Source organism: Cupriavidus sp. MP-37 (assembly GCF_020618415.1).
Lineage (GTDB): Bacteria > Pseudomonadota > Gammaproteobacteria > Burkholderiales > Burkholderiaceae > Cupriavidus.
Genome location: NZ_CP085344.1, coordinates 873165 through 929793 on the forward strand (window position 1 = coordinate 873165; position 56629 = coordinate 929793).

General features: G+C 67.6%; 52 protein-coding genes (1 of these 52 running past the window's edge). 29 read left to right on the forward strand and 23 right to left on the reverse strand.

Features of this window, described 5'->3' with window-relative positions; all coding sequences use genetic code 11:
- The first annotated feature begins 182 nt into the window (after positions 1-182).
- The 9 genes from LIN44_RS04145 to LIN44_RS04185 all read left to right on the forward strand — a co-directional run bounded on the left by LIN44_RS04145 (position 183) and on the right by LIN44_RS04185 (position 10081).
- Positions 183-824 (forward strand): outer membrane protein assembly factor BamE, encoded by a 642-nt coding sequence (locus LIN44_RS04145; RefSeq protein WP_227313624.1) that lies wholly within the window; start codon positions 183-185, stop codon positions 822-824.
- A 107-nt stretch (positions 825-931) separates the two neighbouring features.
- Positions 932-1729 (forward strand): 4-hydroxy-tetrahydrodipicolinate reductase, encoded by a 798-nt coding sequence (gene dapB, locus LIN44_RS04150; RefSeq protein WP_227313625.1) that lies wholly within the window; start codon positions 932-934, stop codon positions 1727-1729.
- A 181-nt stretch (positions 1730-1910) separates the two neighbouring features.
- Entirely contained in the window at positions 1911-4532 is a 2622-nt protein-coding gene (leuS, locus tag LIN44_RS04155) for a leucine--tRNA ligase (protein ID WP_227313626.1), read from the forward strand.
- Between the two features lie 44 nt (positions 4533-4576).
- Complete coding sequence (lptE, locus tag LIN44_RS04160) at positions 4577-5092, forward strand: LPS assembly lipoprotein LptE (protein ID WP_227313627.1); 516 nt, start codon at positions 4577-4579, stop codon at positions 5090-5092.
- Between the two features lie 7 nt (positions 5093-5099).
- Entirely contained in the window at positions 5100-6158 is a 1059-nt protein-coding gene (gene holA / locus LIN44_RS04165; protein WP_227313628.1) for a DNA polymerase III subunit delta, read from the forward strand.
- Positions 6159-6351: 193 nt separating this feature from the next.
- A complete protein-coding gene (locus tag LIN44_RS04170; protein WP_227313629.1) occupies positions 6352-7632 on the forward strand; it encodes a glutamate-5-semialdehyde dehydrogenase in 1281 nt (426 codons plus the stop codon).
- 48 nt (positions 7633-7680) lie between these two features.
- On the forward strand, positions 7681-8103 hold the full coding sequence (locus LIN44_RS04175; RefSeq protein ID WP_227313630.1) for a CopD family protein: 423 nt from the start codon (positions 7681-7683) through the stop codon (positions 8101-8103).
- Positions 8104-8158: 55 nt separating this feature from the next.
- Positions 8159-8764 carry a 2-hydroxychromene-2-carboxylate isomerase gene (locus LIN44_RS04180; RefSeq protein ID WP_227313631.1) on the forward strand — a complete coding sequence of 202 codons (606 nt, stop codon included), beginning with the start codon at positions 8159-8161 and terminating at the stop codon, positions 8762-8764.
- A gap of 63 nt (positions 8765-8827) precedes the next feature.
- Positions 8828-10081, forward strand: a complete 1254-nt coding sequence (locus LIN44_RS04185; protein WP_227313632.1) for a class I SAM-dependent RNA methyltransferase — start codon at positions 8828-8830, stop codon at positions 10079-10081.
- A gap of 22 nt (positions 10082-10103) precedes the next feature.
- Here the strand turns inward: LIN44_RS04185 and LIN44_RS04190 are convergent, their stop codons facing one another.
- The 4 genes from LIN44_RS04190 to LIN44_RS04205 form a co-directional block, all read right to left on the reverse strand.
- Positions 10104-11150 carry a response regulator gene (locus LIN44_RS04190; protein ID WP_018006347.1) on the reverse strand — a complete coding sequence of 349 codons (1047 nt, stop codon included), beginning with the start codon at positions 11148-11150 and terminating at the stop codon, positions 10104-10106.
- Between the two features lie 243 nt (positions 11151-11393).
- On the reverse strand, positions 11394-12869 hold the full coding sequence (locus LIN44_RS04195; RefSeq protein ID WP_227314336.1) for an NAD(P)(+) transhydrogenase (Re/Si-specific) subunit beta: 1476 nt from the start codon (positions 12867-12869) through the stop codon (positions 11394-11396).
- A complete protein-coding gene (locus LIN44_RS04200; RefSeq protein WP_035817213.1) occupies positions 12869-13210 on the reverse strand; it encodes an NAD(P) transhydrogenase subunit alpha in 342 nt (113 codons plus the stop codon). The genes LIN44_RS04195 and LIN44_RS04200 overlap by 1 nt, the downstream gene beginning before the upstream one ends.
- 279 nt (positions 13211-13489) lie before the next feature.
- Positions 13490-14611, reverse strand: a complete 1122-nt coding sequence (locus tag LIN44_RS04205; protein WP_227313633.1) for a Re/Si-specific NAD(P)(+) transhydrogenase subunit alpha — start codon at positions 14609-14611, stop codon at positions 13490-13492.
- A gap of 233 nt (positions 14612-14844) precedes the next feature.
- On the opposite strand from LIN44_RS04205, the gene LIN44_RS04210 reads away from it, so the two are divergent.
- Together LIN44_RS04210 and mnmA are read left to right on the forward strand one after the other, a co-directional pair.
- Complete coding sequence (locus LIN44_RS04210; RefSeq protein WP_227313634.1) at positions 14845-15336, forward strand: NUDIX hydrolase; 492 nt, start codon at positions 14845-14847, stop codon at positions 15334-15336.
- A gap of 29 nt (positions 15337-15365) precedes the next feature.
- The gene (gene mnmA / locus LIN44_RS04215) at positions 15366-16418 is read left to right on the forward strand and encodes a tRNA 2-thiouridine(34) synthase MnmA (protein WP_370641639.1); all 1053 of its coding nucleotides are present in this window, start codon (positions 15366-15368) and stop codon (positions 16416-16418) included.
- Between the two features lie 184 nt (positions 16419-16602).
- Here the strand turns inward: mnmA and LIN44_RS04220 are convergent, their stop codons facing one another.
- Complete coding sequence (locus LIN44_RS04220) at positions 16603-17217, reverse strand: glutathione S-transferase C-terminal domain-containing protein (RefSeq protein ID WP_227313636.1); 615 nt, start codon at positions 17215-17217, stop codon at positions 16603-16605.
- Positions 17218-17573: 356 nt separating this feature from the next.
- Here LIN44_RS04220 and purB point away from each other — a divergent pair, with 356 nt between their 5' ends.
- The 8 genes from purB to LIN44_RS04260 all read left to right on the forward strand — a co-directional run bounded on the left by purB (position 17574) and on the right by LIN44_RS04260 (position 26339).
- A complete protein-coding gene (gene purB, locus LIN44_RS04225; protein ID WP_227313637.1) occupies positions 17574-18950 on the forward strand; it encodes an adenylosuccinate lyase in 1377 nt (458 codons plus the stop codon).
- Positions 18951-19231: 281 nt separating this feature from the next.
- Positions 19232-19786 (forward strand): cytochrome b, encoded by a 555-nt coding sequence (locus LIN44_RS04230; RefSeq protein ID WP_227313638.1) that lies wholly within the window; start codon positions 19232-19234, stop codon positions 19784-19786.
- A 65-nt stretch (positions 19787-19851) separates the two neighbouring features.
- On the forward strand, positions 19852-20433 hold the full coding sequence (locus LIN44_RS04235; protein ID WP_227313639.1) for a YceI family protein: 582 nt from the start codon (positions 19852-19854) through the stop codon (positions 20431-20433).
- Positions 20434-20507: 74 nt separating this feature from the next.
- Positions 20508-21098, forward strand: a complete 591-nt coding sequence (locus LIN44_RS04240; protein ID WP_062801692.1) for a YceI family protein — start codon at positions 20508-20510, stop codon at positions 21096-21098.
- A gap of 351 nt (positions 21099-21449) precedes the next feature.
- Positions 21450-22853, forward strand: a complete 1404-nt coding sequence (locus tag LIN44_RS04245) for a class I SAM-dependent methyltransferase (protein ID WP_227313640.1) — start codon at positions 21450-21452, stop codon at positions 22851-22853.
- Positions 22854-22857: 4 nt separating this feature from the next.
- The gene (locus tag LIN44_RS04250) at positions 22858-24195 is read left to right on the forward strand and encodes a sensor histidine kinase (RefSeq protein WP_227313641.1); all 1338 of its coding nucleotides are present in this window, start codon (positions 22858-22860) and stop codon (positions 24193-24195) included.
- 6 nt (positions 24196-24201) lie between these two features.
- Positions 24202-25332: a hybrid sensor histidine kinase/response regulator gene (locus tag LIN44_RS04255; protein WP_227313642.1), complete on the forward strand. Its 1131-nt coding sequence runs from the start codon at positions 24202-24204 to the stop codon at positions 25330-25332.
- Entirely contained in the window at positions 25332-26339 is a 1008-nt protein-coding gene (locus LIN44_RS04260; protein WP_227313643.1) for a response regulator, read from the forward strand. The genes LIN44_RS04255 and LIN44_RS04260 overlap by 1 nt, the downstream gene beginning before the upstream one ends.
- Before the next feature lie 69 nt (positions 26340-26408).
- On the opposite strand, the gene secF is transcribed toward LIN44_RS04260, so the two are convergent.
- The 5 genes from secF to queA all read right to left on the reverse strand — a co-directional run bounded on the left by secF (position 26409) and on the right by queA (position 32235).
- A complete protein-coding gene (gene secF / locus LIN44_RS04265) occupies positions 26409-27380 on the reverse strand; it encodes a protein translocase subunit SecF (RefSeq protein ID WP_115710745.1) in 972 nt (323 codons plus the stop codon).
- Positions 27381-27421: 41 nt separating this feature from the next.
- Positions 27422-29293 carry a protein translocase subunit SecD gene (gene secD, locus LIN44_RS04270; protein ID WP_227313644.1) on the reverse strand — a complete coding sequence of 624 codons (1872 nt, stop codon included), beginning with the start codon at positions 29291-29293 and terminating at the stop codon, positions 27422-27424.
- Positions 29294-29500: 207 nt separating this feature from the next.
- Positions 29501-29827 (reverse strand): preprotein translocase subunit YajC, encoded by a 327-nt coding sequence (yajC, locus tag LIN44_RS04275; protein WP_012353816.1) that lies wholly within the window; start codon positions 29825-29827, stop codon positions 29501-29503.
- Positions 29828-30017: 190 nt separating this feature from the next.
- A complete protein-coding gene (gene tgt / locus LIN44_RS04280; protein WP_227313645.1) occupies positions 30018-31148 on the reverse strand; it encodes a tRNA guanosine(34) transglycosylase Tgt in 1131 nt (376 codons plus the stop codon).
- Between the two features lie 16 nt (positions 31149-31164).
- Positions 31165-32235: a tRNA preQ1(34) S-adenosylmethionine ribosyltransferase-isomerase QueA gene (gene queA, locus LIN44_RS04285; protein WP_227313646.1), complete on the reverse strand. Its 1071-nt coding sequence runs from the start codon at positions 32233-32235 to the stop codon at positions 31165-31167.
- Positions 32236-32463: 228 nt separating this feature from the next.
- Here queA and recG point away from each other — a divergent pair, with 228 nt between their 5' ends.
- From recG to ubiA, 5 genes are all read left to right on the forward strand, one after another.
- Positions 32464-34656 (forward strand): ATP-dependent DNA helicase RecG, encoded by a 2193-nt coding sequence (recG, locus tag LIN44_RS04290; protein ID WP_227313647.1) that lies wholly within the window; start codon positions 32464-32466, stop codon positions 34654-34656.
- Between the two features lie 121 nt (positions 34657-34777).
- On the forward strand, positions 34778-35728 hold the full coding sequence (locus tag LIN44_RS04295; RefSeq protein WP_062801683.1) for a LysR substrate-binding domain-containing protein: 951 nt from the start codon (positions 34778-34780) through the stop codon (positions 35726-35728).
- A 404-nt stretch (positions 35729-36132) separates the two neighbouring features.
- Entirely contained in the window at positions 36133-37575 is a 1443-nt protein-coding gene (locus LIN44_RS04300; protein ID WP_227313648.1) for a catalase, read from the forward strand.
- Positions 37576-37719: 144 nt separating this feature from the next.
- Entirely contained in the window at positions 37720-38205 is a 486-nt protein-coding gene (locus LIN44_RS04305; RefSeq protein ID WP_012353810.1) for a Dps family protein, read from the forward strand.
- A 141-nt stretch (positions 38206-38346) separates the two neighbouring features.
- Positions 38347-39204 carry a 4-hydroxybenzoate octaprenyltransferase gene (ubiA, locus tag LIN44_RS04310; RefSeq protein WP_227313649.1) on the forward strand — a complete coding sequence of 286 codons (858 nt, stop codon included), beginning with the start codon at positions 38347-38349 and terminating at the stop codon, positions 39202-39204.
- Positions 39205-39397: 193 nt separating this feature from the next.
- On the opposite strand, the gene proC is transcribed toward ubiA, so the two are convergent.
- Both proC and LIN44_RS04320 read right to left on the reverse strand, forming a co-directional pair.
- Positions 39398-40234: a pyrroline-5-carboxylate reductase gene (proC, locus tag LIN44_RS04315; protein ID WP_227313650.1), complete on the reverse strand. Its 837-nt coding sequence runs from the start codon at positions 40232-40234 to the stop codon at positions 39398-39400.
- A 43-nt stretch (positions 40235-40277) separates the two neighbouring features.
- Positions 40278-40967, reverse strand: coding sequence for a YggS family pyridoxal phosphate-dependent enzyme (locus tag LIN44_RS04320; RefSeq protein ID WP_227313651.1), 690 nt, complete (start codon positions 40965-40967; stop codon positions 40278-40280).
- Positions 40968-41033: 66 nt separating this feature from the next.
- Here LIN44_RS04320 and LIN44_RS04325 point away from each other — a divergent pair, with 66 nt between their 5' ends.
- The 3 genes from LIN44_RS04325 to LIN44_RS04335 are packed head-to-tail and all read left to right on the forward strand — an operon-like array spanning position 41034 to position 43801.
- Positions 41034-42077 carry a type IV pilus twitching motility protein PilT gene (locus tag LIN44_RS04325; RefSeq protein ID WP_025583874.1) on the forward strand — a complete coding sequence of 348 codons (1044 nt, stop codon included), beginning with the start codon at positions 41034-41036 and terminating at the stop codon, positions 42075-42077.
- A gap of 35 nt (positions 42078-42112) precedes the next feature.
- Positions 42113-43252, forward strand: a complete 1140-nt coding sequence (locus LIN44_RS04330; protein ID WP_092306471.1) for a PilT/PilU family type 4a pilus ATPase — start codon at positions 42113-42115, stop codon at positions 43250-43252.
- Positions 43253-43306: 54 nt separating this feature from the next.
- On the forward strand, positions 43307-43801 hold the full coding sequence (locus LIN44_RS04335) for a glutathione peroxidase (protein ID WP_112774296.1): 495 nt from the start codon (positions 43307-43309) through the stop codon (positions 43799-43801).
- A 3-nt stretch (positions 43802-43804) separates the two neighbouring features.
- Here LIN44_RS04335 and LIN44_RS04340 read toward each other — a convergent pair whose 3' ends face one another.
- The 11 genes from LIN44_RS04340 to LIN44_RS04390 form a co-directional block, all read right to left on the reverse strand.
- Entirely contained in the window at positions 43805-44494 is a 690-nt protein-coding gene (locus tag LIN44_RS04340) for a YafY family protein (protein ID WP_227313652.1), read from the reverse strand.
- Positions 44495-44516: 22 nt separating this feature from the next.
- Entirely contained in the window at positions 44517-44888 is a 372-nt protein-coding gene (locus LIN44_RS04345; RefSeq protein ID WP_227313653.1) for a VOC family protein, read from the reverse strand.
- 124 nt (positions 44889-45012) lie between these two features.
- Positions 45013-45738, reverse strand: coding sequence for an LrgB family protein (locus tag LIN44_RS04350; RefSeq protein ID WP_082819011.1), 726 nt, complete (start codon positions 45736-45738; stop codon positions 45013-45015).
- The gene (locus tag LIN44_RS04355; RefSeq protein ID WP_227313654.1) at positions 45735-46118 is read right to left on the reverse strand and encodes a CidA/LrgA family protein; all 384 of its coding nucleotides are present in this window, start codon (positions 46116-46118) and stop codon (positions 45735-45737) included. The genes LIN44_RS04350 and LIN44_RS04355 overlap by 4 nt, the downstream gene beginning before the upstream one ends.
- A gap of 161 nt (positions 46119-46279) precedes the next feature.
- Positions 46280-47533, reverse strand: coding sequence for a glycolate oxidase subunit GlcF (glcF, locus tag LIN44_RS04360; RefSeq protein WP_227313655.1), 1254 nt, complete (start codon positions 47531-47533; stop codon positions 46280-46282).
- 40 nt (positions 47534-47573) lie between these two features.
- Positions 47574-48677 (reverse strand): glycolate oxidase subunit GlcE, encoded by a 1104-nt coding sequence (gene glcE, locus LIN44_RS04365; RefSeq protein ID WP_227313656.1) that lies wholly within the window; start codon positions 48675-48677, stop codon positions 47574-47576.
- Between the two features lie 40 nt (positions 48678-48717).
- On the reverse strand, positions 48718-49641 hold the full coding sequence (locus tag LIN44_RS04370; RefSeq protein ID WP_227313657.1) for an ion transporter: 924 nt from the start codon (positions 49639-49641) through the stop codon (positions 48718-48720).
- A gap of 8 nt (positions 49642-49649) precedes the next feature.
- Entirely contained in the window at positions 49650-51176 is a 1527-nt protein-coding gene (locus LIN44_RS04375) for an FAD-linked oxidase C-terminal domain-containing protein (RefSeq protein ID WP_227313658.1), read from the reverse strand.
- Positions 51177-51434: 258 nt separating this feature from the next.
- Positions 51435-51974: a GNAT family N-acetyltransferase gene (locus LIN44_RS04380; RefSeq protein ID WP_227313659.1), complete on the reverse strand. Its 540-nt coding sequence runs from the start codon at positions 51972-51974 to the stop codon at positions 51435-51437.
- A 12-nt stretch (positions 51975-51986) separates the two neighbouring features.
- Positions 51987-52877 carry a LysR substrate-binding domain-containing protein gene (locus LIN44_RS04385; protein WP_115681073.1) on the reverse strand — a complete coding sequence of 297 codons (891 nt, stop codon included), beginning with the start codon at positions 52875-52877 and terminating at the stop codon, positions 51987-51989.
- Between the two features lie 23 nt (positions 52878-52900).
- Positions 52901-54331, reverse strand: a complete 1431-nt coding sequence (locus LIN44_RS04390; protein WP_227313660.1) for an FAD-binding oxidoreductase — start codon at positions 54329-54331, stop codon at positions 52901-52903.
- A gap of 283 nt (positions 54332-54614) precedes the next feature.
- On the opposite strand from LIN44_RS04390, the gene LIN44_RS04395 reads away from it, so the two are divergent.
- Together LIN44_RS04395 and dnaK are read left to right on the forward strand one after the other, a co-directional pair.
- Positions 54615-55175 carry a cob(I)yrinic acid a,c-diamide adenosyltransferase gene (locus LIN44_RS04395; protein ID WP_227313661.1) on the forward strand — a complete coding sequence of 187 codons (561 nt, stop codon included), beginning with the start codon at positions 54615-54617 and terminating at the stop codon, positions 55173-55175.
- Positions 55176-55371: 196 nt separating this feature from the next.
- On the forward strand, positions 55372-56629 hold the 5' portion of the coding sequence (gene dnaK / locus LIN44_RS04400; RefSeq protein ID WP_227313662.1) for a molecular chaperone DnaK. Its footprint extends 689 nt past the window's final position; the window shows 1258 of its 1947 coding nt (coding positions 1-1258); it begins with the start codon at positions 55372-55374; its stop codon lies off the right edge, out of view.

A 56629-nucleotide genomic window follows, 5' to 3' on the forward strand; every position in this document is an offset into this window, starting at 1 on the left:
GTCGCTCGTGCCGACGATGTCCCAAGGTCGGCATCGCGTGCCCGGCAAGGTTGCCGCCCGATGTGGTCGCGGCGGCAGATGCCATTCGCTCGTGTGTTGCAATCGGCGCATTTTGCGCCGTTTTCATGCCTGCGCAGCGTCCTCTGCCGCGTTACTTTTCTTTCCCTCCGGAAACGAGATCCATGCGTTCTATCCGTTCGTCCGCCATGCGTCCGACGCTGGTTGTCTCCCTGCTGGCCGCGGCCCTGCTGGCCGGCGCCTGCTCGGCCTACGATTCCACTTCGCGCAAGGTAGCCAACGCCATCACGCCGTACCGGATCAACATCGTGCAGGGCAACTTTGTCTCGCGCGAAGCCGCCTCGCAGTTGCGCGAGGGCATGACCCGCGACCAGGTCAAGTTCCTGCTCGGCACGCCGCTGCTGACCGACGTGTTCCATGCCAACCGCTGGGATTATGTGTTTTCGTTCCGCCGCGGCAATACCTCCGTGGTGCAGCAGCGCCGCTACACGGTGTTCTTCGACGGCGACCGGCTGGTCAAGTTTGGCGGCGATGAACTGCCGTCCGAGTATGAGCTGATTGCCGAAATCGACGGCATGAAGAAGGCGCTCAAGGAGCAGACGCCGGGCAAGATCTCGACCAGCGCAGCCGCGGCGCCGGCCGAGCCGCAAACCACGGTCGAGAACTTTGTGCCGCGGCAGGCCCAGCAGCCTGAAACGGCCGGTGCGGCTGCACAATCGGCCCAGCCGGCCCAGCCGGCAGCCGAACCGGCGGCCCCGGCCCAGGCCACCGCGCCCGCCGACACGGCCAAGCCCGCCGCCAACTGATCATCGCGCGCGCCGGCCGCGGCGCGCTGCCGGTATCCCGGGCCGGCCAGGCATGGCCGGCTCGTTTCTCTTTCGCGCACCGCGCATATTCCGCAGAGCCAGACACCATGAACATCGCCATTGCAGGCGCATCGGGCCGCATGGGCCGCATGCTGATCGAACAAGTGCTGAACACCGAAGGCGTGACGCTGTCGGGCGCGCTCGACGTGCCGGGTTCGCCGGCGCTGGGCCAGGATGCGGGCCTGTTCCTGGGCCGCAACACCGGCGTGGCGATCACGGCGGACCTGGAGGCGGGGCTGGCCGGTGCCGACTGCCTGATCGACTTCACCCGTCCGGAAGGCACGCTGGCGCACCTGGCCGCGGCGAAGAAGCTGGGCGTCAAGATGGTGGTCGGCACCACCGGCTTCGACGAGGCGGGCAAGGCCGCGCTGGCCGAGGCCGCGAAATCGATTGGCATCGTCTTCGCCGCCAACTTCAGCGTCGGCGTCAACGCCACCTTCAAGCTGCTTGAAGTGGCGGCCAAGCTGCTGTCGACAGGCTATGACATCGAGGTGATCGAGGCTCACCACCGCTTCAAGGTCGACGCCCCCTCGGGCACCGCGCTGAAGATGGGCGAAGTGATTGCCGATGCGCTGGGCCGCGACCTGAAGACCTGCGGCGTCTTTGCCCGCGAAGGACACACCGGCGAGCGCGATCCCGGTTCGATTGGCTTTGCCACCATCCGCGGCGGCGACATCGTCGGCGACCACACCGTGATGTTCGCCGGCATCGGCGAGCGCATCGAGATCAGCCACAAGTCGTCGAGCCGCCAGTCGTATGCCGACGGCGCGGTGCGTTCGGCCCGCTTCCTGGCCGACAAGCCCAACGGGCTGTTCGACATGCAGGACGTGCTGGGCCTGAAGTAAGGCCGGCTCCGGGCGGCCAGCGCTGCCGCCACGGTTATAATCGATTGCTTTGGCATTGCACGCCGGGCGGGCGCCCAGACTGGCGCCCGCCGCTTACCTTCGAACCAATCTTCCCGGATGCCGGCAGGCCAGTTGCCGCGCAGACGCTGCCTCGACCGTTGCCCTGACTGCTGTCCCGACCATGCAAGACAAATATCTTCCTTCCGCCGTTGAACAAGCCGCCCAGCAGCACTGGCAAGCCATCGACGCCTATCGCGTGTCGGAGCATGCGGCCGGGCCCGACGGCAAGGAAAAGCCCAAGTTCTACGCCTGCTCGATGCTGCCGTATCCGTCGGGCAAGCTGCACATGGGCCACGTGCGCAACTACACCATCAACGATGTGATGGCGCGCTACCTGCGCATGAACGGCAACAACGTGCTGATGCCGATGGGCTGGGACGCGTTCGGCATGCCGGCCGAGAACGCGGCGCTGAACAACGGCGTGGCGCCGGCCGCCTGGACCTACGACAACATCGCTTACATGAAGAAGCAGATGCAGTCGATGGGCCTGGCGATCGACTGGTCGCGCGAGGTCGCCACCTGCAGCCCGGACTATTACCGCTGGAACCAGTGGCTGTTCCTGAAGATGCTGGAAAAGGGCATCGCCTACCGCAAGACCGGCACCGTCAACTGGGACCCGGTCGACCAGACCGTGCTGGCCAACGAGCAGGTCATCGACGGCCGCGGCTGGCGTTCGGGCGCGGTGGTCGAAAAGCGCGAGATCCCGATGTACTACCTGCGCATCACCGACTATGCGCAGGAACTGCTGGGCGACCTGGACCAGCTGGGCTGGCCCGAGCGCGTCAAGGTGATGCAGCAGAACTGGATCGGCAAGAGCGTGGGCGTGCGCTTCGCCTTCACCCATGACATCCCGGGCGAAGACGGCAAGCCGATCAACGACGGCAAGCTCTACGTCTTCACCACGCGCGCCGACACCATCATGGGCGTGACCTTCTGCGCGGTTGCCGCCGAGCATCCGCTGGCCACGCACGCCGCGCTGAACAACCCCGAACTCGCCGCCTTCATCGACGAATGCAAGCACGGCTCGGTCATGGAAGCCGACATGGCGACCATGGAGAAGAAGGGCATGCCGACCGGCCTGCAGGTGGTGCACCCGCTGACCGGCGAGAAGGTCGACGTGTGGGTCGGCAACTACGTGCTGATGAGCTACGGCGATGGCGCCGTGATGGGCGTGCCGGCGCACGACGAGCGCGACTTCGCCTTCGCCAACAAGTACCGGCTGCCGATCAAGCCGGTGATCGACGTCAAGGGCCAGCCGTACTCGACCGAAGCCTGGCAGGAATGGTACGGCGACAAGGAGCACGGCACCTGCATCCACAGCGGCAAGTATGACGGCCTGGGCTACCAGGCCGCGGTGGAAGCCATCGCCGCCGACCTGGGCGCAATGGGCCTGGGCGAGAAGAAGACCACCTGGCGCCTGCGCGACTGGGGCATCTCGCGCCAGCGCTACTGGGGCACGCCGATCCCGCTGATCCACTGCGACAGCTGCGGCGTGGTGCCGGTGCCCGAGCAGGACCTGCCGGTGGTGCTGCCCGAAGACCTGGTGCCGGACGGCACCGGCAACCCGCTGGCCAAGGATCCGCGCTTCCTGCAGTGCACCTGCCCGTCGTGCGGCAAGCCCGCGCGCCGCGAGACCGACACGATGGATACCTTCATCGATTCGTGCTGGTACTACATGCGCTATACCTGCCCGGACGCGGCCACCATGGTCGATGCCCGCAACGACTACTGGATGCCGATGGACCAGTACATCGGCGGCATCGAGCACGCGATCCTGCACCTGCTGTACGCGCGCTTCTGGACCAAGGTGATGCGCGACCTGGGCCTGGTCAAGTTCGACGAGCCCTTCACCAACCTGCTGACGCAGGGCATGGTGCTCAACGAGACCTACTACCGCGAAGACGCCGCCGGCAAGAAGACCTGGTACAACCCGGCCGAGGTCGACCTGCAGACCGACGAGCGCGGCCGCCCGGTGGGCGCCACGCTGATCGCCGACGGCCAGCCGGTGGTGATCGGCGGGGTCGAGAAGATGTCGAAGTCCAAGAACAACGGCATCGACCCGCAGGCGCTGATCGACCAGTACGGCGCCGACACCGCGCGCCTGTTCGTGATGTTCGCCGCGCCGCCCGAGCAGCAGCTGGAATGGAGCGGTTCGGGCGTGGAGGGCGCGTCGCGCTTCCTGCGCCGCGTGTGGAACTACGGCTATGCCAACGCCGCCGCCATCCGCGACGGTGCCGCCGGCGCGCCGGGCGCGCACGATGCCGAGCTGCGCCGCGAGATCCACGGCGTGCTCAAGCAGGCCAACTACGACTACCAGCGCATCCAGTACAACACCGTGGTCTCGGCCACGATGAAGATGCTGAACGCGCTGGACGACGCCAAGACCGCGTCGCCGGCCGCGCGCCGCGAGTGCTTCGGCATCCTGCTGCGCGTGCTGTACCCGGTGGTGCCGCACATCACCCACGGCCTGTGGGAGCAGCTGGGCTATGCCGCCGAGGCCGGCGACCTGCTCGACGCCCCGTGGCCGCAGGTCGATGAAGCCGCGCTGGTGCGCAGCGAAATCGAACTGGTGCTGCAGATCAACGGCAAGGTGCGCGGCAGCATCACCGTGCCCGCCGACGCCGACCGCGCCGCGATCGAGGCGGCCGCCGCCGGCAGCGACACCGTGGCAAAGTTCGCCGAAGGCAAGGCGCCGAAGAAGATCGTGGTGGTGCCTGGCCGCCTGGTCAACGTGGTGCTTTGATTGCGCCGTCCGCCCGCCGGAACCCGACAAAGGAATCGCCAACCATGAAGCGACTGAACCTGGGACGCCGCAAGCTGCTCGCGGCCCTGCTGGCCGTGCCGGCCTCCGGTCTGCTGGCCGGCTGCGGCTTCCATCTGCGCGGCAACTCGGACTTCGCCTTCAAGCGGCTGTATATCGGCATCCCGCCCAACTCGCTGATGGGCGCCGACCTGCGCCGCGCCATCCGCGGCGGCTCCGACACCCAGGTGGTGGCCGACCAGAAAGAGGCCGACGCGCTACTGGACGTGCTGCAGGACACCCGCACCAAGTCCATCCTGTCGATCACGACCGAGGGCGTGGTGCGCGAATACCGCCTGACCCAGCGCTTCACCTTCCGCCTGCGCGACCCCGCCGGCAAGGAGCTGATCGCGCCGTCGCAACTGGTGCTGACGCGCGACCTGACCTACAACGAAGCCAATACGCTGGCCAAGGACTACGAAGAGCAGCAGCTGTACCGCGACATGCAGCGCGACATCGTGCAGCAGCTGATGCGCCGGCTGGCAGCGGTCAAGGCCATTTGACGCACGCATGCAGCTCAAGCTCGACGGGCTCGACGCGCACCTGAAGCAGGCCAAGGCCAAGGGCCTGGCGCCGCTGTACGTGGTGCATGGCGACGAGCACCTGCTGGTGCTCGAAGCGGTCGACCGCCTGCGCGCGTCGGCGCGCGAAGCCGGCTTCTCCGAACGCGAGGTGCTGGTGGCCGAGCGCGGCTTCCACTGGGGCCGGCTGGTTGAGGCGCAGCAGTCGATGTCGCTGTTCGGCGACCGCAAGATCGTCGAGCTGCGCATCCCCTCGGGCAAGCCCGGCAAGGACGGCGGCGAGGCGCTGCGCGCCGTCGCCGCGCAGCCGTCGCCCGACGTGGTGATGCTGGTGACGCTGCCGCGGCTGGATTTTGCCGCGTCCAAGTCGGCGTGGTTCCAGGCGCTGGAAGGCGCCGGCGTGTCGATCAAGGTCGACACCGTGGACCGCACGCGGCTGCCGGCCTGGGTCGGCGAGCGGCTGGCGCTGCAGCAGCAGCGCGTGCAGGGTGGTGAGCCGGGCCGGCGCGCGTTGCAGTTCATCGCCGACAAGGTCGAGGGCAACCTGCTGGCGGCGCACCAGGAAATCCAGAAGCTGGGCCTGCTGTATCCGCCCGGCGAACTCAGCTTTGAGCAGGTCCACGACGCGGTGCTGAACGTGGCCCGCTACGACGTGTTCAAGCTGTCGGAATCGATGCTCTCGGGCGACGTGCCGCGGCTGGTGCGCATGCTCGAAGGGCTGCGCGGCGAGGGCGAGGCCACGGTGCTGGTGCTGTGGGCGCTGACCGAGGAAATTCGCGTATTATCCAAGGTCCGGCAAGGGCTCGCCGCCGGCAAGCCGGCGGGCGTGCTGATGCGCGAACTGCGCGTCTGGGGCCCGCGCGAACGGCTGGTGCCGCAGGCCGCGCAGCGCCTGGCGCAGCCGCGGCTGGACGCGGCGCTGGCGCTGGCCGCGCGGCTGGACCGCCAGGTCAAGGGCCTGCAGGACCTGCCGCCGCCAGGCAGCGCGCCACTGCCGGCCGAGCCGTGGGATGGCTTGCAGCAGCTGGCGCTGATGATTGCGCGCTAGGGGACAGCCTGGCAGGTTTGCTCCCTGGCGGTGTGCTCCCCTCTCCCGCTTGCGGGAGAGGGGCAGGGGGTGAGGGCAGGCGCTCGCAAACCGACGGCCGTACTTCGTAGAGATTCCCGCCCTCACCCCAACCCTCTCCCGCTCGCGGGAGAGGGAGAAACCAATACTGACGGCCTTCCCCCCGGCCACTGACATGACCGAGCTCGACCTCAACCAATACATGGACCGCGTCGGCCGCCAGGCCCGCGCGGCGTCGCGCGCGATGGCGCGTGCCTCCACCGCCGACAAGAACCGTGCGCTGCTGACCATTGCCGCGGCGATCCGCCGCGATGCCGACCAGCTCAAGGCCGTCAACGCGCGCGATGTCGAGCGCGCCCGCGCCAACGGCCAGGACGCCGCCTTCGTCGATCGCCTGACGCTGTCGGACAAGGCCATTGCCACCATGGCCGCCGGCCTGGAGCAGATCGCCGCGCTGGCCGACCCGATCGGCGAGATCTCGAACATGAAGTTCCGCCCGACCGGCATCCAGGTCGGCCAGATGCGCGTGCCGCTGGGCGTGATCGGCATCATCTACGAATCGCGTCCCAACGTGACCATCGACGCCGCGGCGCTGTGCCTGAAGTCGGGCAACGCCACCATCCTGCGCGGCGGCTCCGAAGCGATCGAATCCAACACCGCGCTGGCCGCGCTGGTGGCCGAAGGCTTGTCTGCGGCCGGCCTGCCGTCCGAGGCCGTGCAGGTGATCGAAACCACCGACCGCGCCGCGGTCGGCCGGCTGATCACCATGACTGAATACGTCGACGTGATCGTGCCGCGCGGCGGCAAGAGCCTGATCGCGCGGCTGATGGCAGAAGCGCGCGTGCCGATGATCAAGCACCTGGACGGCATCTGCCACGTCTATATCGACGCCGAAGCCGACCTCGACCGCGCCGTGCGCGTCTGCGACAACGCCAAGACCCAGCGCTACGCGCCCTGCAACACCATGGAAACGCTGCTGGTGTCGCAGGACATCGCCGCCACTGCGCTGCCGCCGCTGTGCCGCATCTACCAGCAGAAGGGCGTCGAGCTGCGCGTGTGCCCGGCCACCCGCGCCACGCTGGAAGCGGCGGGCTTCAGCGGCCTGGTCGATGCCAGCGAGGAAGACTGGCGCCTGGAATACCTGGCGCCGATCCTGGCCATCAAGACCGTTGCCGGCCTCGATCAAGCGATTGCGCATATCAACGAATACGGCTCGCACCATACCGACTCGATCATCACCGAGAACTACTCGGCGGGCATGCGTTTTATCCGCGAGGTCGACTCGGCCAGCGTGATGATCAATGCCTCGACCCGCTTCGCCGATGGCTTCGAGTACGGGCTGGGCGCGGAGATCGGCATCTCCAACGACAAGCTGCATGCGCGCGGCCCGGTCGGGCTGGAAGGGCTGACCTCGCTCAAGTACGTGGTGTTCGGGCACGGCGAGATCCGCACCTGACACAAGCGCCGCCAACAATAAGAACCGTTCACCGCCGACCGCCTGCCGATGCTCTGGATCAAAGCGCTGCATATCGTCTTTGTCGTTTCGTGGTTCGCCGGCCTGTTCTACCTGCCGCGCATCTTCGTCAACCTGGCGATGGAGACCGACGCCGCCAGCACGCAGCGCCTGCTGCTGATGGCGCGCAAGCTGTTCCGCTTCATGACCATGCTGGCGGTGCCGGCGCTGGTGTTCGGGCTGTGGCTGTACCTGGGCTACGGCATCGGCCGCGGCGCCGGGCAGGGCTGGATGCACGCCAAGCTGGCGCTGGTGCTGGTGCTGATCGGCTACCACCACGGCTGCGGCGTGCTGCTGCGCAAGTTCGAGGCGGGGCGCAACACGCGCTCGCACAAGTTCTATCGCTGGTTCAACGAGCTGCCGGTGCTGGTGCTGCTGGCAGTGGTGATCCTGGTCGTGGTCAAGCCGTTCTGAGGCCGGCCGCCTTTCGCTTTTTTTCCTTGCTGCCTATTTCGTCGCGGAAACCAACATGAGCAAGCTGGTCGACTACTACCTGACGCCGCAATCGCCGTACGTCTACATGGGTCATGCCCGTTTCAGCGCCATCGCCGCGCGCCACGGTGCGCAGGTGAACCTGAAACCGGTCGACCTGGGCAAGGTGTTCTCGGTTTCCGGCGGGCTGCCGTTGGCACAGCGCCCGCCGCAGCGGCAGGCGTACCGGCTGGTCGAGCTCAAGCGCTGGAGCGCGTTCCTGAACCTCCCGCTGAACCTGGAACCGACGTTCTTCCCGGTGTCGGGCGACGCCGCCAGCAAGCTGATCATTGCCGCGCAACTGGCGCACGGCACCGCGCGTGCGATGGCACTGACCGGCGCGATCTGCGCGGCGGTGTGGGCGCAGCAGCGCAATATCGCCGATGCCGCCACGCTGGCGCAGATCGCCGACGAGGCCGGCCTGGATGGTGCCGGCCTGCTCAAGGCCAGCGAGGCCCAGTCGGTGCAGGGCGCCTATGCGCAGAACACGCAGGAGGCGATCTCGGCCGGCGTGTTCGGCGCGCCGTGGTACGTGTTCGACGGCGAGCCGTTCTGGGGCCAGGACCGCCTCGACTTTCTCGACCGCGCACTGGCCGCGGCTTGACCTAAGCTACCGATACTTCCCCGTCCGCCACGGCGGACGTTTTTGTTTGCAGGAATCCCTCTTATGACCCAAGCCTTCTTTGCCCCTTGCCCGCGCGGCCTGGAGAGCGCGCTCGCCGAAGAACTGCGCGAGATCGCCGCGATGCCGGGCATGGCGGCGCTGGCGCCGTTCGCGGTGCACCAGGAAGTGCCGGGCGGCGTCAATTTTTCGGGCGAGATGGCCGCCGCCTATGCGGTCAACCTGCATTCGCGCATCGCCAGCCGGGTGCTGATGCGCGTGGCCGCGCGCGGGTACCGGCATGAGGACGACATCTACACGCTGGCGCGCGGCGTGCGCTGGGAACAGTGGTTCTCGCCCGACGAGTCGCTGCGCGTGGATATTACGTCGCACAAGTCGCCGCTGCGCAGCCTCAACTTCACCGCGCTGCGGGTCAAGGACGGCGTCTGCGACGCCATGCGCGAGCGGCTGGGGGCCCGGCCGAGCGTCGATACCGTCAGCCCCGATGTCCGCATCTACGCCCACCTGACCGAGCGCGACTGCACGCTGTATCTCGACACCACCGGCGAGCCGCTGTTCAAGCGCGGCTGGCGCACCGAGAAGGGCGAGGCGCCGCTGAAGGAAAACCTGGCGGCCGGCATCCTGCGGCTGGCGGGCTGGGTCCCGGGCCAGACCTGCCGGCCCTTCTACGACCCGATGTGCGGCAGCGGCACCTTCCTGGTCGAGGCGGCGCAGGTGGCGCTGGGCATCGCGCCGGGCGGCAGCCGCAGCTTTGCCTTCGAATGGCTCAAGGGCATGGATACCAGGGCCTGGCAGAAGTTGAAGTCGGACGCGCAGCGCGCCCGCATGCTGGCCTCGGCCGATGAACTGCAGGTGGTGGGTTCGGACATCTCCACCGACATGCTGGCGATCACGCGCGCCAACTGGGAACGCGCCGGCCTGCCGGGCGAGGCGCGCACCAAGCAGGTGGACGCGCGCTTCGTGCAGCCGCCCTATGACGAGCCGGGGCTGCTGTTGATGAATCCCCCGTACGGCGAGCGGATCGCGGTGCGCGGCCAGCGCCGCGGGCCCGAGGACGAACTGCCGCGTGATGAAGTGGAGGAGGCCGCCGCCAACCAGTTTGCCAGCGCCTTTGCCACCACGCTGAAGCAGCATTTCGCCGGCTGGCAGGCGTGGGTGTTCACCGGCGACCTGGGCTTCCCGCGCCGGCTGCGGCTGAAGGAGTCGCGTCGTACGCCGCTCTACAACGGCAATATCGAGTGCCGGCTGTTCCGTTTCGACATGGTGCGCGGCGCCAACCGGGCGCCGCAGGCGGAGTGAGCGCGGCGCGGATGCGGTGGCGTCAGGGGCGCTTGCGCCCCGTCAGCGCGTCCGGGTTGCGGCTGAAATCGGCCAGGAAGCTCTGCAGGCTGACCACCGGCTCCTGCAGCAGGTGGCGCGGCAGGTCGAACAGCGCGTAGAAGAACTCTTCCCTGCCTTCGCAGCGCTCGGCCGGCAGGCAGTATTGTTCCCAGTCGACGCAGGCCGGCGTGTACATGCCGTTGCCGGGCCAGAAGAACGGCACCAGCCGGCCTTCGCGCAGGCCTTCGATCAGCGCGGCGGGGGCGTCGTAGGCTTCGGCCGATTCCACCTGCGTCATCAGCCCGGCGCGGGTCTCGATCACCATCAGGGTGGCGTGGCCCTGCGCGGTCAGCAGCAGGATGCCGGCGGGATTGGGGTACAGGTAGTACTCGACAAAACCGTAGCGCGCGGTCAGCTGGCGCACCCGCTCGGTCATGGCCGGGTCGGACAGGAACGAGAACGAATGCCGCGTCAGCAGCTCGCGCAGCGTGCGCGACAGCGTGGCGAAGTACGCCTGCTGCATGGCTTCGATTTCCTGGTCCAGACGCTCGACCATATTGCTGTCGTGCTTTTTCACATAGCGGTCGATCAGCCCGTGGTTGAAGCCCTGCACCGCGATGCTTTCGTCGGCGGTGCCGGTCAGCAGGATGGTCTTGCACGGCAGGTCCTGCAGCGCCTGGCAGAATTCCAGGCCGTCCATCTGCGGCATCGAATAGTCGACCACCACCACGCCGGGCTGCAGGAAGCGGTTGACGTCGTGGATCTGGCGGTAGATGCGGTCGATGTCGAGCTGGACCGTGCGCCGCTCGGTCAGGAAAGTCAGGTCGTCGTGCGTGACGCGCACCGGCAGGAAGCCCGGGAAGCGGGTGGCGTAGGCTTCGCGGATCCACTGCAGCGCTTCGCGCGGGTCGGTGAAGGTGATCACCCCGCGCGCGGCATCCATCTGGAACGCCAGGCTGTCGATGAAGGACTTGCTGTCATCCACAAGGACAGTCAGGACCGGGTGATGGAAGACCGACAGATTCCTGTCGTGCGGATTGAAGGTCATGGAGCGGCGGGCAGGAGTTGGCACAGGCGTGGCGCAAGTGGCAAGCCAGCGTGCGTATTCGCAGGCCAGTATAGCGCGCCACGGCTGCCTTGCAAGGCACGCCTTGCGGCCGGGGCCGCTGGCGGCGTGGCATGAAGGGAGGCCGGCCCTTGTTCCAGCAGGGCCGGCGGGCGAGGGCGAGCGCCCACGCCGGGGCCACCAAGGTCCGCGCCGGCAGGCGCGGACCCGAGCGGCTGTGCCGTCTTAGTCGACCGCCTTGAACATGTCCTCGACCACCTTCTTGGCGTCGCCGAACACCATCATGGTCTTGTCCATGTAGAACAGCTCGTTGTCCAGCCCGGCGTAGCCGGCGGCCATCGAACGCTTGTTGACGATGATGGTCTTGGCCTTGTACGCCTCCAGGATCGGCATGCCCGCGATCGGCGACTTGGGATCGGTCTTGGCCGCCGGGTTGACCACGTCGTTGGCGCCCAGCACCAGCACCACGTCGGCCTGGCCGAACTCGCTGTTGATGTCTTCCATCTCGAAGACCTGGTCGTACGGCACCTCGGCCTCGGCCAGCAGCACGTTCATGTGGCCCGGCATGCGGCCCGCCACCGGGTGGATCGCGTACTTCACGGTCACGCCCTTCTCGGACAGCTTCTCGGTCAGTTCCTTCAGCGCGTGCTGGGCGCGCGCCACCGCCAGGCCGTAGCCGGGCACGATGATCACGGTCTCGGCATTGCCCATCAGGAACGCGGCGTCGTCCGCCGAGCCCGACTTGACGTTGCGCTGCGCCTGCGCGCCGCCCGCCGTGGCCGCCGCGGCGTCGCCGCCGAAGCCGCCCAGGATCACGTTGAAGAACGAGCGGTTCATCGCCTTGCACATGATGTACGACAGGATCGCACCGGACGAACCCACCAGCGAGCCGGCGATGATCAGCATCGGGTTGTTCAGCGAGAAGCCGATGCCGGCCGCGGCCCAGCCCGAGTACGAGTTCAGCATCGACACCACCACCGGCATGTCGGCGCCGCCGATCGGGATGATGATCAGCACGCCCAGCACGAAGGCGATCGCCAGCATCACCAGGAACGGCAGCCATTCCTGCGTCATGAAGAAGGCGATGCCGAAGCCGACCATGGCCACCGCCAGCGCCAGGTTCAGCATATGCTGGCCGGCGAACACCACCGGCGCGCCCTGGAACAGGCGGAACTTGTAGCGCCCGGCCAGCTTGCCGAAGGCGATCACCGAGCCCGAGAACGTGATCGCGCCGACGAAGCAGCCGATAAAGAGCTCGATGCGGTTGCCCAGCGGGATCAGGTGCGAACCGGCCGGGCTGATGCCGAACGCGGCCGGCTCGGCCACCGCCGCCACCGCGATGAACACCGCCGCCAGGCCGATCAGCGAGTGCATCGCCGCGACCAGTTCCGGCATCTTGGTCATCTGCACCTTGCGCGCAACGTAGGCGCCGATGCCGCCGCCGATCACCAGCGCGGCGAAGATCAGCGCGATGCCGGTGCCCACCGACGACTGGGCCGTGCCCGCGGCAAGGAATTCGTTCTTCAGCTTGACGATCAGCACCAGCGTGGTAACCACCGCAATCGCCATGCCGATCATGCCGAAGGCGTTGCCCTTGCGCGCCGAGGCCGGGTGCGACAGCCCCTTGAGCGCCTGGATAAAGCAGACCGAGGCCACCAGGTAGAGCAGGGTGACGAGGTTCATGCTGACAAGGCCGGTCATCACGCGCCCTCCTTGGCCAGGGCCGGCTTGGCTTCAGGCGCCTTGGCCTTGGGCTCCTTCTTCTTGAACATCTCCAGCATGCGCTGCGTGACCAGGAAGCCGCCGAACACATTGACCGCGGCCAGCGCCACCGCCAGCGTGCCCATCACGCGCCCGACGCCGCCTTCGGTCAGGCCCGCGGCGAGCATGGCGCCGACGATGATGATGGCCGAAATCGCGTTGGTCACCGCCATCAGCGGTGTATGCAGGGCCGGCGTGACCGTCCAGACCACGTGGTAGCCCACGTAGATCGCCAGCACGAAGATGATCAGGTTGATCACCGTGTGGTTCACCATCTCCATCGACTTCTCCTCCGTTGCTTTGAAACCGGGATGCTGCGTTTTACTGTGTTCTTTTTTGGTGTACAGCGGCGCGCAAGGCCAGCGGCTCTGCATGACCGATTGCGTGCTCCCTCTCCCGCTTGCGGGAGAGGGTTGGGGTGAGGGCGGGTGTGTCGGCGAAGTGCCGGCCTTCGATATTGCCACCGCCTGCCCTCACCCCCGGCCCCTCTCCCGCGAGCGGGAGAGGGGAGCAACACCCTCAACAGTCGAGACAGAGAAGCGCTCGCCCGTTGCCGGACACTACGCCGCCTCGCGCACCACCTGGCCGTCCCTGCACATCAGGCAAGCGGCGACGATGTCGTCTTCGAGGTTGAGCGTGAACTGGCCGTCCTTGTCGATCACCAGCTTGAGGAAGTCCAGCACGTTGCGGGCATAGAGCGCCGAGGCGTCGGCCGCGACCATGCTGGCCAGGTTGGTATGGCCGATCAGGATCACGCCGTTGTGGTTGACCACCTGGTCGGCCACCGTCAGCGGGCAGTTGCCGCCTTGCGCGGCAGCCAGGTCGACCACCACCGAGCCGGGCTTCATCTGTGCCACGGTCGCTTCCTGCAGCAGCACCGGCGCCTTGCGCCCCGGGATCAGCGCGGTGGTGATGACGATGTCGGCCTGCAGCGCGCGCTGGTGCACCAGTTCGGCCTGGCGCTTCATCCAGTCCGGCGGCATCGGGCGTGCATAGCCGCCCACGCCCTGCGCGATCTCGCGCTCTTCATCGGTCAGGAACGGTACGTCGAGGAACTTGGCGCCGAGCGATTCGATCTGCTCCTTGACCGCGGGACGGACGTCGGAGGCCTCGATCACCGCGCCCAGCCGCTTGGCGGTGGCGATGGCCTGCAGGCCGGCCACGCCGGCGCCCAGGATCAGCACGCGCGCCGCCTTGACGGTGCCGGCGGCGGTCATCAGCATCGGCATGAAGCGCTGGTAGTGGTGCGCGGCGACCAGCACGGCCTTGTAGCCGGCGATGTTGGCCTGCGACGACAGCACGTCCATGCTCTGCGCGCGCGTGGTGCGCGGCGCGGCTTCGAGCGCGAAGGCGGTGATGTTGGCGGCGGACATGCGCGCGTTGTTGTCGGCATCGAAGGGATTGAGCATGCCCACCAGCACCGCGCCCGGCTTCATCTGCGCCAGTTCGGCCGGTTCGGGCGCGCGCACCTTCAGCACCAGTTGCGCGCCGAGCGCATCGGCGGCGCTGCCGATGGTGGCGCCGACCGCCTCATACGCGCTGTCGGGCTGGCTGGCGTGCAGGCCGGCGCCGGCCTGCACGACCACTTTGTGGCCCTGGGCGACGTATTTCTTGACGGTCTCCGGGGTGGCGGCGACGCGAGTCTCGCCGGCCCGCGTCTCCTGCGGGATGCCGATGTACATCGTCAATTTCTCCTTTAGCTGGCGTCTTGTCTGGTTGGGCGGACCGACGTCTGGCCCGTGCGCGCTGCCGCACCGAACCAGGGTTAAGCCGCAGCGCACAATTTTTCCGCAGCTTACAGGAATCTGACAGGCAATGGTGACTGGCCGGTCGGCGATTGCCGGCCCGGCCGGCGTGGCGCTGCACGATGGGGCCGCAACCGGTAGAATGCGGGATTGCCTAAAAATTGAGCATCATGTCAAGTGATTGGAATGCCAGCGTGACCGTTGCCGCCGTGATCGAGCGCGGCGGCCGGTTCCTGCTGGTGGAAGAGGAAACCGCCGAGGGCCTGCGCCTGAACCAGCCCGCGGGGCACCTGGATCCGGGCGAAAGCCTGATCCGCGCCGTGATCCGCGAAACCCTGGAAGAAACCGCGCACACCTTCGAGCCGCGCGCGCTGCTGGGCTGCTACATGGGGCGCTCGCTGTCGTCGCGCACCGGCAGCGACGTGACCTACGTGCGCTTTGCCTTTACCGGCGACCTCGGCTCGCTCGATGCCGGCCGCCAGCTCGACACCGGCATCGTGCGCACGGTGTGGATGGGTGCCGATGAACTGCGCGCGTGCCCGGAACGGCATCGCTCGCCGCTGGTGATGGCGTGCGTCGACGACTACCTGGCCGGCAAGCGCTTCGCGCTGGACGCGCTGTACACGCACCCGTCGGTGCTGCAAGCGGAGGCGCAGTCGTGAGCGGTGCCGCAAAGCGTGTCGTGGTGGGCATGTCGGGCGGGGTCGATTCGTCGGTCACCGCGTGGCTGCTCAAGCAGCAGGGCTACGAGGTCATCGGCCTGTTCATGAAGAACTGGGAAGACGATGACGACAGCGAATACTGCTCTACGCGCCAGGACTGGCTCGACGTGGTCTCGGTGGCCGACCTGATCGGCGTCGACGTGGAGGCGGTCAACTTCGCCGCCGAATACAAGGACCGCGTCTTTGCCGACTTCCTGCGCGAATACTCGGCCGGCCGCACGCCCAACCCGGATGTGCTGTGCAATGCCGAGATCAAGTTCAAGGCGTTCCTGGACCACGCCATGTCGCTGGGCGCCGAAACCATCGCCACCGGCCACTATGCGCGCGTGCGCCGGAACGCCGCGGGCCGCTTCGAGCTGCTCAAGGCGCTGGACCATACCAAGGACCAGAGCTACTTCCTGCACCGGCTGAACCAGGCGCAGCTGTCGCGCACGCTGTTCCCGCTGGGCGAGATCCCGAAAACGCGCGTGCGCGAAATCGCCGCCGAGATCGGGCTGCCGAACGCAAAGAAGAAGGACTCGACCGGCATCTGCTTTATCGGCGAGCGCCCGTTCCGCGACTTCCTGAACCGCTACCTGCCGACCAAACCGGGACCGATGAAGACGCCCGAAGGCAAGGTGGTGGGCGAGCATATCGGCCTGGCCTTCTACACGCTGGGCCAGCGCAAGGGCATCGGCCTGGGCGGCAGCCGCGACGGCAACGGCGACGCCTGGTATGTCGCGCGCAAGGACATGGCGAACAATACGCTTTACGTGGTGCAGGGCCACGACCATCCGTGGCTGCTGACGCCGGTGCTGACCGCGTCGGACCTGTCCTGGGTCGCCGGCGAGCCGCCCGCCGCGGGCGCGGCAATGGCGGCCAAGACCCGCTATCGCCAGAGCGATGCCGCCTGCACGGTGCAGGCGGTCGACGCCGGGGCGCTGACGCTGGCGTTTGCCGAGCCGCAATGGGCGGTCACGCCGGGGCAGTCGGCGGTGCTGTATGACGGCGATGTCTGCCTGGGCGGCGGGATCATCCAGTGAGCGCCGCCGCAGTAAAATGCCCGCGGTTTGCTCCCCTCTCCCGCGCGCGGGGGAGGGGCAGGGGGTGAGGGCAGGCGCTGGCATGCCGACGGCATGACTTCATGGATACCCCCGGCCCTCACCCCAGCCCTCTCCCGCGCGCGGGAGAGGGAGCAGGCAATAGGCTAGTCAATGGCGGCGGAGTTTATCCCCGCGGCGGCTCGGTATCGATGAACGACTGGCGCTTCGACAGCTTCTCTTCCAGCGCCGCCAGGTTCGGGTGGCGCTCGCGCCAGGCGATGTCCGGGAAGCGGAAGTCCAGGTAGGACAGCGCGCAGCCCACCGCCACGTCGGCCAGAGAGTAATGCGTGCCGGTGCAGAACGGGCGGTCGGCCAGGCCGTGGGCCATGGCCACCAGTGCCGCGTCGATCTTGCCGCGCTGGCGCTGCACCCAGCGCTCGCTGCGCTCGTGCGGCTCGCGCTGGGTGGACTCCAGGCGCACCAGCAGCGCGGCGTCGAGCAGGCCGTCGGCCAGCGCTTCCCAGCAGCGCACTTCCAGGCGCTCGCGCCCGCCCTGCGGGATCAGCCGGCTGACCGGCGTCAGCGTGTCGACATATTCGACGATCACGCGCGAATCGAAGATCGCGCCGCCGTCTTCCATCACCAGGCACGGCACCTTGCCCAGCGGGTTGTACTGGCCGATCCGGGTTTCAGGCGACCAGACGTCCTCTTCGATCAGCTGGCACTCGATCTTCTTCTCCGCCATCACCACGCGCACCTTGCGCGCGTACGGACTGGTCCGGGATGCATACAGCTTCATGTTCTTCCCTTGAGCTTGTTATGAAGTGCATCGTCGCTCGGTGGCAGCGGCGGCCGCGGGGAGGCAGCGATGGCTTGCCCGATGCACTTCATAACAGGCTACTGGAACGGCGTGCGCGAGTATACCCGCGGCGCAAGGCGAATGCGGGCTCGCGCACCGATGCCCCGCGGCCGCGCTTTGCCGCTGCCCGGAGCCGGGGCAGGGGTGGTAAAATCGCGCGTTGCGCAGCGCCGGCCGCCCGCCGATGCGGCGTGACCGGCGCATCGCCCGGTCCGTGCCTGTCCGCGCTGCCAGCGCCAGCCCCCGCGGCGCCCCTTGTTCGCCTTCTTCTATTCCTCCCTTTCCCGGTTTCCAGCATGACCTCCTCCTCGCTTTCGCCGCTCACCGCCCTGTCCCCGATCGATGGCCGTTACGCCGCCAAGGCCGATGCGCTGCGCGAATGGCTGTCCGAGGCGGCCTTCATGCGCAACCGCGTCAAGGTCGAGGTGCACTGGCTGATCGCGCTGTCGCAGGCCGGCCTGCCCGACATGCCGAAGTTCTCGGCCGCGTCCGAGGCCGCACTGCTGGCGCTGGTGGACAAGTTCAGCGAAGCCGACGCGGCCCGCATCAAGGACATCGAGGCGGTCACCAACCATGACGTGAAGGCGGTCGAGTACTGGCTCAAGGAGCAGGTCAAGGGCAACGCCGAACTGGAAGCCGCGAGCGAGTTCATCCATTTCGCCTGCACCTCGGAAGACATCAACAACACCTCGCACGGCATGATGCTCAAGGGCGCGCGCGAGGGCGTGGTGGTGCCGGCGCTCAAGCGCGTGCACGCACGCCTGGTCGAGCTGGCCCGGCTCAATGCCGCCCAGCCGATGCTGTCGCGCACCCATGGCCAGCCGGCCAGCCCGACTACCCTGGGCAAGGAAATGGCCAACGTGGCCGCGCGCCTGGCGCGTGCGATCCAGCGCATCGAGCAGGTCGAGCTGCTGGGCAAGATGAACGGCGCCGTGGGCAACTACAACGCGCATCTGTCGGCCTACCCGAGCTTCGACTGGGAAGCGTTCTCGAAGCAGGTCATCGAAACCCGCCTGGGCCTGACCTTCAACCCGTACACCATCCAGATCGAGCCGCACGACTACATGGCCGAGCTGTTCGACGCGATTGCCCGCGCCAACACCATCCTGCTGGACCTGAACCGCGACGTCTGGGGCTATATCTCGCTGGGCTACTTCAAGCAGAAGACCAAGGCCGGCGAAATCGGCTCGTCGACCATGCCGCACAAGGTCAACCCGATCGATTTCGAGAACTCGGAGGGCAACCTGGGCCTGGCCAACGCGGTGCTGCGCCACCTGTCCGAGAAGCTGCCGGTGTCGCGCTGGCAGCGCGACCTGACCGACTCGACCGTGCTGCGCAATATCGGCGTGGCCTTCGGCTACAGCCTGCTGGCCTACGAGGCCTGCCTGCGCGGCCTGGGCAAGCTCGAGACCAACCCGGAGCGCCTGGACGAGGACCTCGACAACTGCTGGGAAGTGCTGGCCGAGCCGGTGCAGACCGTGATGCGCCGTTTCGGCGTGCCCAACCCGTACGAGCAGCTCAAGGAACTGACCCGCGGCAAGGGCATCTCGCGCGAGGCGCTGCAAACCTTCATCAACGGCCTGGCGATCCCGGACGACGCCAAGAAGCTGCTGCTGGAGATGACGCCCGCCAGCTATATCGGCAAGGCCACGGTGCTCGCCGAGCGCATCTGACGCCACTTCTTGCCGCCTTCGGCCGGCGGCCGAAACGGAAAGCCATCCTGCGGGATGGCTTTTTTGCTTTTCCGGCAGGATTGACGGCATCCGACGCGCCGTTGTGACGCCTGCGCCGGAATGTCGCTTCAAAGCATTTGAATAACTTAATGAAGGACTGTCCTGCACCGGCGCACATCCGGCCGCAATAATGCGAGAATCGTCAGCGCACGGGCGGGTGGATCCCGCCGTTGCCTTCCCCAAAATTGTGAAACGCCCGTGACCCGGGCGAGAGGAATCCGATGCGTTCTACCGCCACTGCCCCCGCCGGCTACGGTGCCACCGCGATCGCCCTGCACTGGCTGGTGGCGCTGGCCATCTTTGCCGCGTTCGGGCTGGGCCTGTACATGACCGGCATTCCGGGGCTGACGCCGACCAAGCTCAAGCTGTACTCGTGGCACAAGTGGCTGGGCGTGACGATCTTCGCCATCGCCGTGCTGCGCGTGCTGTGGCGCGCCACCCACGCCGCGCCGCCGGTGGCGCCCGGCACCCCGGCGTGGCAGGCCAGGGCGGCGGCCGGGGCCCACCACCTGCTGTACCTGCTGATCGTGATCGTGCCGGTCAGCGGCTACCTGTACAGCTCGGCCGCGGGCGTGCCGGTGGTCTACCTGGGCCTGTGGAAGATGCCGGCGCTGATCGAGAAAAGCGATGCCCTGAAGGAAGTGCTGAAGTTCACCCATATCTGGCTGAACTACCTGATGGCGGCCGTGGTCGTTGTCCATGCGGCCGCGGCGCTGAAACACCAGTTTGTCGACCGTGACGGCACGCTGGGCCGGATGCTGCCGTTCCTGCGCTGAGCCTGGCGCGCCAACTTTTTCGTTCCGCGGCGCCGCTGCGCCGTCCCTGACAGGAGTTTTTTCAGATGAAACGCAATTCCCGCCGCGGCTCGGCCACTATCCGCGCCACCCTGGCCGCCGTGCTGGCCGCCACCGGCATCGCCGCCAACCTGGCCTGGGCCCAGGTCGACGCCGCCCGGAGTTCGGTGACCGCGGTGGCGCGCCAGATCGGCGTGCCGATGGAGGGCAAGTTCAAGAAGTTCGACGCCAACGTCAGCTTCGACCCCGCCAAGCTGGCAACGTCGTCGGCCAAGATCGAGATCGACGTGGCCAGCTTCGAGATCGGCGATGCCGAGACCACCAAGGAAGTGAAGGGCAAGGACTGGTTCGACGCCGCCAAGTACCCCAAGGCGGTGTTCCAGTCGACCAGCATCAAGAACGGCACGCCGGGCAAGTACGACGTGGCCGGCAAGCTGACCATCAAGGGCAAGACCGTGGACGTGGTGGTGCCCGCCACCTACCGCCAGGAGGGCGGCGCGCAGGTGTTCGAGGGCGCGCTGCCGATCAAGCGCACCGCGTTCAATATCGGCGACGGCGAATGGAAGGACACCTCCGTGGTCGCCGACGACGTCCAGATCAAATTCCGTATCGTGCTGGCCAGGAAGTAAGGCCGGCATACCGCTGACGTACCCAGGACTTACCTGAACCGCTCCATCCCAACCCTGATTTGTCGGGAGACACCATGAAACTGCGTTCCCTCGTTGCCGCCGTCGCGGCCGTTTCCGCAACCGCCGCCTTCGGCGTGGCCTCGGCCAATACCGTGACGTACAACCTCGATCCGACCCATACCTACCCCAGCTTCGAGGCCGACCACCTGGGCGGCCTGTCGACCTGGCGCGGCAAGTTCGACAAGTCCAGCGGCGTGGTGACGCTGGACCGCGCCGCCAAGGCGGGCTCGGTCGAGGTCAACATCGACCCGGCTTCGATCGATTTCGGCAATGCCAAGCTGAACCAGCACGCCAAGGGCCCGGACATGTTCGACGTGCAGGCCTTCCCCGAGGCCACCTACAAGGGCAAGTTCTCCAAGTTCAAGGGCGACGTGCCGACCGAGGTCGACGGCGTGCTGACGCTGCGCGGCGTGTCCAAGCCGGTCAAGCTGGAAATCCGCGAGTTCAAGTGCATCCAGCACCCGATGCTCAAGCGCGAAGCGTGCGGCGCCGACGCCGTGGGCCAGTTCAACCGGACCGATTTCGGCCTGGACTATGGCGTCAAGATGGGCTTCAAGCCCGAAGTCAAGCTCGCCATCCAGGTGGAAGGCGTGCGCGCCGACTGAGCGCCCGGCCCGCTGCGGCGGGCAAGCAGCTGTCAAGGCCGGCCTTATGCCGGCCTTTTTTGTTGTATTGCACCATGCGGGGAGGCCGCCGCGGCACTTTGTTGTGCGAGTTGCGACGGGCACAGTACAATGGCCCGCGGCAATCCACCATGATCCGGGGTATTGCGACTCCTGCCACGGCGGGGGGCAGCCATGCCCGCAACTGGCCAGAGCGCATCACTATGAGCATTCGCTGCATGTCCCGATACCGGTAGCCATTCCCGCGATCCCCTCGCCCCTCATGCTGTACCCGGCCGTTCTGCCCTGGCTGTATGGCCCGCAGCGTTTCCCGGTTTTCCCTGGCGCTATACCGTGTACTCCAAAACGCAAATCGATCCGGTAGTTAGTTTCCGCAACTCGCAGGGCGAGCAGGTGCGGGGCACCATTGTCAATCTCCAGAGAAAGTCTCTGGTGATGGAGATCTACAACCCGTATTCGATCGTGCAGGTCAGCGAGGTGCTGAGCGAGCTCAGTGTCCGCATGGGCGAGAAGAACGCGTATCTCGGCAAGGCCGTGGTGATGAGCCTGGTAAACACCGGCCTGACCGCGGTGGTGTCGCTGACGCTGATCGACGAATGGCTGGAGCTGAGCAATCTCGACGACGAGCCCAAGTCGGTGGCGCGCGAATCGCTGCAGTTCGTGCAGGACTGGGAGAAGCGCTTCAATATCCGGCGCGACTACCAGATCGTCGTCAACGAGATGCGCGCTTTCCTGTCCGAGGTGTCGCGCTGGGTCGAGCAGGTCGACATGACCAGCACGCTGCCCAAGGAGGGCGATACCCTGCGCATGGACGTGTTCGAGGAACTGGCCACGCCGATCGCGCTGAAGATCCGCGAGTATTCCGCCCGGCTCGACGGCGAGGCGGCGCATGTGCCGGAAGAAGACACCGTGATGCACCGCACCTTCACCCAGGCGGCGCTGCATCCTTTGCTGCTGCGCTCGCCATTCGTGTTCCGCACCTACACCAAGCCGCTCGGCTATGCCGGCGACTACGAGATGGTCAACCAGATCCTGTCGGATCCGCGCCAGGGGCCCAGCACCTACTTCCAGATCGTCAATGCGACCTTCCTGCAGTCGTCCGTGGCCGCCGCGCATCGCAACCGGATCGACCTGCTGGTGGATTTCCTGGTGCGCATGGCAGAGCAGGCGCGCGCCGCGGGCAGTCCGTTCCGGCTGCTGAACGTGGGTTGCGGCCCGGCGGTCGAGATCAACCGCTTCATCACCGAATACCCCGAACCGCACTGGCTCTCGTTCCAGCTGCTCGACTTCAGCCAGGAAACCCTGGACTACGCCCGCGACCGCATCAACGAGAGCTGCCGCAAGGCCAACGCCAGGATGGAGGTGGAGTACGTCCACCACTCCGTGCATGAGCTGCTCAAGCGCCGCATCGACCCGGACCCGTCGCTGCGCGAGTTTGACGGCATCTATTGCGCCGGCCTGTTCGACTACCTGTCCGACCGGGTCTGCGCGCGCCTGCTCAATTATTTCTCCACGCGCACCCACCCCGAGGGGCGCATCCTTGCCACCAACGTCCACGTCAACAACCCGGAACGGTACAGCATGGAACATATGCTGGAGTGGTACCTGATCTATCGCGACGAGGCCGGCATGGCGTCGCTTCTGCCTGCCAATACGCGCGACAGCCGCACTTATGCCGACCCGACCGGGGTCAACGTGTTCGTCGAAGCGGTAGTGACCGATCCGGCCAAGGCCTGACACCATGCTGAAACGGACCGCGAGCAGGTATTCCCCGTACGAAGCCGACCTGCGCGAGTTCCGCCTGGTATCGAGCCGGGCAGGCGCGCTGACGGCCATCGTGCTGGTGATGGCGGGTGTCGGGCTCGACTACGGCATCTATCCGGGGCACCAGCTGCAGTTCTTCGTCGCGCGCCTGGTGGTTTCCGCGCTGATCGGGCTGATCCTGCTGATGCTGGTCAACCAGGCCGGCAGGCGCTTCGTGCAGCCGCTGACACTGGCCTGGCTGCTGCTGCCGCAAATGATGATCGCATGGATGATCGCCACCACCGACGGGGCGGCGTCGATCTACTATGCCGGGCTGAACCTGGTGATCTTCGCGGTCGGGATCGCCATGCCGATGGGGTTGTGGCAGACCATCGGCTTCGGCGTGGTGACCTACCTGATGTACCTGGCCGCCTGCCTGATCCACCCGGACGGGCTGGCGCAGCGCGCGCACTTCATCGTCAATTCGCTGTTCATCCTGTTTTCGATCGTGGCCAGCGCGGTCTACACCTTCATGAACGAGCGCGGGCATTTCCACCTGATCCGCCTGAAGGAAGAGCTGGCGCGCAAGAACGAAGAGCTGGCCGACATCAACCGGCGCCTGGCCGACATCAAGGGCCAGATGCTGCAGCAGGAAAAGATGGCCGCCATCGGCACGCTGGCCGCGGGCCTGCTGCACGAGGTCAACAATCCGGTCAATTTCTGCCTGATGGCCATCGAAGTGGCGATGGAAGAGCCGCCGGCCAAGCAGAGTCCGGCACTGGAAGAATGCCTGGTCGATGCCAAGCAGGGCATGCAGCGCATCCAGCATATCGTGTCGGACCTGAAGACCTTCGCCTACCGCAAGCCTGGCGCCGAGGTGGAAGGCACGCCGTTCCTGTTCGAGAAGGCGCTCGATTCGTCGATCCGCCTGACCGCGCACGAGCTGCGCGGCGTGACCCTGACGCGCGAGCTGGCGCCCGACACCCTGGTGCTCGGCGACGAGGCCGCCATCATCGGCGTGCTGATCAACCTGTTCTCGAACGCGGCGCTGGCCATGCGCAAGGCCGGCACGGCCGCGCCCGCGATCCATACCACGGCCCGCTGGGACAACCATCGCCTGCACGTCACCGTGCGCGACAACGGGCCCGGCATCCCGAAGGAGAACCTTGCGCGCGTGTTCGAGCCGTTTTTCACCACGCGCGAGGTGGGGCAGGGGCTTGGCCTGGGCCTGTCGATCAGCTACGCCGTGATCGAGCGCCATGGCGGCCAATTGTTTGCCGAGAGCGAACTCGGCCAGTGGACGGCGTTCAGCTTCGACCTGCCGCGTGCGGAGTAACCAGCCATGAGCGAAGTCCTGCAGGCGCGGCCTGCCATTCTCTACGTCGACGACGAAGACATGGCGCGCAAGTACTTCGCCCGCGCCGTCGGGGCAGACTACGAAGTGCTGCTGGCCGGCAGCGCCGACGAGGCCATGTCGGTGCTGCGTTCCGATCCTGCCCGCGTGGCCATCCTGGTGACGGATTTCCGCATGCCCGGGCGCGATGGCGGCGTGCTGCTGCGGCAGGTGGCCCAGGCCTATCCGCAGGTGGTGCGCATCCTGGTCACGGCCTATGCCGACAAGGAGCTGCTGCTGCAGACCGTCAACAGCGGCGAAATCTTCCAGATCCTGGAAAAACCGCTGAGCGTGAGCAACCTGCGCGACGTGCTGGCAAGGGCCGCCGAGCGCCATCGCGAACGCACGCTGCGCCAGCACCGGCTGATGGCGATCGACGAGACCCTGGCCTTCCTGGCGCACGAGCTCAATACGCCGCTGGCCGCCATTGCCAATTTTGCGCGCGGCATCAGCGGACGCGTGGCCGGCGAATACAGCGCGCAGCGCCAGAGCGAAATCGGCCAGGCCGCCAGCGCGATGCATGACAACGCCCAGTATTGCCTGGCGGTGCTGTCCTCGTTCCTGCAGTCGGTGCGTGACAGCGCCGGCAGCGTCCCGGCCCGGCGCAGTGCCGGCAACGAAGCCAGTGCCAGCGCGCTGGTGTCCGCGTTGCTCGACAGCTATCCCTTCGTGGGCGGCCAGCGCAGCTGGGTGGAGGTGGAGCTGCAGGGAGACTTTCCCGTGCAGACCCTGCCCAACTGCGTGGCGCTGGTGCTGTCCTCGGTGATGAGCAATGCGCTGCGGGCGCTGGCCGATGTCGCCGCGCCGTCGCTGCGCTTCGTCGTGGCCGCGCAGCCGCATGCCGCCATCCGCATCTGCGACAACGGCCCCGGCATTCCGCCCGAAGTGATGGACCGGCTGCTGGTCGACCCCGTCACCACCCACGCCAGCGCCGGCGGCAGCGGCCTAGGCATGATTTTCTGCAACCGCGTCATGCAGTCCTTTGGCGGCGGGATCCGGATCGAATCCGCACCCGGCGCCGGCACGACGGTGACGCTGGACTTTCCAAGTTTCAAGAGTCGAACGCACAGGAGTGAGTAATGACCGAACCGAATGCCACCCAGGCACCACCCCCGGCGATTCTGTTCGTCGATGACGAGGCCACGGCAGTCAAGTATTTCCAGCGCGCCATCGGTGCGCTGGCGCCGGTGGTCACCGGTGGCTCCGTCGAGGAGGGCAAGGCACTGCTGGACGCCCATGCCGATAGCCTGGCGGTACTGGTGTCGGACCAGCGCATGCCGGGTGAGTACGGCAACGAACTGCTGCGCTACGCGCGCGAGCGCTACCCGCACATCGTGCGCATCCTGACCACCGCGTACTCGGAACTCGACCAGACCGTCGAGGCGGTGAACCAGGGCCAGATCCATCGCTATATCAAGAAGCCATGGGACATCACCGCGCTGCGCATGGAACTCAAGCAGGCGCTGGAACTGTCGGGGTTGCGCAAGGAGCGCGACCAGCTGGTGCGCGAGAAACTGTCGGTGCTGCAGACCCAGACCGTGGCCTCGCGCATCGGCATGGTGCACGCGCTGTGCGCCAGCCTGATCGGCCCGGGCCGCTTCCAGCCGGTGGAAACCTATCTCGCCGGTGTCGACCTGGCCGGTGCCGGCAGCGCCGATCCTGACTGGCAGCGCATGGACTATGCCGACCTGGTGCGCGCCGAAGCCGAGCGCAGCGGCAACTTCGGCCATGCCGTGGGCACGCGCCTGGCCGCGCTGCGCAGCGCCAATGCGGGCAAGGGCGCTGCCGATGCCGCCGCCGTGATTGCCGACGCGCTCGGCAGCGAGGTGGTGCGCCGCGACGGCGATGCGGTGGTCTGGACCCAGCCGGCCGCGCTGGCCGAGTTCCTGGCCCAGCCCGTGGGCTCGGCGGTGTCGGCGCAGCATGCCGCCTGGCTGGCCAGCCTGCTGTGGCTGGAAGAGGCCGGCGGCGCGCTGAAGTTCGTCCGCGACGGCGACACCATCGTCTGCCGCGCCGCCCCGCGCAGCGAGAGCTTCGCCTCCGACCGGCTGGCGGCATGGATCGAGCGGTTCTCGATGCCGGCCTGAATGTCTGCGGACCGGCCATGAAAAACGGCGCCCCGCGGGGCGCCGTTTGTTTTTCCGGCAGGGCCGGGCTCAGGCCTGCGCGCCGTAGTTGGGGTCGTTGCGGTCGGTCGACTCGCCCTTCTTCTCGCCCTTGACCAGGTCTTCGCGCTTCACGCCCAGCCACATCGCCAGCGCCGCGGCAACGAACACCGACGAGTAGATGCCGAACAGGATGCCCACCGTCAGCGCCAGCGCGAAGTAGTGCAGCGTCGGGCCGCCGAAGAAGAACATCGACAGCACCATCATTTCGGTCGAGCCGTGGGTGATGATGGTGCGCGACATGGTGCTGGTGATGGCGTGGTCGATGACCTCGTGCGTGGTCATCTTGCGGTACTTGCGGAAGGCCTCGCGGATCCGGTCGAAGATCACCACCGATTCGTTGACCGAGTAGCCCAGCACCGCCAGGATCGCCGCCAGCACCGACAGCGAGAATTCCCACTGGAAGAAGGCGAAGAAGCCCAGGATGATGACGATGTCGTGCAGGTTGGCGATGATGCCCGCCACCGCGAACTTCCACTCGAAGCGGAACGACAGGTAGATCACGATACCCGCCACCACGCACAGCAGCGCCAGCAGGCCGTCGGTGGCCAGCTCCTTGCCCACCTGCGGGCCGACGAACTCGACGCGCTGCAGCTTGACGTCGGGCGACGCCGCGGTCAGCGCGCCCATCACCTGCTCGCTCTGCTGGGCCGACGTGACGGGCTTGCCGTCCGCGCCCTTCTGCAGCGGCAGGCGGATCATCACGTCGCGCGAGGTGCCGAAGTTCTGCACCTGCACGTCGGTATAGCCGAGCTTGCCTACCTGGCCGCGGATCTTTTCCAGGTCGGCCGCCTGCTGGTAGCTGACCTCCATCACCGTGCCGCCGGTGAATTCGATCGACAGGTGCAGGCCCTTTTGCCAGAGGAAGAACACGGCCGCGGCAAACGTCAGGAAGGAGATCACGTTGAAGATCAACGCGTGCTTCATGAACGGAATGTCGCGCCGGATGCGGAAGAATTCCATGTTGAATCCTGTTCTGTACTACGTGTTGTGCCGCGGGCCGCTTACTTGGCGACCGGCGTGTCGGTGGTATTGCCGGGCTTCCAGATCTGGCCGATGGCCACGCTCTGCAGCTTCTTCTTGCGGCCGTACCACAGGTTGACCAGGCCGCGGTTGAAGAACACCGCCGAGAACATCGAGGTCAGGATGCCCAGGCAGTGCACCACGGCAAAGCCGCGCACCGGTCCCGAACCGAACGCCAGCAGCGCCAGGCCGGCGATCAGCGTGGTCACGTTGGAGTCCAGGATGGTGGCCCAGGCGCGGTCGAAACCGACCGCGATCGCCATCTGCGGCGACGCGCCGGCGCGAAGTTCCTCGCGGATGCGCTCGTTGATCAGCACGTTGGCGTCGATGGCCATGCCCAGCACCAGCGCGATGGCGGCAATGCCCGGCAGCGTCAGCGTGGCCTGCAGCATCGACAGCACCGCGATCAGCAGCAGCAGGTTCACGCCCAGCGCGATCACCGAGAACACGCCGAACAGCATGTAGTACAGGATCATGAACACGCCGATGGCGGCAAAGCCATAGGCGACCGAATCGAAGCCCTTCTCGATGTTGTCGGCACCCAGCGACGGGCCGATGGTGCGCTCTTCGATGATCTCCATCGGCGCGGCCAGCGAGCCGGCGCGCAGCAGCAGGGCCAGGTCGTTGGCGGCTTCGGTCGAGTAGGAGCCGGTGATCTGGAAGCTCGAGCCCAGTTCGGACTGGATCGTCGCCACCGTCAGCACTTCGCCCTTGCCCTTTTCGAACAGCACGATCGCCATCGGCTTCTTCAGGTTCTCGCGCGAGACGTCGCGCAGCACGCGGCCGCCCTGGGCGTCGAGCTTGATGTTGACCGAAGGCTGCTGGTTCTGGTCGAAGCCGGCCGAGGCGCTTTCGATGCGGTCGCCGGTGAAGATCACCTGCTTCTTCAGCACCACCGGGGCGCCGTTACCTTGCGTGAACAGCTCGCTGCCGAACGGGATCGGGTCGCCCGGGCGCGGGCTGCGCGGCGCGTCGTTGTCGACCAGGCGCGCTTCCAGGGTGGCGGTGCGGCCGATGATGTCCTTGGCCTTGGCGGTGTCCTGCACGCCCGGCAGCTGCACCACGATGCGGTCGGCGCCTTGCTGCTGGATCACCGGCTCGGCCACGCCGAGTTCGTTGACGCGGTTGTGCAGCGTGGTGATGTTCTGCTTGACCGCGGCGTCCTGCACGGCGCGGCGCGCGGCCTCGGTGAAGGTGCCGACGATGTTGTTGCCGTCCATGGCGAAGGCCACTTCGCGCAGGTTGTCGGCCAGCAGCGCGCGCGCGCGGCCGGCGTCGTCGGCGTTGTTGAAGCGCACCGTCAGGCGCTCGCCGTCGCGGTCGATGCCGCCGTGGCGGATATTCTTGTCGCGCAGCAGCGTGCGCGCGTCGCCGGCCAGGCTGTCGAGCTTTTTGTCGACCGCGCCCTTCATGTCGACCTGCAGCAGGAAGTGCACGCCGCCGCGCAGGTCCAGGCCCAGGTACATCGGCAGCGCGTGCAGCGAGGTCAGCCAGCGCGGCGAGCCCGACAGCAGGTTCAGCGCCACCACGTAGGCGGGGTCGGACGCGTCCGGGTTGAGCGCGCGCGACAGCACGTCCTTGGCCTTGAGCTGCTCGTCGGTGGTGCGGAAGCGCGCCTTGACCGAGCCTGACTGGCCGGAAATATCGAAGAAGACGCCGTCGGGCTGCAGCTGGTTCTGCGCCAGGATCTCTTCAACCTGCTTCTGCATCGACAGGTCGACCTTGACCGTGGCCTTGCCCGAGGACACCTGCACGGCAGGCGCCTCGCCGAAGAAGTTCGGCAAGGTGTAGATGATGCCGATGGCCAGGGCCACCAGGATCACGAGGTATTTCCAAAGCGGATAACGATTCATCTCGGGCCAGTCATTCAGCGGTTGGCGGGGCCGGCGCAGGCGTGGCGCACCACGTCGGCGGGGCCGAACCGGTTTGGCAAACAGCCGCCTGGCAGCCGCGGATGGAAGCCGCAAGGGCTTCGTCGGGCTGGATCAGGCGGCTGCCGGGGCATGCGCGAACGGGCATGCCGGAAAAGACAAAGGCGGGAGTCGCGAGCGATCCGGGGATCAGAGCGCCTTCAGCGAGCCCTTGGGCAGCACCGTGGTCACGGCATTCTTCTGCACCGTGATCTCGGTGCCTTCGGCGATTTCCAGGCTGACGTACTGGTCGGTGACCTTGGTCACGCGGCCCAGGATGCCGCCGGCGGTGACGACTTCGTCGTTCTTGGCCAGCGCTTCGAGCATTGCCTTGGCTTCCTTCTGGCGCTTCATCTGCGGGCGGATCATGATGAACCACAGCACACCAAACATCAGGATGATGGGCAGGAAGCTCATCAGGCCGCCAGCCGCGCCGCCGGCACCGGCGGTCTGGGCAAATGCGTTAGAAATCAGCACGTTGATTCTCCGTCACAAAAGTCAATCAATTAATCGAACATTCTACCATTCGCACCCAGCCCGCCCTTGGCATTCTAGGGCGGAATACGGGTTTGTTCGGGTGCGCCGGGGACAACATGCGCGGCGGGCGCCGCGCCTCGACCGGCTATTCGACCGCCGGCGGCGCGAAAGTTCGCGCCGCCCGGCATGGTCACTGCGTGCCGCGGGCGCGGTCGGCGGCGAACTGGCGGCGGAAATCGGTGAAGCGGTGCTGCTCGATGGCGTCGCGCACCTCGCGCATCAGCTGCAGGTAGTAGTGCAGGTTGTGGATGGTGTTCAGGCGCGCGCCCAGGATCTCGCCGACGCGGTGCAGGTGATGCAGGTAGGCGCGCGAGAAATTGCGGCAGGTGTAGCAGGCGCAGCTCTCGTCGAGCGGGCGCGGGTCGTTGCGGTGCGCGGCGTTCTTGATCTTGACGTCGCCGTAGCGGGTGAAGAGCCAGCCGTTGCGCGCGTTGCGGGTCGGCATCACGCAGTCGAACATGTCCACCCCGGCGGCGACGCCGGCGACCAGGTCTTCGGGCGTGCCGACACCCATCAGGTAATGCGGCTTGTTGGCCGGCAGGCGCGGCGCCACGTGTTCCAGCACGCGCATCATGTCTTCCTTGGGCTCGCCCACCGACAGCCCGCCGATGGCAAAGCCGTGGAAGTCCAGCTCGGACAGCCCCGCCAGCGACTCGTCGCGCAGGTCTTCGTACATGCCGCCCTGGACGATGCCGAACAGCGCGTTCGGGTTGGCCAGCCGCTCGAACTCGTCGCGCGAGCGCTTGGCCCAGCGCAGGCTCATGCGCATCGACTTGGCGGCTTCCTCGTGCGTGGCGGGGCGGCCGTCGATCTCGTAAGGGGTGCATTCGTCGAACTGCATGACGATGTCGGAATTGAGCGTGCGCTGGATCTGCATCGAGATCTCGGGCGACAGGAAGAGCTTGTCGCCGTTGACCGGCGAGGCAAAGGTCACGCCATCTTCGGTGATCTTGCGCAGATCGCCCAGCGAAAACACCTGGAAGCCGCCGGAGTCGGTCAGGATCGGCTTGTCCCAGCCGATAAAGCGGTGCAGGCCCTCGTGGGCGTTGACCACGTCCAGCCCCGGGCGCAGCCACAGGTGGAAGGTGTTGCCCAGGATGATGTGCGCGCCGATCTCGTTCAGTTCCAGCGGCGACATCGCCTTGACCGAGCCATAGGTGCCCACCGGCATGAAGATCGGCGTTTCGACCACGCCGTGGTTCAGCGTGACGCGGCCGCGGCGGGCGTTGCCGTCGGTGGTGATGAGTTCGAAGTTGAGCATGGCGAATAGTCTGAAATCAGGCCGCGGCGGCGGCGTCCGGCTGCCGGGTCAGCAGCATGGCGTCTCCGTAGCTGAAGAAGCGGTAGCGCTGCTCGACCGCATGGCGGTAGGCGGCGCGGATGGCTTGCACCCCGGCCAGCGCCGACACCAGCATCAGCAGCGTCGACTTGGGCAGGTGGAAGTTGGTGATCAGCGCGTCGACCAGGCGGAAGCGGTAGCCGGGCGTGATGAAGATATCGGTGTCGCCGCTGCCGGCGGCGAGCGTGCCGTCGGGCTGCGCCGCCGATTCCAGCGCGCGCAGCGAGGTGGTGCCGACCGCGATCACGCGGCCGCCGCGCGCGCGGGTGTCGCGCACCGCCTGCGCCAGGTCTTCGGAAATCGCGTACCACTCCGAATGCATCTTGTGCTCGGCCAGGTTCTCGGTGCGCACCGGCTGGAAGGTGCCGGCGCCCACATGCAGCGTCAGGAAGGCGCGGCGCACGCCCGCGGCATCGAGCCGGGCGAACAGCGCGTCGTCGAAATGCAGGCCCGCGGTGGGCGCGGCGACCGCGCCGGGGCTGCGCGCGTAGACGGTCTGGTAGCGGGTCTCGTCGTAGGCGTCGGGGTCGTGCGTGATATAGGGCGGCAGCGGCAGGCGGCCGTAGCGCTCGATCAGGTCCAGCGCCGGCTCGGGGAAACGCAGGGTAAAGAACTGGTCCACGCGCGGGCCCACGGTCACGGCGAAGGCGCCGTCGGCCAGGTGCAGCGCGCTGCCTTCGGCCGGCGTCTTGGACGCGCGCACCTGGGCCAGCACGGTATGGGTATCGAGCACGCGCTCGACCAGCACCTCGATCCTGCCGCCGCTGGGCTTGTGGCCGAAGAAGCGGGCCTTGATCACGCGGGTGTCGTTGAACACCAGCAGGTCGTCCGGACGCAGGTAGTCGACGATGTCGCTGAAGGCGCGGTCGACCATGCGCACCGCGTCGGCGGTGTCGGCCGGGGCGTGCCGCTCCACCACCAGCAGCCGGCTGGCGCTGCGGTCGGGCAGCGCGCTCTGGGCGATCAGTTCGGGCGGCAGCGGAAAGTCGAAATCGGAAAGCGTCAACATCGTGGGAAGGGCGGGCTGCGCGGTCTGCAGGCTGTGGCGGAGGCTGACGCCGGGCACGGCGCGTCACTCCGCTGCCCGGATTGGCAGCCGGCATGGGTACAATCGGCGAATCCGATATTGTAAGGCCACGGGCGCGCTTGCCGCCGCGCCGGGCGTGATACCGGCCATTCGCCGGCGCCGCGCCAGCCAACCAGAAGCCCGCAGCGACTGCTGCCAACTTTTTCGCCGATGCCCGGAACCGCCGCCGAACCGATCCAGGACCCTGCCGAGGCCGCCGACGCCACCGACGCGCCGGCGAGCGCGCGCGGCAAGGCCGGCGCGGCCAAGGGCAAGGCCGCGGGTTCGGGCACGTCTTCCGCCGCCGCGCGGCTGGCCAAGCTGGGCCTGCGCCGTCCGGTCGACCTGGTGCTGCATCTGCCGATGCGCTACGAGGACGAGACCACGGTGGTGCCGATCGCCGAGGCCATCCACCGTGCCGGGCTGGGGCTGCCGGCGCAAGTGGAAGGCGAAGTCGTCTCCAACGAAGTCACGTTCCGGCCGCGCCGCCAGCTGGTGGTGAAGATCGCCGACGACAGCGGCGAGCTGACGCTGCGCTTCCTGAACTTCTACGGCAGCCAGACCAAGCAGATGGCCGAAGGCGTGCGCCTGCGTGTGCGCGGCGACGTGCGCGGCGGTTTCTTCGGCGCCGAGATGGTCCATCCGACGGTGCGGCCGGTGCTGGCCGGCGAGGCGCTGCCCGACCGCCTGACGCCGGTGTACCCGTCCACCGCCGGCATCCCGCAGGCCTACCTGCGCAAGGCCATCGGTGGCGCGCTGGCGCGCACGCCCTTGCCCGAGACACTGCCGCAGCCGGTGCTGCAGGGGCCGCTGGCACGCCTGCAGCTGCGCCCGCTGGCCGACAGCCTGCGGCTGCTGCACGCGCCGCCGCCGCAGGAAAGCGAGGCCGCGCTGGCCGACCGTTCGCATCCGGCCTGGCAGCGCGTCAAGTTCGACGAGCTGCTGGCGCAGCAGATCTCGCTGCGGCGCGCGCACGCGGCGCGCCGCGACAAGACCGCGCCGACCATGCCGCGCCGCGAGGGCGGGCTGCTGACGCGCTTCCTGGCCGCCTTGCCGTTCCGGCTGACCGGCGCGCAGCAGCGCGTGGTGGCGGAAATCGCCGCCGACATGAGCCTGCCGCATCCGATGCACCGGCTGCTGCAGGGCGACGTCGGCAGCGGCAAGACCATCGTCGCCGCGCTGGCCGCGTGCCAGGCCATCGATGCCGGTTTCCAGGCGGCGCTGATGGCGCCGACCGAAATCCTGGCCGAGCAGCATTTCCGCAAGCTGTCGGCGTGGCTGGAGCCGCTGGGCGTGCCGGTGGCATGGCTGGCCGGCAGCCAGAAGGCGCGCGACAAGCGGGCGGCGGTGGCGCGCGTGGAATCGGGCGAGGCGCAGCTGGTGATCGGCACCCATGCGCTGATCCAGGACACCGTGCGTTTTGCCAGGCTGGGGCTGTCGGTGGTCGACGAACAGCACCGCTTCGGCGTCGCCCAGCGTTTGGCGCTGCGCGGCAAGGCCGGCGCGGCCGAAGCGCCCGCTGCGATCAGCGCGGCCGAAACCGTGCCGCACCAGCTGATGATGTCGGCCACGCCGATCCCGCGCACGCTGGCCATGACGTACTACGCCGACCTCGACGTCTCGGTGATCGATGAACTGCCGCCGGGGCGAACGCCCATCGTCACGCGCCTGGTCAACGACGAGCGCCGCGACGAGGTGATCGGGCGCATCCACCATGCCGCCGCCGAAGGCCGCCAGGTCTACTGGGTGTGCCCGCTGATCGAGGAGAGCGAGGCGCTGCAGCTGCAGACCGCGGTCGAGACCTACGAGACCCTGGTGGCCGCGCTGCCCGACCTGCGCGTGGGCCTGGTGCACGGGCGCCTGCCGCCGGCGGAAAAGGCCGCGGTGATGGACGACTTCAGCGCCAATCGCCTGCAGGTGCTGGTGGCCACCACCGTGATCGAGGTGGGCGTGGACGTGCCCAATGCCTCGCTGATGGTGATCGAGCATGCCGAGCGCTTTGGACTGGCGCAGCTGCACCAGCTGCGCGGCCGGGTCGGGCGCGGCAGCGCCGAATCGGTGTGCCTGCTGATGTACCAGGCGCCGCTGTCGCCCACCGCGCGCGAGCGCCTGGCGACCATGCGCGAGACCACCGACGGCTTCGAGATCGCGCGGCGCGACCTGGAGATCCGCGGCCCGGGTGAATTCCTGGGCGCGCGCCAGTCCGGCGAGGCGATGTTGCGCTTTGCCGACCTGCAGACCGATGCCTGGCTGGTGGAGTACGCCCAGGCCGCCGCCGAGCTGATGCTGGCGCACTATCCGGAAGCGGTGGAAGCGCACCTGTCGCGCTGGCTGGGCGGGCGCGAGCACTACCTGAAGGCCTGATTGAAGTCTTGCGGGCCGGCTTTGTGCCGGAGCCGTCGCATACCGGCGCGCGCGAAGCGGGCACTCTGACAGATCCGTCAATCGAAGGTAAAATCTATCGCCTACCCGGATTTGATAAGTCATGACGCTCACCGAACTCAAGTACATCGTCGCCGTGGCGCGCGAGCGCCATTTCGGCCGGGCCGCCGAAGCCTGCTTCGTGTCGCAGCCGACGCTGTCGGTCGCCATCAAGAAGCTGGAAGACGAACTCAACGTGCAGATCTTCGAGCGCGGCACCTCCGAGGTGTCGGTGACGTCGGTCGGCGAGCAGATCGTGGCGCAGGCCCAGCGTGTGCTGGAGCAGACCATGGCCATCCGCGAGATCGCCAAGCAGGGCAAGGACCCGCTGGCGGGCCCGCTGCGCGTGGGCGTGATCTACACCATCGGGCCGTACCTGCTGCCGTCGCTGGTCAAGCAGATGATCGACACCGTGCCGCAGATGCCGCTGATGCTGCAGGAAAACTACACCCACAAGCTGATCGAGCTGCTCAAGCAGGGCGAGATCGATTGCGCGGTGATGGCCGAGCCGTTCCCCGACTCCGGCCTGACGGTGCGCCCGCTCTATGACGAACCCTTTGTCGTCGCGGTGCCGCGCGGCCATCAGCTGGCGCAGGCGCACGCGGTCGACCCCGAGGAGCTGAAGCAGCAGACCATGCTGCTGCTGGGCAGCGGCCATTGCTTCCGCGACCACGTGCTGGGTGTGTGCCCCGAGCTGTCGCGCTTTTCGCAGGCCGCGGACGGCATCCAGAAGACCTTCGAGGGCTCGTCGCTCGAGACCATCCGCCATATGGTGGCCAGCGGCGTCGGTATCACCGTGCTGCCGCGCACCTCGGTGCCCGACCTGAAAGCCAAGGGCGACATGCTGTCGTACGTGCCGTTTGCCGACCCGGTGCCAGACCGGCGCGTGGTGCTGGCCTGGCGCAAGAGCTTCACCCGCCTGCCGGCGATGGAGGCGCTGGCCAACGCCGTAGCCGCCTGCGACCTGCCCGGCGTGCGCAAGCTCGATGCCAAGGAACTGGCCGAAGCCGCCTGAGCGTCGCGCCGAAGGACCGGTCATGCCACGGCCGCAGCGGAGATTCCACTGCGGCCGTTGTCATTTCTGCTTCCCGAACCGGTCATTTCCCCAGCTGTCCTGTTGGCGGTCAGCCGCCGCCGGCACAAGTTTCACTAATCCTAAATAGATTTGACCTAATACATAGGTATAAATAATTAAATTCTCAACTTGATAGATAATTTGTAGACTGCTCCTGTCGATGCGGATGGCGTCGACGCAAGACAGGAACCGATGATGAGCACCAGCGCCCAGTCACTGATAACGACACCGACTCAGCCCCGTTTTTCCCTCCGCATGGGGCGCTGCCTGCTCGATTGCCTTGCCTGCTATGCCGCCGCGCTCTGACGCGGCATCTCTTTCAGCCCACCCACAAAGAGGAAAAGATGAGCAAGAAGGACACTCTCACCACCGCCGCCGGCGCACCGGTCGCCGATAACCAGAACTCGCAGACCGCCGGCCCGCGCGGCCCGATGCTGCTGCAGGATGTCTGGTTCCTCGAAAAGCTGGCACACTTCGACCGCGAAGTCATCCCCGAGCGCCGTGTCCACGCCAAGGGCTCCGGCGCCTACGGCACGCTGCGCATCACGCACGACATCACCAAGTACACCAAGGCCTCGGTATTTGCCGAGATCGGCAAGGAAACGCCGCTGTTCATCCGCTTTTCCACCGTCGCGGGCGAGCGCGGCGCGGCCGACGCCGAGCGCGATGTGCGCGGCTTCTCGATCAAGTTCTATACCGACGAAGGCAACTGGGACCTGGTCGGCAACAACACGCCGGTGTTCTTCGTGCGCGACCCGCTCAAGTTCCCCGACTTCATCCACACGCAGAAGCGCAACCCGCGCACCAACCTGCGCGACCCGATCGCGGTGTGGGACTTCTGGTCGCGCCATCCGGAATCGCTGCACCAGGTCACCATCCTGATGAGCGACCGCGGCCTGCCGCAGAACTACCGCCAGATGCACGGCTTCGGCTCGCACACGTACTCGTTCATCAATGCCAATAACGAGCGCTTCTACGTCAAGTTCCACTTCAAGTCGCAGCAGGGCGTGGAGAACTGGACCAACGAGGAAGCCGCCAGGGTGGTGGCCAACGACCGCGAGAGCGCCCAGCGCGACCTGTTCGACAATATCGAGCGCGGCAACTTCCCGCGCTGGAACCTGCGCGTGCAGGTCATGCCGGAGGCCGAGGCGGCCAAGTACCACATCAACCCGTTCGACCTGACCAAAGTCTGGCCGCACAAGGACTATCCGCTGATCGACGTGGGGGTGGTCGAGCTCAACCGCAACCCGGACAATTATTTTGCCGAGGTCGAGCAGGTGGCGATGAACCCGGCCAACATCGTGCCCGGCATCGGCTTCTCGCCCGACAAGATGCTGCAGGGGCGGCTGTTCTCGTATGGCGACACGCAGCGCTACCGGCTGGGCATCAACCATGCCCAGATCCCGGTCAATGCGCCGAAATGCCCGTTCCACAACAGCTTCCACCGCGACGGCGCGATGCGCGTGGACGGCAACCAGGGCGGCAAGCTCAACTACGAGCCCAACCGCGAAAGCGCCTACGCCGCCAGCGAGCGCGCCATCGAGCCGCCGCTGGCGCTGGACGGCGCCGCCGACCGCTGGGACCACCGCGTCGACACCGACTACTACAGCCAGCCCGGCGCGCTGTTCCGCCTGTTCGACGAAGGCCAGCGCCAGCGCCTGTTCGCCAATATCGCCGCGGCGATGCAGGGTGTGCCCGAGGAGATCGTGCGGGTCCAGCTGGAGCATTTCACGCGGGCCGACCCGGCCTACGGCGAGGGCGTAAAGCGGGCGCTGAACCTGCAATAAGCGCCTGCCCGGCAACGGCCGACGGCGCCGGTTTGGCCGCGACCGTTGCCCAGTGCAATAATGCGGGGTACCGCGCCGCCCGGCCCCGCATCGGCAAGCCCGGCGGCGCGCCTCGTGGCTATCCCTGAACGGAGCGTATCTACCATGGCAAAGAAGAACGAGATGAGCGTGAATATCGGTATTTCCGACAAGGACCGCAAGAAGATCGCGGAAGGGCTGTCCAAGCTGCTGGCCGACACCTATACCCTCTACCTCAAGACCCACAACTTCCACTGGAACGTGACGGGTCCGATGTTCAATACGCTGCATCTGATGTTCGAGACCCAGTACAACGAACTGGCGCTGGCGGTGGACTCGATCGCCGAGCGTATCCGCGCGCTGGGCTACCCGGCGCCGGGCACCTACAAGGAGTACGCGCGCCTGTCGTCGATCGCCGAGGAAGAGGGCGTGCCCGAGGCCACCGAAATGATCCGCAAGCTGGTCGAAGGCCAGGAAGCCGTGGTGCGCACCGCGCGCTCGATCTTCCCGGTGATCGACGCGGCCGGCGACGAGCCCTCGGCCGACCTGCTGACCCAGCGCATGCAGACGCATGAAAAAACCGCGTGGATGCTGCGCTCGATGCTGGCCTGAGCCCGGCTCGCCCGCCTGGCTGCCGCGCCCGCGGCGGCCGGTCCAGCGCGTCGCAGCCGTCCGGGCTGCGGCGCGTTTTCATTGAATCGCCCGCCCCGGATCCACGCCGTGCAGACCCTCTCGCCGTTGCCCCCCACCCCCATGCTTGAACGCCTTGCCCTCTACGCGCGCCTGGTGCGCATCGACAAGCCCATCGGCACGCTGCTGCTGCTGTGGCCGACGCTGTGGGCCATGTGGATGGCCGCGGACGGCCCGCCCCGGTGGGGCCTGTTCTGGATCTTCGTGGCCGGCACCTTCCTGATGCGCTCGGCCGGCTGCGCCATCAACGACTGGGCCGACCGCGACTTCGACAAGCACGTCAAGCGCACCAAGGAGCGGCCGCTGACCGCGGGCAAGATCGCCGCGTGGGAAGCGCTGGCGGTGGCCGCCGTGCTGGCGCTGGTGGCGTTCACGCTGGTGCTGCCGCTGAACGCGCTGACCAAGTGGCTGGCGGTGGTGGCGGCAGTGGTGGCGGGCACATACCCGTTCTTCAAGCGCTTCTTTGCCATTCCGCAGGCCTACCTGGGAATCGCCTTCGGCTTCGGCATCCCGATGGCATTCGCCGCGATCCAGGACCAGGTGCCGCCGGTGGCGTGGCTGATGCTGCTGGCCAATGTGTTCTGGGCGGTGGCGTACGACACCGCCTATGCGATGGTCGATCGCGATGATGACCTGCTGATCGGCATGAAGACCTCGGCGATCACCTTCGGGCGCTTCGACGTGGCGGCGATTATGCTGTGCTATGCCGCGTTCTTTGCGCTGATGGCGTGGGCGGGCGTGCTGCTCGGGCTGGGATGGCCGTATTGGGTGGGGCTGGTTGCCGGGATCGGCTGTGCCGGCTACCACTACACGCTGATCCGCGAGCGCGACCGGATGCGGTGCTTCGCGGCGTTCCGCCATAACAACTGGCTGGGGGCTTGCGTGTTTGCGGGGACGGCGCTGGCGTATGCGGTGCGGTGATTAGATCCCGCTGGTTTTCTCCCCTCTCCCGCCTGCGGGAGAGGGGCAGGGGGTGAGGGCAGGCGCTGGCATACCGACGCGCTCCACTTCGTGGACACTCCGGCCCTCACCCCCACCCCTCTCCCGCAAGCGGGCGAGGGGAGCGTTCACAAGGGGCGTCGGCCAGCTCAGAGCGCCTGCGGTCTGACCTCCCTTATTCCTTCCCGAACTCCGCCCCCATCTCCCTGCCCCGCGCCGCGGCCGCATGCATCGCGCGCACAAAGGCATCGGCGATGCCGGAGGCTTCCATCGACGTCAGCGCCGCATAGGTGGTCCCGCCCTTCGAGGTCACGCGCTCGCGCAGCGTCGCCACCGCTTCGGGCGATTGCCCCGCCAGCGTGGCCGCGCCGCGGAAGGTTTCCACCGCGAGTTCGCGTCCCTGTTCGGCGCTCAGCCCCAGTTCGGTGGCGGCGCGCTGCATCGCCTCGATGAAATAGAACACATAGGCCGGACCGCTGCCGGAGATCGCGGTGACGGCATCGATCTGGTCATCGCCGTCGACCCACACGCATTTGCCGACGGCCTCGGCCACGGCGCTGGCAATGGCACGGTCTTCGGCCGATAGCCCGGCCGCTGCGGCCAGCCCCGTCATGCCCATGCCCGACAGCGCCGGCGTATTCGGCATTGCGCGCACCACGCGCTTGCGCCCGCCGAGCCAGCGCTGCATGTCCTGCAGCCGGATGCCGGCGGCCACGCTGATCACCAGGTTGCCCGGACCATCGCCCGGCAGGTGCGGCAGCAGCTGCGCCGCGGCGTCGCGGAACTGCTGCGGCTTGACCGCGAGCACCAGCACGTCGCTGGCGCCGAAGGCGGCATCCGGCGCGCCGGCGGCATGCACGCCGAGGTCGCGCGCCAGGCGCTGCTGCGCTTCCGGGAACGGGTCGACCACGCGGATCGCGCCGGCGGGCACGCCGCGCGCGATCAGGCCGCCGATCAATGCGGAAGCCATGTTGCCGCCGCCAAGAAAACCGAAGGTGAGGGTGTCGAGCATGAAGGTCTCTGGGGTCTGAAAGATTCCGGTCGGGGCGCGGACGTCAGCCGCGCGCGCCGAAGATGGCGGTGCCGATCCGCACCAGGGTCGAGCCCTCGGCAATGGCGGCCTCCATGTCGCCCGACATGCCCATCGACAGCGTATCGAGCGCCAGCCCGTCGGCGCGCAGCGCCTGCAGCATGGCGCGCATGGCGGCGAACGGGCGGCGTTGCGCCGCGGGGTCTTGCTCGGGCTCGGGGATCGCCATCAGTCCGCGCAGCCGCAGGTTGGGCAGGGCGGCGACGGCATGCGCCAGCGCCGGAACCTCTGCCGGAGCCACGCCGCTCTTGCTGGCCTCGCCGCTGATATTCACCTGGATGCAGACCTGCAGCGGCGCCATGCCGGCCGGACGTTGCGCCGACAGCCGTTCGGCGATCCTGAGCCGGTCGATGGTGTGGACCCAGTCGAAATGTTCCGCCACCGGCCGCGTCTTGTTGCTTTGCAGCGGGCCGATGAAATGCCATTGCAGGCGGTCGCGCAGGTCGGCCAGCGCGGCGATCTTGTCGACGCCTTCCTGGACGTAGTTTTCGCCGAATTCGCGCTGTCCGGCGGCGTATGCGGCCCTTATGCGGTCGGGTGAAACGGTCTTGGAAACGGCCAGCAGGGCGATGTCCGCGGCTTGCCTGCCGGCCTGTTGTGCTGCCGCCGCAATGCCCTGGCGCACGGCTTGCAAGTTGGCGGCAATCACAGACATAATCCGGCGAACATATATATAAGGTACGTCAAGTACCGATAACAAATCAGGGTGGGGTCATTATAGATGGACATCGCGCAGCTATTGGCTTTCGCCGTCAAGAACAAGGCGTCCGATCTTCATCTGTCCGCGGACATGCCGCCGATGGTGCGGATCCACGGCGACATGCGCCGCATCAACGTCGCCTCGATGACGCACAAGGATGTCCACGCCATGGTGTACGACATCATGAGCGACACCCAGCGCAAGGCCTACGAGGAACGCCTCGAAATCGATTTCTCGTTCGAGATCGCCGGCCTGTCGCGCTTCCGCGTCAATGCCTATAACACCCAGCGCGGCGCCGCCGCGGTGTTCCGTACCATTCCGTCCAAGGTGCTGACGCTGGAAGAGCTGCGCGCGCCGGCGGTATTTGCCGACCTGTGCATGAAGCCGCGCGGGCTGGTGCTGGTAACGGGCCCGACCGGCTCGGGCAAGTCCACCACGCTGGCGGCGATGGTCGACCATCGCAATGAAAACGACATGGGCCACATCCTCACGGTGGAGGACCCGATCGAATTCGTGCACAGCTCCAAGAAGAGCCTGATCAACCAGCGCGAGCTGGGGCCGCATACGCATTCGTTCGCCAACGCGCTGCGCTCGGCGCTGCGCGAAGACCCTGACGTGATCCTGGTGGGTGAACTGCGCGACCTCGAAACCATCCGCCTGGCGCTGACCGCGGCCGAGACCGGCCACCTGGTCTTCGGCACGCTGCACACCAGTTCGGCGGCCAAGACCATCGACCGCGTGGTCGACGTGTTCCCGCCCGAAGAGAAGGACATGGTGCGCACCATGCTGTCGGAATCGCTCGAGGCGGTGATCTCGCAGACGCTGCTGAAGACCCGCGACGGCAACGGCCGCACCGCCGCGCACGAGATCATGATCGCCACCCCGGCGATCCGCCACCTGATCCGCGAAAACAAGATCGCGCAGATGTACTCGATGATGCAGACCAGCAGCGGGCTGGGCATGCAGACGCTGGACCAGTGCCTGTCGGACCTGATCAAGCGCAGCGTCATCAGCTACAACGACGCGCGCGCGATTGCCAAGAATCCGGACGCGTTCATGGGCTGAGGCCCGCCTTCGCTTTTTTCCAGCAGGACACCGCCATGCTCGACCGCGAATCCGCCGCCAAGTACATCAACGACCTGCTCGAGCTGATGGTCAGCAACCGCGGCTCGGACCTGTTCATCACTTCGGACTTTCCGCCGGCGATCAAGGTCGATGGCAAGATCACGCCGGTGTCGCAGCAGCCGCTGAACCCGACCCAGGCGCTGGGCCTGGTGCGCTCGGTGATGAACGAGCGCCAGGTGCAGGACTTCGACACCAGCCGCGAATGCAATTTCGCGATCAGCGCGCCCAAGGCCGGGCGCTTCCGCGTCTCGGCCTTTATCCAGCAGGGCAAGGCCGGCATGGTGGTGCGCACCATCAATACGCGCATCCCGTCGGTGGCCGACCTGGACCTGCCGCAGACGCTGCATGACGTGGTGATGGCCAAGCGCGGGCTGGTGATCGTCACCGGCGCCACCGGCTCGGGCAAGTCGACCACGCTGGCGGCAATGCTCGACCACCGCAACGCGCATTCCTACGGCCATATCATCACCATCGAGGATCCGATCGAATACGTGCACGCGCACCAGAACTGCATCGTCACGCAGCGCGAGGTCGGCATCGATACCGAGTCGTGGCACGTGGCGCTGAAGAACACGCTGCGCCAGGCGCCCGACGTGATCCTGATCGGCGAGATCCGCGACCGCGAGACCATGGAGTACGCGATGCAGTACGCCGAGACCGGCCACCTGTGCCTGGCCACGCTGCACGCCAACAACGCCAACCAGGCGATCGACCGCGTGGTCAACTTCTTCCCCGAGGAAAAGCGCCAGCAGCTGCTGATCGACCTGTCGCTGAACCTGAAGGCGATGATCTCGCAGCGCCTGCTGCCGCGCGCGGGCCGCAAGGGCCGGGTGCCGGCGGTCGAGATCATGATCGGCACGCCGCTGGTGGCCGACCTGATCTTCAAGGGCGAGATCCACGAGCTCAAGGAAGTCATCAAGAAGTCGCGCGAGCAGGGCATGATCTCGTTCGACCAGGCGCTGTTCGACCTGTACGAGCAGGGCAAGATCACCTACGAGGACGCGCTGCGCAACGCCGACTCGCTCAACGACCTGCGCCTGATGATCAAGCTGCACAGCACGCATGCCAAGGACTCGGACCTGGGCGCCGGCACCGAGCATCTCAACGTCATCTGAGGGCTGCGCGGCGGCGCGCGTGGCGGTATGCTTGGCTATCTACAGGAGTCTGCCATGAGCAATGTCTACCAGTTCGAAGCCAACTCGCTCGCCGGCCAGCCGGTGCCGCTGTCGCAGTTCCAGGGCAAGGTGATGCTGGTGGTCAATACCGCCAGCGAATGCGGTTTCACCCCGCAGTACGAAGGCCTGCAGAAGCTCTATGACGAATACCACGAGCGGGGCCTGGAGGTGCTGGGCTTCCCGTGCAACCAGTTCGGCAAGCAGGAGCCGGGCGATGCGCAGCAGATCGGGCAGTTCTGCGAAACGCGTTTCGCGGTGCGTTTCCCGATGTTCGCCAAGATCGACGTCAACGGCCCCAACGCCCATCCGCTGTACCAGTGGCTGACCACGGAAAAGCGTGGCGTGCTCGGTACCCAGGGCATCAAGTGGAACTTCACCAAGTTCCTGCTGCGCCGCGACGGCACTGTGTACAAGCGCTATGCGCCGACCGTCAAGCCGGCAGAACTGCGCGCCGACATCGAGCGGCTGCTTTCCGACCCGGCCGCCTGAGCCTCAGCTGCCGCTCGCGCGCACCGCGCGCAGGAAGCCGTTGAGCGAGCGGTCCGGGGTTTCGTGGAAATGGTCGTCGAGCATGCGGATGGCGCGGCAGCGGTCGAGCCGGAAGCTGCGGTAGTCCTCGCGCGTGGTGCACCACGTTGCCAGCAGCCAGGCATTGCCCCAGAAGAACAACCCCAGCGGCATCACCACGCGTTCGGTGATGCGCTGCTGCACGTCGCAGTAGTCGAGCTGCAGCAGCTTGTGCGCGCCCAGCGCGCCGTGCACCACGTCGAAGGCCTCGCGCACGTGCGCCTGGTTGACGTACTCGGGCGCGAACACGCGGCTTTGCTGCGCCGCCAGCCGGCGCGGCGGCGGCAGCGCCGCCATCAGCTTCTCCAGCGCGGGATCGGCCGCGGCGGCCAGCGCGCCGCCGCCCCAGGCCTTCAGCAGCCGCAGGCCGGCGACCAGCGCTTCCACTTCCATGGCGGTGAACATCAGCGGCGGGACATCGAAGTCGGCGCGCAGCCGGTAGCCGATGCCGGCCTCGCCCTCGACCGGCACGCCCGACAGCGACAGCGCCTGGATATCACGGTAGACGGTGCGTTCCGAGACCCCGAGCCGCTGCGCCAGCAGCGCCGCCGTGGTCAGGCGGCGGCCGCGCAGCACCTGCACGATCTGGAACAGGCGGTCGGCGCGGCGGCTCATCGGTCAGCGTGGCCCATGGCGGTCATGCGGCCACCGGTTCGTGCAGGCCGATGCGGTTGCCTTCGCTGTCGGTGATATGCGCGATGCGGCCGATCTCGCCCGGCAGGCGCAGCGGCCCGAACACGGTCTTGCCGCCGGCGCGCGCGGCGCGCGCCAGCAGCGCATCGAGCTCCGGCGCGTGCAGGTACGGCACCGTGCCGTAGTAGTTGCTGGGCCGGTAGCCTTCGCCGGCGACCAGCGCGCCGCCGGGATCGGGATGCGGGAACACCGCCATGTCGACCTGGCTCATGGTCTCGCGGCGCAGCTTGATCTCGAACACCTGCTCGTAGAAGCCGACCGCGCGGGGCATGTCGACGACAGGGATTTCCAGCCAGTTGATCAGACGTTGGCTCATGATGGGCTCCTGGGTTCCATAGGTAGGGGAGTGAGGAGCTCGCATCATGCGCGGGGGCTGCTGACAGCGTGCTGTCAGGAGGATGTCAGGGCGCGATGTCAGGGCGCGATGTCAGGGCGGGATGTCAGTGCGGCATCCACGCCGCCATCACCGGCACCAGGATCGCGGTCAGCACGCCGTTCAGGCCCATGCCAAGCGCGGCGAAGGCGCCGGCTTCCTGGTTGACCTGGAACGCGCGCGCGGTGCCGATGCCGTGTGCCGCGACGCCGGTGGCGAAGCCGCGCACGCTGTAGTCGCGGATGCGCAGCAGGTTCAGCAGCATGGTCGCGCTGACCGCGCCGATGATGCCGGTGCCCATCACCAGCACCGCCGTCAGCGACGGCAGCCCGCCGATCTTCTCGGCCACGCCCATGGCGATCGGGATCGTCACCGACTTGGGCGCGAGCGAGCGCACCGTTTCCGGCGAGGCACCGAGCAGCCAGGCAATGCCCACCGCCGACACCACCGCCACCACCGAGCCCGCCACCAGTCCCGCCAGCAGCGGGAACACGTGGGTGCGCAGCTTGGGCAGCTGCAGGTACAGCGGCACCGCCAGCGCCACCGTCGCCGGCCCCAGCAGGAAGTGCACGAACTGCGCGCCGTCGAAGTAGGTCTTGTAGGGCGTGCCGGTGACGGTCAGCACCGTGACCAGCAGCGCCACCGCGATCATCACCGGGTTGGCCAGCGGCGAGAAGCGCGATTTCTCGTAGATGCGGAAGGCAAAGACATAGGCCAGCAGCGTCGCGGTCAGCCCCACCAGCGGGCTGGCGGCAAGGTAGACCCAGATCTCGTTCAGGCGCGGCGTCATCATGCCTGTTCTCCCTTGGGGTCGGCCGGCGGCGTGTCGGTGCCGGAACGCTTGCGCATCAGCATGCGCGTGACCACGGCGGTGGTGGCAATGGCCAGCCAGGTGGACACCACCAGCGCGACCAGGATCGGCAGCCACTCGCCCTCGATGCGGTTGGCGTGGACCATGATGCCGACGCCGGCGGGCACGAACAGCAGCGACAGGTGCTTGAGCAGCTCGGTGGTGGTGCCCTGAATCACGGGCAGCAGCCGGTCGTCGAAGACGAGCCAGCCGAACAGCAGGATCATGCCCAGCACGGGGCCGGGCACGGGCAGGGTCAGCGCGTAGCTGATCACCTCGCCGACGGACTGGAAAACCAACAGGATGGCAAAGGTCTGGAGCATGGGGGCGTGGTTGGTTGCGCTCTTCCTCCCCTCTCCCTATGGGAGAGGGGCCGGGGGAGAGGGCGGGCGTGTCTCGAAGCGATATCGCATCTTGAACCGCTTGCCCTCTCCCCCGCCCCTCTCCCGCAAGCGGGAGAGGGTAGACAACCACGGCCGGGGTGTTATCCCAGCATCCGGTCGACCAGTTCGATCCAGTGCATGACCGGCGTATCGGTGCCGCCCTGCAGGTGCGAGATGCAGCCGATATTGGCCGAGACGATGGCTTCGGGCTGCGTCGCCTGCAGTTTGGCGAGCTTGTCGTCGCGCAGGCGCTGGGACAGTTCCGGCTGCAGCACCGAGTAAGTGCCCGCCGAGCCGCAGCACAGGTGGCTGTCAGCGCAGAGTTTGACTTCCACGCCGAGGCCGGTCAAGAGCGCTTCGACCTTGCCGCGGATCTGCTGGCCGTGCTGCAGCGTGCACGGCGGGTGGTAGGCCACGCGCCGGCCGTCGCGCGGCACCGCGCCGGCGGCGGCGTGCAGGTCGTCGGCAAAGTCCGGCAGGACCTCGGACAGGTCGCGCGTCAGCGCCGAGATGCGGCGCGCGCGCCCGGCATAGGCGGGATCGTTGCGCAGCAGGTGGCCGTAGTCCTTGACCATCGCGCCGCAGCCCGACGCGGTCATCACGATGGCTTCGGCGCCGGCTTCGACATGCGGCCACCAGGCGTCGATATTGCGGCGCATATTGTCGAGGCCGCCATCGTGGTCGCCGGTGTGGAAGCGGATCGCGCCGCAGCAGCCGGCCTCGCGCGCCACCACCAGTTGTACGCCGACACGGTCGAACACGCGCGCGGTGGCGGCATTGATGTTGGGCGACATTGCCGGCTGCACGCAACCGTCGAGCAACAACATCTTGCGCGCATGCGTGTTGCGCGGCCACACGCCGGGCGCGGCGCTGGCCGACAGCGGCGGCAACTTGGCGCGCAGCGTGCCCGGCAGCAGCGGGCGCACCATCTGGCCCAGCCGCAGCGCCGTGCCGAACAGCGCCGGACGCGTCAGTCCCTCGCGCAGCACCCAGCGCGCGATGCGCTGGCTGGCCGGGCGCCGCACGCCCTCGGCTTCCAGCTTGTCGTCGACCAGCTGGCGGCCGATGTCGACCAGGCGGCCGTAGCGCACGCCGGACGGGCAGGTCGATTCGCAGTTGCGGCAGGTCAGGCAGCGGTCCAGGTGCAGGCGCGTGCTTTCGGTGATGGCATGGCCTTCGAGCACCTGCTTCATCAGGTAGATGCGGCCGCGCGGCCCGTCCAGTTCATCGCCGAGCAGCTGGTAAGTGGGGCAGGTGGCGGTGCAGAAGCCGCAATGCACGCACTTGCCGACGATGGATTTGGCTTCCTCGCCTTCGGGCGTGTCGCGGAGAAAATCGGCCAGGGTCGTTTGCATGATGTGGGGTGTAGTGCCTGGAGTGTCTTGGCCCGCGGGCTCAGAGCCCGGGGTACATGCGCTGCGGGTTGAAGATGCCGGCCGGGTCGAAGGTCTCTTTCAGGCGGCGGTGGATCGCCGCCAGCGGCGACGCCAGCGGCGTGAACACGCCCATCGACTTGTCGCCATGGCGAAACAGCGTGGCATGGCCGCCGGCGGCCTGGGCCACCGCGCGCACGCTTTCGGCGTCGGCCTTGGCCGAGCCCTCTTCGGGCAGCCACCAGCGCTGGCCGCCGCCCCATTCGACCAGCTGCGCGCCCGGCAGCGCCAGCGGCGCGGCCACGGGGGGCACCGCCAGCCGCCACAGCGCGCGGCCGGCGTGCGCCGGAGCGAAGAACGGGTGGGTCTGCTCGCGCAGCGATTGCCACAGCGCGGCAGCGGGCGCCGGGTCCAGGCGCTCGCCGCCGAGCCGGGCGCAGGCCGCGCGCACCGCGGCGCCGGCGCCGGACAGGCGCACGTGCAGCACGCCCGCCTGCCACACCGAAGACGCCAGCGGCAGCGGCTGGCCGCCCCACTGGTTCAGCTGCCGGATGGCTTCGGCCTGCGCCATCTCGAAGCGCAGCGTGGCCTCGTCGAACGGCGTCGGCAGCACCTTGAGCGAGACCTGCAGGATCAGCCCCAGCGTGCCGAGCGAGCCCGCCAGCAGCCGCGACACGTCGTAGCCGGCGACGTTCTTCATCACTTGGCCGCCGAAGTCCATCACCTCGCCGCGGCCGTCCATCAGCTGCGCGCCCAGCACGAAGTCGCGCAGCGCGCCCACCGACTGCCGGCGCGGGCCCGACAGCCCGGCGGCGACGGCGCCGCCCAGCGTCGCCACGCTGGGCTGGCCGGGCAGCGTGAAGTGGGGCGGCTCGAACGCCAGGATCTGGCGCTTTTCCGCGAGCGCGGCTTCGATCTCGGCCAGCGGCGTGCCGCAGCGCGCGGTGATCACGAGTTCGGCCGGGTCGTAGTCGACGATGCCGGTGTAGGCGCGCGTGTCCAGCAGCTGGCCTTGCGGCGGCTGGCCGTAGAAATCCTTGCTGCCGCCGCCGCGCAGCCGCAGCGCGGTGCGGGTCTCGGTGGCTTGCCTGACGGCGTCGCGGAAGGCGTCGAGGGTGGCTTGCATAGTCGTGCGAGTAAGGAGGAGTTTCTGGCGCGGCTCTGGATCAGGTCGAGCCGTCGCGGCCGCCCGGAATTTCAGGCCGGTCGTTCTGGTAGGCCGGCAGGGGGCTGCCGCAGTGCTTGCAATACTGCGCGTCGGGCTCGTGCCCCTCGGTCAGGCAATGGGTGCAGGTGCGCGTGGTCAGCGGCCGCTTCATGATGCTGGCGGCCAGCTCGGCGCCGACGATGCCGGTGGGAAAGGCGATGATGCCGTAGCCCAGCAGGATCGTCAGCGAGGTGATGAACTGCCCCAGCGGCGTCTTCGGCACCATGTCGCCGAAGCCGGTGGTGGTCAGCGTCACCACGGCCCAGTACATGCTGACCGGGATGCTGTGGAAGCCGTGCTCCGGGCCCTCGACCACGTACATCACGGTGCCGAGGATCACGGTGATGATGAACACCGCGGCCAGGAACACGAAGATCTTGCGCCGGCTGTTGACCAGCGCGCGGTACAGGATCTCGGCTTCCTCGAAGTACACGGTCAGCTTCAGGATCCGGAACACGCGCAGCAGCCGCAGCAGGCGCACGTCGATGAGGAAATGCAGTTCCGGCACGAAGAACGCCAGCCAGGTCGGCATGATCGAGATGAAGTCGATGATGCCGTAGAAGCTCAGCGCATAGCGCCACGGCCGCCGCACCACCAGCAGGCGCATGGCGTACTCGGCCGTGAACAGCAGCGTGAACATCCATTCCAGCACCGTGAAGACCCCGCCAAGGCGCTGGTTCACCGCAGGCAGGCTGTCGAGCATCACGATCATCACGCTGGTGACGATGGCGAGCAGCAGCGCGACGTCGAACAGACGGCCCTCGCGCGTATCGGCCTCGAAGATGATGGTGTACCAGCGCTGGCGCCAGCCGGCCTCGGGCTGGCCCAGGCGCTGGCGCACCACGGCTTCCTGGTGCTGGCGCCGGCGGGGATTCTCTTTCATGGCGTGGCTTAGAAGCGCGGCAGCTCGGGATGCGGCAGCAGGCCCTTCTTCACGTGCATCTTGCCGTATTCGGCGCAGCGCGCCAGCGTCGGGATGGCCTTGTCGGGGTTCAGCAGCCGCGCCGGGTCGAAGGCGGCCTTGACGCCGAAGAAGGCGTCGCGCTCCGCGGTCGAGAACTGCACGCACATGGAGTTGAGCTTCTCCACGCCCACGCCGTGCTCGCCGGTGACGGTGCCGCCCAGCTCGACGCAGGTTTCCAGGATGTCGGCGCCGAACAGCTCGGCGCGGTGCCATTCGTCCTGGTCGCCGCCGTCGAACAGCACCAGCGGATGCATGTTGCCGTCGCCGGCATGGAACACGTTGATGCAGCGCAGGCCGTACTTCACTTCCATGGCCTCGATGCGCTTGAGCAGCGTGCCGATGTGCTTGCGCGGGATGGTGCCGTCCATGCAGTAATAGTCCGGCGAGATCCGGCCCGCCGCGGGGAAGGCGTTCTTGCGGCCGCTCCAGAAGCGCAGCCGTTCGGCCTCGTTCTGCGAGACCACGATGCGGGTGCAGCCCGACGCCTTCAGCACCGCGCTCATGCGTTCGATCTCCTCGGCAACTTCCTCGGGGGTGCCGTCGGACTCGCACAGCAGGATCGCGGCGGCATCGAGGTCATAGCCGGCATGCACGAACTGCTCGACCGCGGCGGTGGCGGGCTTGTCCATCATCTCGAGTCCGGCCGGGATGATGCCCGCGGCGATCACGTCGGCGACCGCATTGCCGCCTTTCTCGACATCGTCGAAGCAGGCCATGATCACCTGCGCCAGCTGCGGCTTGGGGATCAGGCGCACGGTCACCTCGGTGACCACCGCCAGCATGCCCTCGGAGCCGATCAGCACGGCCAGCAGGTCCAGCCCGGGCGCGTCGGGGGCCTCGGAGCCGAACACCACCACCTCGCCCGACATCGTCACCGCGCGCACGCGCAGCACGTTGTGCACGGTCAGGCCGTACTTCAGGCAGTGCACGCCGCCGGAATTCTCGCTGACGTTGCCGCCGATGGTGCAGGCGATCTGCGACGACGGGTCGGGCGCGTAGTACAGGTTGTGCGGCGCGGCGGCGTCCGAGATGGCCAGGTTGCGCACGCCCGGCTGGACCACCGCGGTGCGCGAATACGGATCGACCGACAGGATGCGCTTGAACTTGGCCAGCGACAGCACCAGGCCTTCGGCGATTGGCATGGCGCCGCCCGACAGGCTGGTGCCGGCGCCGCGCGGCACCACCGGCACGCCCAGCTGGTGGCACAGCCGCAGGATGGCGCAGACCTGCTCCTCGGTGTCGGGCAATGCTACCGCCATCGGCACCTGGCGGTAGGCGGCCAGGCCGTCGCACTCGTAGGGGACGGTGTCTTCCGGCTTCCACAGCACCGCGGCGTCGGGCAGGATCTGCGCCAGGCCGGCCAGCAGCGCATCGCGGCGGCCGTCGGCCGCGGCCGTGGCCGGAGCGTCGGCGGCGCCGGGAGCGAGGGTTTGGGCTTCGTGCGGGGCATTCATGAACGGCTCCTGTGGGGTCTCCGGGGCGAACGGCTTGTGGCGATCCAGGGGCGATCGCTTGCCGGCCTGCCGGCCGCGGCGGTGCAGGGCCGCCGCGGGGGACGGGTGACTATAGCGCAGGCCACCTGGCGCGGGCACCACGCCAGACGTGAATTCCGCATGCCAGCCCGATCAAAAATGCTCATCATCGCCGGCGGGCACGGGCTCCGCTTTCAGCGTAGCACCGGCGGCAGGCCCGCGGAAAGTCGGGTGCCGGGCTCAGCGTTGCGGCTGCGCCTGGGCGGCCGGCAGCCGCAGCACCATGTCGAGCTTGTCGTGGAAGTGCGGCGCGACGTACAACGCATCGGGCTCCAGCCCGAAGCGCTCGAACCCGAGCGATTCGTACAAGCGCACCGCGCCCGCGCTGCCGGCATTGACGCACAGCGTGACCTGGCGCACGCCCGGCATGGCGGCGGCCTGCTGCAGCGCGCGCAGCATCAGCGCGCGGCCGAGCTTGCGCTCGCGCCAGCCCGGCGCCACGTACATGCCGAAGATCGAGGCCTTGTGCCAGTGCTTGCGCCGGGGCTCGCGCATCACGCCGACCATGCCGGCCAGCGCGATGCCGTCGGGACCGGCCTCGAAGGCGCCGAAGATGGCCTTGTCCGCGCTCGGCGCAAGGCGTTGCGCCACCGCCTCGGGTGCCAGGTCCTGTTCTTCTTCCAGGCTGGCGGCAAAGGCTTCAGGCGCCTCGGCCAGTCCCTGCAGGCGCAGCGCGTGGAAGGCTGCGGCATCGGCGGGGGTCAGCAGGCGGATTTCCATGGGCGCAGTCTCCTACCAGTCCAGGCTCAGCAGCCAGTCGACGAAATAGCGCGCCTCGGGCTTGAGCGGCGCCTGTTCGCGCTCGACGATGTAGTAGCCGTGCGGCGATACCGATTCCACGTCGAGCAGCCGCACCATCTGCCCCAGCGACAGCCAGTGCCGCGCCATGCGCTGGCGCACCAGCGCCACGCCCTGGTTGGAGGCGATCGCCTCCAACATCAGGCCGATGTCGTTGAACTGCGGGCCGGTCTGGGGCTCGGGCCAGTCCAGTCCGGCGGTCTCGAACCACGGCTTCCACGGCTCCAGCGGGCTGCGCAGCAGCACCAGGCCGTGCAGGTGCTCGGGCCGGGTGATGGCGCGGCCGTTGACGCGCTCGTAGTACTCGCGCCCGCACGCCGGGAACACCGGTTCCACCAGGAGCTTGGTCGTCTTCAGGTCAGGGTAGCGGCCGGTGCCGTAGCGGATCTCGACATCGGTGTCCTCGGCCTTGACGTCGAGGAACGGGATCGCCAGGTGCAGCTCGAGGTCGATATGCGGATAGAGCGCGCCGAATTCCGGCAGCCGCGGCACCAGGTGCTGGCGCCCGAAGGTGGGCGGGATCGCCACGCGCAGGCGCGTGCGCAGCTTGTTGTATTCGGGCCGGGCCAGTTCGTTGAGCGACTTGAGCGCGTCCTGCACGTTGCGCAGGTAGCGCGTGCCGGCGGCGGTCAGCCGCAGCGCGGCGTTGGCGCGCACGAACAGGTCCTCGCCCCACAGTTCCTCGAGGTTCTTGATGCGGTGCGAGACCGCGCTGGGCGTGACCGACAGCTCCTCGGCCGCGCGCGCGAAGCTGCCCAGGCGCGCGGCGGCCTCGAACGCGATCAGCAGGTGCAGCGGCGGCACGCGGTTGAACATGGAAGCCATCCGTGCGTTGCCCGGCGGGCGCCTTACTGCGTGCCGGCGCGCGCGGCGCTGAAGATCTTGCCGGGATTCAGGATGTGGTTGGGATCGAGCGCAGCCTTGATCGCGCGCATCAGGTCCAGCGCGTCTTCCCCGTGTTCCGCCGCCAGGAAGCGCTGCTTGTGCAGGCCCACGCCGTGCTCGCCGGTACAGGTGCCGCCCATCGCCAGCGCGCGTTCGACGATGCGCTGGTTGATGGCCTCGGCCTCGGCCATTTCCTCAGGCTTGGCCGGGTCGACCAGGATCGCCACGTGGAAGTTGCCGTCGCCGACATGGCCGACGATGGGGCAGGGCAGGGCCGAGGCGTTCAGGTCCTTCTCGGTCTCGGTGACGCAGTCGGCCAGGCGCGAGATCGGCACGCACACGTCGGTGGTGACCGACTTGCAGCCGGGCTTGAGTTGCAGCATCGCAAAGTAAGCGGTATGGCGTGCGTTCCACAGCCGGCTGCGGTCTTCCGGGCGCGTGGCCCATTCGAAGCCCCGCCCGCCGTGCTCGGCGGTGATCTGCTGCACGGTCTCGGCCTGCTCGCGCACGCCGGCCTCGGTGCCGTGGAATTCGAAGAACAGGTGCGGGGTCTCGGGCAGGGTCAGGTTGTCGTGGCGGTTGATCGCGCGGATCGCCAGCGCATCGACGAATTCGACGCGCGCCACCGGCACGCCCAGCTGGATGGTCTGGATCACGGCCTGCACCGCGCTGCCCATGCTGGGGAACGCGCACACCGCGGCGGAGATCGCCTCGGGCTGCGGGTAGAGCCGCACCGTGACCTCGGTGATGATGCCCAGCGTGCCTTCGCTGCCGATGAAGAGCCGGGTCAGGTCATAGCCCGCCGACGACTTGCGCGCCTGGGTACCGGTGCGGATCACGCGGCCATCGGCGGTCACCACCGTCAGCGCCAGCACGTTCTCGCGCATGGTGCCGTAGCGCACCGCGTTGGTCCCCGAAGCGCGCGTGGCGCACATGCCGCCCAGCGACGCGTCGGCGCCCGGGTCGATCGGGAAGAACAGGCCGGTGTCCTTGATCTCCTGGTTCAGCTGCTTGCGCGTGACGCCGGGTTGCACGGTCACGGTCAGGTCCTCGGGCTGCACCGCCAGCACCCGGTTCATCTGCGACAGGTCCAGGCTGATGCCGCCGGCCACCGCCAGCAGGTGGCCTTCCAGCGACGAGCCGGCGCCGTACGGGATCAGCGGCACGCCATGCTGGTTGCACAGGCGCGCGACCTCGGCCACCTCCTCGGTGCTGTGGGCAAACACCACCGCATCGGGCAGTGCCGGCGGGAACGGCGACTCGTCGCGGCCATGGTGCTCGCGCACGCCGGCGGAGGTGGTGAAGCGCTCGCCGAAGCGTGCCGCGAGGGCGTCGGCCATGGCGGGCGGCAGCGGACGGCGGGCGAGGGAAGCGGATGGCGCGGGGTGGTTCATGCGGGGTCTCCGGCGGGTCGGTGCGGCCTCATGGATGGCGAGGCCGCCGAGGGTGCCGGCGGCGGGGCTGGGGCGCGACCCGGTTATCGAATGGACGAATCACTGCATTCTACGCCGCGCGCCGGCTGGTGCACCTTCTCGCGGCCAGCCCGTGGTCGATAGCCGCACAAGCGAATGGCCGCGCAAGCCGCGGCCGGTGGATGCGGCGCGCATGGCTAAGTCACCGGCTCTGGCGCGATAATGCGCCATTTCCCAACGACAAACCGCTGACAAGGAGACCGGCATGGGCAACCGCCTGTCGAAGATCGCCACCCGCACCGGCGACGCCGGCACCACCGGCCTGGGCGACGGCAGCCGCACCGGCAAGGACAGCCTGCGCATCGCCGCGATCGGCGACGTCGATGAACTGAACTGCCACGTCGGCGTGCTGCTGACCGAAGACCTGCCCGCCGACGTGCGCGCCGCGCTGCTGCATATCCAGCACGACCTGTTCGACCTGGGCGGCGAGCTGTCCATCCCGGGCTACACGCTGCTCAAGCCCGAGCAGGTGGCGCAGCTCGACACCTGGCTGGCCGACTACAACGCCAACCTGCCGCGGCTGGCCGAATTCATCCTGCCCGGCGGCAGCCGCGCCGCGGCGCAGGCCCATGTGTGCCGCACCGTGTGCCGGCGTGCCGAGCGCGCGCTGGTGGCGCTGGGCGCGGCCGAGGCGCTGAACGAGGCGCCGCGCCAGTACCTGAACCGGCTCTCGGACCTGATGTTCGTGCTGGCGCGGGTGCTGAACCGGGCCGGCGGGGGCTCGGACGTGCTGTGGCAGCGGGACCGGGACGCTTCCGCAAAGTAATTTACACGCCACAAAACAGCGCCCGCCAGTGCTGCCGGCTCAAGCCCGGGCAGCGCTTGCCGTTGACCGAGGGCAGAAACCGAGAAAATTACTCGGATTTGCCGGTTCTGCCCTTGAAAAGCCCCCGGACGGCCACATTTCGGCCTCAGGTTGAATTGCAGCCGCGCGGATAGCGCTGGCTCAAGAGGAGAGAATAATGGGTAAGATCATCGGTATCGACCTCGGTACCACCAACAGCTGCGTCGCGATCCTGGAAGGCAACACGCCCAAGGTCATCGAGAATTCCGAGGGTGCCCGCACCACCCCGTCGATCATCGCCTACATGGAAGACGGCGAGATCCTGGTCGGCGCGCCGGCCAAGCGCCAGGCCGTCACCAACCCGCGCAACACCCTGTACGCGGTCAAGCGCCTGATCGGCCGCAAGTTCGAAGAAAAGGAAGTCCAGAAGGACATCGGCCTGATGCCGTACTCCATCGTCAAGGCCGACAACGGCGACGCATGGGTGTCGGTGCGCGACCAGAAGCTGGCGCCGCCGCAGGTGTCGGCCGAAGTGCTGCGCAAGATGAAGAAGACCGCCGAGGACTACCTCGGCGAGCCGGTGACCGAAGCCGTGATCACCGTGCCGGCATACTTCAACGACTCGCAGCGCCAGGCGACCAAGGACGCCGGCCGCATCGCCGGCCTCGACGTCAAGCGCATCATCAACGAGCCGACCGCGGCCGCGCTGGCCTTCGGCCTGGACAAGAACGAGAAGGGCGACCGCAAGATCGCCGTGTATGACCTCGGCGGCGGCACCTTCGATATCTCGATCATCGAGATCGCGGACGTCGACGGCGAGAAGCAGTTCGAAGTGCTGTCGACCAACGGCGACACCTTCCTGGGCGGCGAAGACTTCGACCAGCGCATCATCGACTACATCATCGGCGAGTTCAAGAAGGACCAGGGCGTCGACCTGTCCAAGGACGTGCTCGCGCTGCAGCGCCTGAAGGAAGCCGCGGAAAAGGCCAAGATCGAACTGTCCAGCTCGCAGCAGACCGAGATCAACCTGCCGTACATCACGGCCGATGCCTCGGGTCCGAAGCACCTGAACCTGAAGATGACCCGCGCCAAGCTGGAATCGCTGGTCGAAGAGCTGATCACCCGCACCATCGAGCCGTGCCGCACCGCGATCAAGGACGCCGGCGTCAAGGTCAGCGACATCGACGACGTGATCCTGGTCGGCGGCATGACCCGCATGCCCAAGGTGCAGGAGCAGGTCAAGGAGTTTTTCGGCAAGGAAGCGCGCAAGGACGTGAACCCGGATGAGGCCGTGGCCGTCGGTGCCGCGATCCAGGGTTCGGTGCTGTCGGGCGACCGCAAGGACGTGCTGCTGCTGGACGTGACGCCGCTGTCGCTGGGTATCGAGACCCTGGGCGGCGTGATGACCAAGATGATCACCAAGAACACCACCATCC

Bases quoted from the DNA above. Each gene is read 5' to 3' on its own strand.
- LIN44_RS04350 (WP_082819011.1), bottom strand. From the start codon at position 45,738: ATGATGACGCCGCGCCTGAACGAGATCTGGGTCTACCTTGCCGCCAGC.
- ubiA (WP_227313649.1), top strand. From the start codon at position 38,347: ATGCTTGAACGCCTTGCCCTCTACGCGCGCCTGGTGCGCATCGACAAG.
- LIN44_RS04340 (WP_227313652.1), bottom strand. From the start codon at position 44,494: ATGAGCCGCCGCGCCGACCGCCTGTTCCAGATCGTGCAGGTGCTGCGC.
- LIN44_RS04205 (WP_227313633.1), bottom strand. From the start codon at position 14,611: ATGTACATCGGCATCCCGCAGGAGACGCGGGCCGGCGAGACTCGCGTC.
- holA (WP_227313628.1), top strand. From the start codon at position 5,100: ATGCAGCTCAAGCTCGACGGGCTCGACGCGCACCTGAAGCAGGCCAAG.
- LIN44_RS04305 (WP_012353810.1), top strand. From the start codon at position 37,720: ATGGCAAAGAAGAACGAGATGAGCGTGAATATCGGTATTTCCGACAAG.
- lptE (WP_227313627.1), top strand. From the start codon at position 4,577: ATGAAGCGACTGAACCTGGGACGCCGCAAGCTGCTCGCGGCCCTGCTG.
- LIN44_RS04200 (WP_035817213.1), bottom strand. From the start codon at position 13,210: ATGGAGATGGTGAACCACACGGTGATCAACCTGATCATCTTCGTGCTG.
- LIN44_RS04180 (WP_227313631.1), top strand. From the start codon at position 8,159: ATGAGCAAGCTGGTCGACTACTACCTGACGCCGCAATCGCCGTACGTC.
- LIN44_RS04175 (WP_227313630.1), top strand. From the start codon at position 7,681: ATGCTCTGGATCAAAGCGCTGCATATCGTCTTTGTCGTTTCGTGGTTC.
- glcE (WP_227313656.1), bottom strand. From the start codon at position 48,677: ATGCAAGCCACCCTCGACGCCTTCCGCGACGCCGTCAGGCAAGCCACC.
- tgt (WP_227313645.1), bottom strand. From the start codon at position 31,148: ATGCTCAACTTCGAACTCATCACCACCGACGGCAACGCCCGCCGCGGC.
- LIN44_RS04190 (WP_018006347.1), bottom strand. From the start codon at position 11,150: ATGACCTTCAATCCGCACGACAGGAATCTGTCGGTCTTCCATCACCCG.
- LIN44_RS04370 (WP_227313657.1), bottom strand. From the start codon at position 49,641: ATGAAAGAGAATCCCCGCCGGCGCCAGCACCAGGAAGCCGTGGTGCGC.
- queA (WP_227313646.1), bottom strand. From the start codon at position 32,235: ATGTTGACGCTTTCCGATTTCGACTTTCCGCTGCCGCCCGAACTGATC.
- LIN44_RS04390 (WP_227313660.1), bottom strand. From the start codon at position 54,331: ATGAACCACCCCGCGCCATCCGCTTCCCTCGCCCGCCGTCCGCTGCCG.
- LIN44_RS04220 (WP_227313636.1), bottom strand. From the start codon at position 17,217: ATGAAGCTGTATGCATCCCGGACCAGTCCGTACGCGCGCAAGGTGCGC.
- glcF (WP_227313655.1), bottom strand. From the start codon at position 47,533: ATGCAAACGACCCTGGCCGATTTTCTCCGCGACACGCCCGAAGGCGAG.
- LIN44_RS04325 (WP_025583874.1), top strand. From the start codon at position 41,034: ATGGACATCGCGCAGCTATTGGCTTTCGCCGTCAAGAACAAGGCGTCC.
- LIN44_RS04345 (WP_227313653.1), bottom strand. From the start codon at position 44,888: ATGAGCCAACGTCTGATCAACTGGCTGGAAATCCCTGTCGTCGACATG.
- secD (WP_227313644.1), bottom strand. From the start codon at position 29,293: ATGAATCGTTATCCGCTTTGGAAATACCTCGTGATCCTGGTGGCCCTG.
- mnmA (WP_370641639.1), top strand. From the start codon at position 15,366: ATGTCGGGCGGGGTCGATTCGTCGGTCACCGCGTGGCTGCTCAAGCAG.
- LIN44_RS04295 (WP_062801683.1), top strand. From the start codon at position 34,778: ATGACGCTCACCGAACTCAAGTACATCGTCGCCGTGGCGCGCGAGCGC.
- LIN44_RS04320 (WP_227313651.1), bottom strand. From the start codon at position 40,967: ATGTCTGTGATTGCCGCCAACTTGCAAGCCGTGCGCCAGGGCATTGCG.
- LIN44_RS04300 (WP_227313648.1), top strand. From the start codon at position 36,133: ATGAGCAAGAAGGACACTCTCACCACCGCCGCCGGCGCACCGGTCGCC.
- LIN44_RS04235 (WP_227313639.1), top strand. From the start codon at position 19,852: ATGAAACGCAATTCCCGCCGCGGCTCGGCCACTATCCGCGCCACCCTG.
- LIN44_RS04335 (WP_112774296.1), top strand. From the start codon at position 43,307: ATGAGCAATGTCTACCAGTTCGAAGCCAACTCGCTCGCCGGCCAGCCG.
- LIN44_RS04240 (WP_062801692.1), top strand. From the start codon at position 20,508: ATGAAACTGCGTTCCCTCGTTGCCGCCGTCGCGGCCGTTTCCGCAACC.
- LIN44_RS04330 (WP_092306471.1), top strand. From the start codon at position 42,113: ATGCTCGACCGCGAATCCGCCGCCAAGTACATCAACGACCTGCTCGAG.
- LIN44_RS04145 (WP_227313624.1), top strand. From the start codon at position 183: ATGCGTTCTATCCGTTCGTCCGCCATGCGTCCGACGCTGGTTGTCTCC.
- leuS (WP_227313626.1), top strand. From the start codon at position 1,911: ATGCAAGACAAATATCTTCCTTCCGCCGTTGAACAAGCCGCCCAGCAG.
- secF (WP_115710745.1), bottom strand. From the start codon at position 27,380: ATGGAATTCTTCCGCATCCGGCGCGACATTCCGTTCATGAAGCACGCG.
- LIN44_RS04380 (WP_227313659.1), bottom strand. From the start codon at position 51,974: ATGGAAATCCGCCTGCTGACCCCCGCCGATGCCGCAGCCTTCCACGCG.
- LIN44_RS04385 (WP_115681073.1), bottom strand. From the start codon at position 52,877: ATGGCTTCCATGTTCAACCGCGTGCCGCCGCTGCACCTGCTGATCGCG.
- LIN44_RS04185 (WP_227313632.1), top strand. From the start codon at position 8,828: ATGACCCAAGCCTTCTTTGCCCCTTGCCCGCGCGGCCTGGAGAGCGCG.
- LIN44_RS04260 (WP_227313643.1), top strand. From the start codon at position 25,332: ATGACCGAACCGAATGCCACCCAGGCACCACCCCCGGCGATTCTGTTC.
- recG (WP_227313647.1), top strand. From the start codon at position 32,464: ATGCCCGGAACCGCCGCCGAACCGATCCAGGACCCTGCCGAGGCCGCC.
- purB (WP_227313637.1), top strand. From the start codon at position 17,574: ATGACCTCCTCCTCGCTTTCGCCGCTCACCGCCCTGTCCCCGATCGAT.
- proC (WP_227313650.1), bottom strand. From the start codon at position 40,234: ATGCTCGACACCCTCACCTTCGGTTTTCTTGGCGGCGGCAACATGGCT.
- LIN44_RS04375 (WP_227313658.1), bottom strand. From the start codon at position 51,176: ATGAATGCCCCGCACGAAGCCCAAACCCTCGCTCCCGGCGCCGCCGAC.
- LIN44_RS04195 (WP_227314336.1), bottom strand. From the start codon at position 12,869: ATGACCGGCCTTGTCAGCATGAACCTCGTCACCCTGCTCTACCTGGTG.
- LIN44_RS04210 (WP_227313634.1), top strand. From the start codon at position 14,845: ATGTCAAGTGATTGGAATGCCAGCGTGACCGTTGCCGCCGTGATCGAG.
- LIN44_RS04250 (WP_227313641.1), top strand. From the start codon at position 22,858: ATGCTGAAACGGACCGCGAGCAGGTATTCCCCGTACGAAGCCGACCTG.
- dapB (WP_227313625.1), top strand. From the start codon at position 932: ATGAACATCGCCATTGCAGGCGCATCGGGCCGCATGGGCCGCATGCTG.
- LIN44_RS04170 (WP_227313629.1), top strand. From the start codon at position 6,352: ATGACCGAGCTCGACCTCAACCAATACATGGACCGCGTCGGCCGCCAG.
- LIN44_RS04395 (WP_227313661.1), top strand. From the start codon at position 54,615: ATGGGCAACCGCCTGTCGAAGATCGCCACCCGCACCGGCGACGCCGGC.
- LIN44_RS04355 (WP_227313654.1), bottom strand. From the start codon at position 46,118: ATGCTCCAGACCTTTGCCATCCTGTTGGTTTTCCAGTCCGTCGGCGAG.
- LIN44_RS04230 (WP_227313638.1), top strand. From the start codon at position 19,232: ATGCGTTCTACCGCCACTGCCCCCGCCGGCTACGGTGCCACCGCGATC.
- LIN44_RS04255 (WP_227313642.1), top strand. From the start codon at position 24,202: ATGAGCGAAGTCCTGCAGGCGCGGCCTGCCATTCTCTACGTCGACGAC.